Consider the following 57,007-nt stretch of genomic DNA (forward strand, 5'->3'; position numbering starts at 1 on the left):
AGGCCATGGCCGGCGTCGGTCTCGACCCGCAGGATCACCGGCTTGCCGGAGCTGGTGGCCTTCTGCAGGCGGGCGGTCATCTTCATGGCCTCCCAGGGCGCGACGCGCGGATCGGTCATGCCGGTGGTGAGCATCACCGCCGGATAGGCGACCCCGTCCTTCACGTGCTGATAGGCGTCCATTTCCAGGAGGCCCTTGAAACCGTCGCGGTCCTTGATCGTGCCGAACTCGGGGATGTTGGCGGGCCCGGCTTCCATGAACTCGAAGCGCGTGGCGTTGGAATCGCCCACCCGCACCACCGCCACGCCCAAGAGGCCCGGCGCCTCGGTGAGGAACTGCCCGACCATGATGCCGCCGGCCGAGGTGCCCTCGACCGCCAGTTTCGGCGAGTTGGTCCATTTGTTGGCGATCAGCCACCTGGCGGCGTCGATGCAGTCGCGCCAGGTGTGCGGCTTGGTGAGCTTCTGGCCGGCCTTGTGCCAGTCCTCGCCCAGTTCGCCACCGCCGCGCACGTGGGCCACGGCATAGACGCCGCCGAGGTCCAGCCACGGCAGGAAGCGCGGCGAGAAGCCCGGATCGATGTCGAGCGCATAGGCGCCATAGGCCTGCAGGTAGAGCGGCGCGGTCCCGTCGCGCTTCACGCCCTTGGCGTAGACGATGGACAGCGGCACCTTCACCCCGTCGCGCGCGGTGACCATAACCTCCTGGCTGGCGTAGCGGGAGACGTCGATGGGCGGCTTGGGCGCGATGTCGGTGACGGTGACGGCGCCGTCCGGGGCGCCATAGCAGAGCGCCGGCGGCCTCACCCAGCTGTCCAGCATGAACCAGCAGCCGTCCTGCAGAGGATCGGTCGAGAGCTGGCTGACCGTCCCCGGATAGGGGAGGCGCAGCGATTGCAGGCGGTCGTCGGGGGCCAGCCGGATCACCTTGCCGAGCCCGGCGTCGAGCGCCTGAACATAGACCGCGTCGCGGGCCGCCCCGAAGCCCTTCAGCACCATCCGGCTCTGCGGCACGACCTCCTTGGCGTCGGCCAGGCTCGGATTGGCGGCGCTGGTCTTCAGAAGGCGAAAACGCGGGGCGTTCTTGTGGGTCAGCAGGTAGAGGTCCTTACCGCGCATGCCGACGCCGGTGACGTCGTCGCTGAAGCTCGCCAGCGGGGACCAGCGCGGTCGCCCGGCGGCGACGCTGGCCAGAGGGGCCACGTGCGCCTCCACCTCGTTCAGCACGCCGCGCGCCACCAGCCCGATGGCGGCCTCGCAGCCCGCCTGCACCAGCACCACCGGCACGTCGATGTCCTGCATGACCACCGCAGGGTCGAGGCCGCGGGTCATCACCTTCAGGTCGGCCGAGGGTTCGGTCCCGAGTTTGTGCAGCCAGTTGACGCTGTCGGAATAGTGGTCGGGATCGCCGTGCTTGGTGCCTTCCTTCAGGCGCACGAAGAAGAAGCCAGAACCGTCGGGCAGCCACGACGGGCTGCCGAACTGCGCCCGGTCGATGCGCTCGGGCAGGGATTTGCCGGTGGCGGTCTCGATGATCTCGATGACCGAGTCCTCGGAGCCGGCCGGGGAGACGCCCACCAGCACGTGCCGGCCGTCCGGCGAGGCCGACCAGTAGTCGAGGGAATAGTGGGTCGAGGCGCTGGCCCGCAGGTCGGGATCGAGCAGCAGCCGGTCCTTGCCAGAGCGGCCTTCGCGCACGAACAGCTTGAAGGTGTTGGCGCCCGGCGGCCGCACCTCGGTGAAGATGTAGGCGCCGGCCGCCTGCACGGCGGTCACCGCGGTCAGCACGCCGGTGACCGCGCCGATCTTCTGCGCCAGCGCCTCGCGCCCGGGGATCGTCCCCAGAACCTGGCGCGCATGGGCGTTCTGGCCCAGCAGGAACGGCTTCCAGTCCGGATCGGTGGTGGTCTCCATCCAGCGGTAGGGATCGGTCAGCCGCACGCCGAAGATCTCCTCGGTCACGGGCTGCACCCGGGCGACGGGCGGCCCCCCCGCCGCCGCGGCGGCGAGCGCGGGCGCGCCCCCTGCCGCCAGGGCGGCGGAGCCCAACAGGATCTGTCTGCGGTCGAGTTGCGGCATCTGGTGGTTCCCCCCCTCTACGGTCCGATGGCGAGCCTCGCGCCCGGCGGCGCGAAGTCAAGTTAAGCAACCGCAACGATCCGCTTCCCCGGCCTCGCAAATCCGCTAATGTCCGAAGTCCCTTCCAGTCGGGGCGCAGGCGAAACGAATCGCCGCGCGGTGAAGTCCGGGACAAAGGCATGAAGCTGACGATCGAGCGGGCGGCGCTGTTGCGGGCCCTGGGGCACGTGCAAAGCGCCGTCGAACGGCGCAACACCATCCCCATCCTGTCCAACGTGCTGCTCTCGGCGGAGCACAACAAGCTGAGCTTTTCGGCCACGGATCTCGACATGGAGATCGTCGACGAGGCGCCGGCCCAGGTGGACCAGCCGGGCCAGATCACCGCGCCCGCCCACACCCTGTACGAGATCGTCCGCAAGCTGCCGGAGGGCGCCGACGTCTCGCTGTCCTTCACCGGAGAGGATCCGCGGCTGACGGTCCAGGCCGGCCGCTCACGCTTCAACCTGCCGGTGCTGCCGGCCGGCGATTTCCCGGTGATGAGCTCCGAGGGCCTGTCGGGCGACTTCACCCTCGACGTGGCCGACCTGATCCGCCTGGTGGACAAGACGCGCTTCGCCATCTCGGCCGAGGAGACGCGCTACTATCTGAACGGCATGTACCTCCACAGCGTCGTGGAGGACGGCTCCCAGAAGCTGCGCGCCGTCGCCACCGACGGCAGCCGCCTGGCGCTCGCCGACATGCCCGCGCCCGAAGGCGCCGTCGGCCTGCCGGGCGTCATCGTGCCGCGCAAGACGATCAGCGAGGCCCGGCGCCTGCTGGAGGACGCCGGCGAGAACGTGCAGCTGCAGATCAGCCCGCAGAAGGTGAAGTTCGGCTTCGGCGGCGCGTCCCTGACTTCCAAGGTCATCGACGGCAACTTCCCCGACTACGGCCGGGTGATCCCCAAGGACAACACCCGCTCGGTCAACGTGGACTCCAAGCTGTTCGCCCAGGCGGTCGACCGGGTGGCGACCATCTCGGCGGAGAAGAGCCGCTCGGTCCGGCTGGCCTTCGAGTCCGGCAAGGTGATCCTGACGGTCCGCAACATGGAGGCCGGCCAGGCGGTCGAGGAACTGGAAGTCGACTACGACGGCGACGCCTTCGAGCTGTCGTTCAACGCCCGCTTCCTCCTGGACATCACCGACCAGATCTCCGGCGAGACCATGGAGCTGCGCTTCGGCGGCCCCAACGACCCGGCCCTGGTGCTCGACCCGGCCGACGGCCTCGTCCAGTACATCCTGATGCCGCTGAGGGTCTAATCCGCCTTAGCGCTTGAGGAATGGCTGCGGCCGAACGCCCGGCGTCGGCCGATAGGTGAAATCGAAGCTCGGCGTCCAGGTGCGGCCGTCGTCGAACGAGGCCTCGCCCGCCTGCCGCACGGAGCCATCGGCGCCCGGCGTATAGGTCATCCGCACGATCCGGGCGCGTCCGTCGGGCAGGGGCCAGGGGCCGGTCAGCACCATGGCCTGGCCGTCCCAGCCGCCCTTGAACTCGGCCCGCGCGCCCGAGGAATCCACCCAGGTCTGCCGCCAGGCGTGCTCGGCCGGCACATAGCTGGAGATGCTGCCACCGTCCGCCTTCTGTCCGATCGGCGCCCAATGCTCGAGGATCGCGCAGCCGGCGTAGGCGCTGGTGATCTGGCTGTGCGCGATCACCTTGGTCGCCCCGGTCGCCGTGACGTTCCACGAGCCCACCCAGAAGCTGAACTGGCGATGCGCGGCGTCGACGCAGGGCGAGGGCGGCGAGGGTCTGTATGGCGCGTGATTGGCGGGCGGCGGAAGCGGCAGGCTCTGCGCCGAGACGACGGCGGGCAGGGCGATCAGCGCCGCGGCGAATGTGGATCGGATCATCGGCATCTCCCCAGACGAGGGGACGCTAGGCGCAAGGCGGCCACTCGGCCAGTGAAGCCTAGGACAGGTTAGTGCCCGTGCGGGCCCTCATAGACCCCGGGCGCCAGGCGTTCGTCCTCCGCGCCGCTCGCCCCCCTGACCAGCACGAAGCGGCGGTCGCAGTAGGGGCATTCGACGAAATCGGCCTCGCCCATCTCCAGCCAGACCCGCGGGTGGCCGAGCGCGCCGCCGACTCCGTCGCAGGCCACCCGGCCCGAGCGGACTTCGACGATCTCCGGCGCCGGCAGATCGGGCGTCAGCGCGGGCTGGGCCGGCATCGGTTCGGGCCGCGTCTGGGCCTTGGCGCCTTGGTTGCGAACGACACGAGCCATGGGATGTCCTCAACTGCGGTCCCCGGCTTGGCGCGAGGGGCGCGCGCGCCTACCTAGGCGAGGCGGTCTCGCGCCGTCAACGACTGGAGAGCCCATGGACCTGCCCGACTACGCCATCGAAGCCAAGGGCCTGGTCAAGACCTATGCGGCGACCAAGACGACGCCGGAGATGCAGGCGCTGAAGGGCATCGACCTGGCGATCCCGCGCGGCTCGATCTTCGGCCTCCTCGGCCCGAACGGCGCCGGCAAGTCGACCTTCATCAACATCCTTGCCGGCCTCTGCAAGAAGACCTCCGGCCAGGTCACCATCTGGGGCCGCGACATCGACGAGCGGCCCAGGGACGCCCGCGCCGCCATCGGGGTGGTGCCGCAGGAGATCGCCGCCGACCCCTTCTTCACCCCGCGCGAGAGCCTGGAGGTGGCGGCCGGCATGTACGCCGTGCCCGCCAGGGAGCGGCGGACCATGGAGCTGCTCACCGCGCTCGGTCTCGCCGACAAGGCCAACGCCTACGTCCGTCAGCTCTCCGGCGGCATGAAGCGCCGCCTGATGGTCGCCAAGGCCATGGTGCACAATCCGCCGGTGCTGATCCTCGACGAGCCCACCGCCGGCGTCGACGTGGAGCTGCGCCGCCAGCTCTGGAACTATGTGCTGGAGCTGAACCGCAAGGGGGTGACCATCGTGCTCACCACCCACTATCTGGAAGAAGCCCAGGAGCTCTGCGACCAGATCGCCATCATCAACCGTGGCCAGGTGGTGGCCTGCGAGTCGACCAGCTCGCTCTTGCGCCGCATGGACACCCGCAAGGTGCTGGTGACGCCGGAGGAGCCGGTGGCGGCGGCGCCGGCCCTGCCGGGCTTCGACACCCAGCTCATGCCCGCCGGCGGCTTCTCGGTGACCTATCGGACCGGCCAGTCCAGCGTCGAACAGGTGCTGGCCGCGATCCGCAAGACCGGCCTCCACATCAAGGACATCTCCACCGAGGACCCGGACCTCGAGGATGTGTTCGTGAGCCTGACCTATGCGGCGGAGGAGGCCGCGAATTAGGCTCATGCGATCGCGGGAAGGCATTTGTCTGATCTTATCCAGCGCAACTCTTGCGCTTCTGTTGGCTGCCTGCGGCGGTGATCTCGCCACCCGGCTTTGCCGGGCCGATCGCTTCTTCTGCGCCGATGAAGCGCAATGGCCAGAGGAGGCGAGGCATCTCTCGCCAATCGCGCTCTACGTTCTCGATGAAAAGTATTCCCGCATTGTGCGCGAAAGTGATGGAAGCTTCGTGCTCGACCGGGAACTGGCGTCCCGCGGGCAAGCCGCGGTCGACGCCATTCTCGTTCGTACTGAATCAGAGCGGGAGGTCGACACCTACCTGCTCGTCGATGTGCTGGATCAAGTGCGGTGGGCGTCCAAGGTGGACATCTGCCAGTCCAGCGTCAGGGAAAGAGCTCACACCGTCCTCGGTCGTTCCGCGCTTCAGGATCTGTATGGCCTTGCGCCGGATGAGCGGATCAAGCTGTTCGACGCGCTCTGCTCCCTGCAGAAATGAACGGTCCTAAGGGTCCGCCAATCAGGCCGGCGCGACCTCGGCGCTGAACGCGGCCACGTCTTCCACCAGGCCGGCCACCGCCGCGGCGACCAGCTCACCGCCCTTTTCCGGCGTGGCCTGACCGGGATCGGACCCCATGCGGCCGTCCGGATAGCGGGCGCGGAAGTCGAGCGCCTCGCGGATCGGGCCGGTGGGAGCGACCTGCGGGGCGTAGTTCGCCGCCTTGATGGCGTCCGGATAGGCCCATTGGGTGACCGCGATCTCCGAGGGCGTGGCATGGCTGCCGTGGCCGCTGGGGAACTGCCGATTGGCCAGCGCCATCACGCCGCGCAGCTCCCACCAGTTCTTCAGCTTGCAGGCGAAGCCGCGGTGGGTCTGGCGGTAGGTCGCCTCGGCATAGAGCTCGGAAAACGCCGCCTCGATGGTGGCGACATTCCCGCCGTGGCCGTTCAGGAAATACATCCGCTCGAAGCCGGCGAGGCCCAGGCTGCGGCACCAGTCGCCGATCGCCGCCATGAAGGTCGAGGGTCGCAGCGCGATGGTGCCCGGGAAGCCCAGGTGGTGCTGCGCCATGCCGATGTTGAAGGTCGGCGCCACCAGCAGGTCCGGATTCGTCTTCTGCGCTTCGTGGGCGATGATCTCCGGGCACAGCCAGTCGGTGCCCAGCAGGCCGGTCGGCCCGTGCTGCTCGTTGGAGCCGATGGGGATGACCACCGTCTTCGAGCGCTTCAGGTAGTCCTCGATCTCCATCCAGGTGGAGAGATGCAGCAGCATGGAGCCGTCCTCAGGTCGGGCCCCCGCCATACCGCATCCCTGCCCGGCAGGAGGAGGGATTATTTCTTCACCGGAGCCGGCGGGATCGCCACCACCACGTCGCCGGCCGGCATGGACACCAGCCGCCAGCCGCCCGGCTCGTGGGCGAAGGTCAGGAGGCAGGCTTGTTGCGGCGTGAGGTCGTGCAGGCAGACCCGGTCCTTGCCGGTCGACTTTAGCACCGGCGTCAGCTGCGCGAGGCTCGGCGCGCCGGGGGGCGACAGCTTGATCGCCTGCGGGCCGATCATCCGGTCGAGCGCGAAGTCGGAGGGGCCGCCGACGTCCAGGCCGTTCGCGCGCGCCACGCCGATCATCTGCTGGCGCAGGTCGGCGCGCAGGGCGGGGCGGTCTATGGCCTCTTCGAAGGCCTTGGCGTCGCCGCTGGCCGTGGCGGCGAGCAGGGCCTGGACCGTCTTGCCGGCATCCCGTTCGGGAGTCCCGCCGCACCCCTGCGCCGTCACCATCAGGGCGCCCAGCGCCGCTGCCCGAAGCCACCGAACCATCGGCGCGACCATGGGGGCGCCCGTCCGCGGCGGCAAGCGGCCTGGGCGGGCCGTCCACAGCTCAAGGGCGCCTGGCGTGGCTTGCACCCATCCCCCCGCTCCGCATACTGCTCGGCGACACTGTTTTCGGGGAGTACGGACCCATGTCGGACGAGGTGTTCCCGGTTCTGCCGGCCTGGGCGAAGCGCGCCCACATGGACGCCGCCGCCTATGACGCCGCCTGCCAGCGCGTCGAGGACGACCCGCAGGGCTATTGGGCCGAGCTCGCGGGGCGCCTCGACTGGATCAAGCCGCCGACGCAGATCAAGGACGTCTCGTTCAACAGGGACGACTTCCACATCCGCTGGTACGCCGACGGCGTCCTCAATGTCTCGGTCAACTGCGTGGACCGCCACCTCGCCAAGCGCCGCGAGCAGGTGGCGCTGATCTGGGAGAGCGACGACGGCGAAAGCTACGACGCGCTCACCTACGGCCAGCTGCACGCCGAGGTCTGCCGGATGGCCAATGTGCTGAAGGCCAAGGGCGTCAAGAAGGGCGACCGGGTGACCATCTACCTGCCGATGATCCCGGCGGCGGCGGTGGCCATGCTGGCCTGCGCCCGGATCGGGGCGGTGCACTCGGTGGTGTTCGGCGGCTTCTCGCCCGACAGCCTGTCGGGCCGCATCCAGGATTGCGCCTCGAAGATCGTGATCACCGCCGACGAGGGGTTGCGCGGCGGCAAGCCGGTGCCCCTGAAGCTCAACGTCGACGAAGCCCTCAAGGCCTGCCCGGACGTCACCGACGTGATCGTGGTGCGCCGCACCCGCGCCGAGGTGCCGATGAAGGCCGGCCGCGACGCCTACTATTCCGACCTCAAGGCCAGCGTCTCCGACACCTGCGATCCGGAGCCGATGAGCGCCGAGGACCCGCTGTTCATCCTCTACACCTCGGGCTCGACCGGAAAGCCCAAGGGCGTGCTGCACACCACCGGCGGCTATCTGGCCTGGGCCAGCTGGACCCACGAGGTGGTCTTCGACTATCGGCCCGGCGAGGTCTTCTGGTGCACCGCCGACGTGGGCTGGGTGACCGGCCACAGCTATGTGGTCTACGGGCCGCTGGCCAATGCGGCCACCTCGGTGATGTTCGAGGGCGTGCCCAACTATCCGACCTCCTCGCGGTTCTGGGAGGTCTGCGACAAGCACGCGGTGGAGATCTTCTACACCGCCCCGACCGCCATCCGCGCCCTGATGCGCGAGGGCGACGCGCCGGTGAAGAGGACATCGCGCAAGTCCATCCGCCTGCTGGGCACCGTCGGCGAGCCGATCAATCCGGAGGCCTGGCTCTGGTACCACCGCGTGGTGGGCGAGGAGCGTTGCCCGATCGTCGACACCTGGTGGCAGACCGAGACCGGCGCGACCCTGATGAGCCCGCTGCCCGGCGCGACGCCGCTCAAGCCCGGCTCCTGCACCAAGCCGCTGCCGGGCGTGAAGCCGCAGCTGGTCGACGGCGATGGCAAGGTCCTGGAGGGCGCGACCAACGGCAACCTCTGCCTGACCGATAGCTGGCCCGGCCAGATGCGCACCGTCTATGGCGACCACCAGCGCTTCATCGACACCTATTTCACCACCTATCCCGGCAAGTACTTCACCGGCGATGGAGCCCGCAGAGATGCGGACGGCTATTATTGGATCACCGGGCGGGTGGACGACGTGATCAACGTCTCCGGCCACCGGCTGGGCACCGCCGAGATCGAGAGCGCCCTGGTCGGCCACCACGACGTCGCCGAGGCCGCGGTCGTCGGCTATCCGCACGATATCAAGGGCCAGGGCATCTACTGCTTCGTGACGCTGAAGGCCGATGTGGAGCCGTCGGACATCCTGCGCGCGGATCTGCGGGGATGGGTGCGGCGCGAGATCGGGCCCTTCGCGGCGCCCGACGTCATCCAGTTCGCGCCGGGCCTGCCCAAGACCCGGTCGGGCAAGATCATGCGCCGCATCCTGCGCAAGATCGCCGAGGACGACCTTTCCAATCTCGGCGACACCTCGACGCTGGCGGACCCCTCGGTGGTCGACGACTTGGTCAGGAACCGCGCCGCGCGCCGCGGCGACGAGCAGATCCGCTCCGGCGGCAAGACGCTGATGGCGCCGGACCTGGAAGCCGTGCTGCGGGCCCATGGCGCCATCGCCGACGCCGCGGTGATCGGCGTGGCCGGCGCGGGCGCCGATGAGGCGATCCACGCCTTCGTCCAGCTGGAGCCCGACGAGGTCGCGACCGACGTGCTGCAGGCCGACATCAAGGGCTTTGTGCGCCGCGAGGTGGGGCCGCACGCCGTTCCCGCCGTCGTGCAGTTCGTTCGCGGCCTGCCGAAGACCCCCGCGGGCGAACTGGTCCGGCCGCTGCTTCGCAAGATCGCCGAGGGCGACGTCAAGGACCTGGGCGACACCTCGGGCCTGGCCGATCCCTCCGTGGTCGACGATCTGGTCAAGAACCACGCGCCGGCCGAGGCCTAGCGAAGACAGGTGCGCCCGGCGGCCAGCCTCGGTGTTCGCATGGGTTCCGCGCTCGCGCTGCTGGCATCCCTGACGACCGCGTCGGCCGCCGGCGCCGTCGAGATTTCGCCGCGCGAACAGGCCGTGCTCGACCGGGGCCGCGCCTATGTAGAGGTGCGCTCCGATCCCGACGGGGTTTCAGGCCTGATCCGCGCGGCCATCGACATCGCCGCGCCGCCGGAGGTGGTGTTCAAGGTGATCACCGACTGCGACCTGGCGCCGAAGATGGTCGACAGCCTGAAGAGCTGCCGCATCGTCGAACGCGATCCCGCCGGCCGCTGGGACGTGCGCGAGGAAATCAGCAAGATGACCTTCGTGCCCTCGGTGAGGAACGTGTTCCGCTCCGACTACGAGCCGCCGGAACGGGTCCGCTTCCATCGGGTCGGCGGCGACCTGATGGTGTTCGAGGGCGAGTGGCGGATCGAGCCGCATGGCGCCGGCTCGCGGGTGTTCTACGAGAACCGGGCGGGCGCCCCGTTCCGGGTGCCGGGCTACCTGGCGCGGATCGCCCTGCGCTTCGAGGTGCCGCAGGCGCTGCAGGCTCTGCGGCGCGAGTCCGTGGCCCGCGTGCGATGAACCGCGACCTGCCGGCGGCCCTGCGCGCCGCCCTGGCCCGCGAGCTGGAGGGCGTCTCGCGCCGGGACCTGGCGAGCCGCGCCACCCGCACGTCGGAGGCCTACCGCGCCGGCCGGGGCTCGGCGGAGGTGATCCGATCGCCAGAGGATGCGCTGGCCTATGCCCTGGTCCGCCTGCCGGCGACCTACGCGGCCTGCGCGGCGGTGTTCGACGAGGCGCGGCGGATGGCGCCGGGCTTTGCGCCGCGCAGCCTGCTGGACGCCGGCTCCGGTCCGGGCGCGGCCAGCTGGGCGGCGACGGAGACCTGGCCGCAGCTCGCCTCCGCCGCCTGGCTCGACGCCAGCGCGCCCTTTCTGGACCTCGCCGCGCGGCTGGCGCGCGACGGCCCGACGGCGCTGCGAGATGCCGAGGTCCTGCGAACAGACCTCGCGGCGGGCCGTGTCGGCGCCCCGGCCGACCTCGTGGTGGCCAGCTACGCCCTGGCCGAGATCAAGCCCGCCGCCCAACGCGACGTGGTCCACGCCCTGTGGACCGCCTGCCAGGGCGTGCTGGCCCTGGTCGAGCCCGGCACGACGGCAGGCTTCCAGCGCATCCTGGCCGCGCGCGACGCCCTGATCGCCGCCGGCGCCGAGCTGCTGGCGCCCTGCCCGCACGCCGCGGCCTGCCCGCTCGCGGCCCCGGACTGGTGTCACTTCAGCGTCCGCCTGCCGCGCAGCCGCGACCACTTGGCGACCAAGGGCGCCGAAGTCCCCTTCGAGGACGAGAAATTCGCCTATCTGATCGCCGCGCGCCCGGGGATCGCCGGCGCCGCCCGCAGCGCCCGCGTGCTGGCCGCGCCGCGCGTCTCCAAGGGCGGGACCGTCTTCAAGCTCTGCGGCGCGGAGGGCCTCGCGGCGCGCACCGTCGTCCGCCGCGACAAGGCCGCCTACGCCGCCGCCCGTCGGCTGCGCTGGGGCGACGCCTGGCCCGGCCGCTGAGCGAGGCCGCTGGCGCAGGCGCCGGTCGCGCGCCACAGTGACGCCATTGCCTCGATCATGTCCGGAGACCTCCCATGCCCAAGAGCCGTGAGATCCATCTCGTGCAGCGCCCCAGCGGCGCGCCGAGCCCCGCGGACTTCGCTCTGGTGGACCGCGATGTGGCCGACGCCGCCGACGGCGAGGTGCTGGTCGAGAACCTCTACATGTCCGTCGATCCGGCCATGCGGCCGAGGCTCACGGCCGGCCAGGCGTTGAACGAGGCCATGATGGGCGGGGCGCTGGGCCGCGTCGTGCAGTCGAGGCACGGCGACTTCAAAGTGGGCGACCTGGTCACCAACCGCCTGGGCTTCCGCGAATTCTTCACCTCCGACGGCAAGGGGCTGACCAAGCTCGAGCCCGATCCCGATCTGCCGTTGACCGTCCACATGCACGTGCTCGGCATGACCGGCTTCACCGCCTACGGCGGCCTGCTGCACATCGGCCAGCTCAAGGATGGCGAGCAGGTGTTCGTCTCCACCGCGGCCGGCGCCGTGGGATCGGTGGCGGCGCAGATCGCCAAGCTCAAGGGTTGCTATGTGGTGGGCTCCACCGGCGCCGACGACAAGGCCCGCTGGCTGAAGGACGAAGTCGGATTGGATGCCGTGATCAACTACAAGAAAGAGCCGATCCGCCAGGCCCTGGAGGCGGCCACGCCCAAGGGCGTCGATGTCTATTTCGACAACGTCGGCGGCGACCACCTGGAGGCGGCGCTGCGGCGCATGAACACGCTCGGGCGCATTCCCGTCTGCGGCTTCATCTCGGGATACAACTCCGGCCACTCGGTGGTCTCGAACCTGTCGAACATCATCTATTCGCGGGTGACCCTGCGCGGCTTCGTGGGGACCGACTTCATGCACGCTTATCCCGACTTCCAGCGCGACATGCGCGGCTGGCTGAAGGCGGGCCGCATCAAGTATCAGGAGACGGTGAGGGACGGCATCGCCGCCGCGCCCGACGCGCTGATCGGTCTGATGGCCGGCCAGAACACCGGCAAGATGCTGGTCAAGCTGGCGGGCTGAAACCGGCGGCCAGGCGCAGGTGACACAGCCGTAAGCTTTCCCCGCCGCGGCGCGGTGCTATGGGTTGCGGCTCTCGCCAGATCGGGAACGCGCGCATGCTTCGTCACGTCTTCGCCGCCGGCCTCGCGGCGGCTCTCGCGCTCACCGGCGCGGCGGCCGCAGCCCAGACCGCCGGGCCGCCGCCCGCCTCGGCGACGCACGTCCCGCCGATCGGCTTCAAGACCCAGCGGCTGGCCAACGGCCTGCTGGTGATCAGCTCGCTCGACCGCACGACGCCCAACGTCACGGTGCAGGTCTGGTACGGCGTCGGGGCGAAGAACGATCCGGCCGGCCGCTCGGGTTTCGCCCACCTTTTCGAACACCTGATGTTCAAGGCCACCAAGGACCTGCCGCCCGAGAGCTTCGACCGCCTGACCGAGGACGTCGGCGGGGTGAACAACGCCTCGACCTACGACGACTTCACCAACTATTTCGAGGTCGTCCCGGCCAACCACCTGCAGCGGCTGCTGTGGGCGGAGAGTGAGCGGATGGGCGCGCTCGTGGTCGATCCGGCCAACTTCAAGTCGGAGCGCGCCGTGGTCGAGGAGGAGCTGCGCCAGCGCGTGCTGGCCGCGCCCTACGGCCGGCTGTTCAGCCTCTATGTGCCGGCCGCCACCTACAAGGCGCACCCCTATCATCGCTCCTCGATCGGCTCGATCCAGGACCTGGAGGCCGCCACCGTCGACGACGTGCGCGCCTTCCACCAGGCCTACTATCGGCCCGACAACGCCGCCCTGATCGTGGTCGGCAACTTCGATCCGCGTGAGCTCGACGCCTGGGTCGCCAAATATTTCGCGCCGCTGAAGCATCCGGCCGCGCCGGTCAAGCGGGTCACCGTGGTGGAGCCGCCGCGCGCGGGCCCTGGCGTGTATGACGGCTACGGCCCGACCGTGCCCCTGCCCGCCGTGGTGATCACCTGGCTTGGCCCCAAGGCCGCTGACCCGGACGCCCCGGCGCTCAAGGTGCTCGATCAGATCCTCTCGGGCGGCAAGTCGTCCCGGCTCTACGACACCCTGGTGTACGACAAGCGGATCGCCACCGAGATCTATTCCAACGCCGACCTGCCGCAACAGCCGGGCAGCTTCATGGTGGGCGCGGTCATGGCCTCCGGCCACGGCATCGAGGAGGGCGAGAAGGCCCTGTTGGCCCAGGTCGGGCAACTGCGCGCCGCCCCGCCGACCGCGGCCGAGCTCGAGACCGCCAAGACCGAGCTGATCGCCGGCAAGCTGCGGGAGCGCGAGACCATCGACGGCCGCGGCTTCGCGCTGGGCTATGCGCTGCGCATCCAGGGCGATCCGGCCAAGGCCAATAGCGAGCTCGCCGACCTTTCCGCCGTCACCGCGGCCGACGTCCAGCGCGTGGCGCAGAAATACCTCGACCCCGACCGGCGCATGACCATCCGCTACCGCGCCGAGAGCGCCCGGCCGAAGGGCGCGCCCATCCCGCACGAGCCCGCGCCGCCCAAGCGGGTGGTGAAGTATGCCGGCCCCGTCTTCCAGCTCGCTCCGCCGGCCCAGCGGCTCAAGCCGCCGCCGATCGGCGCGCCGGTCCAGCCAATCCTCCCCAAGCCCACGGAGCGCACCCTCGCCAATGGCCTGCGGGTGATCGTGGCGCGCTCCTCGGACCTGCCGCTGGTCACCGCGGACCTGACCGTCAAGACCGGCGCCTGGGCCGATCCGCCGGGCCTGGCGGGCGCGACGGACATGACCGCCGACATGCTGACCGAGGGCACCAGGACCCGCTCGGCCCGCGAGATCGCCCGCCAGGTGGAGGCGTTGGGCGCGACCCTGGAATCCGGGGCCGGCCTCGAGGCCTCGTCGGTGACCCTCAACGTCATGCCCGACAAGCTGGCCGCCGCCATGCCGATCATGGCCGACGTGACGCGCAACCCCGCCTTCGCCGCGGAAGAGCTGGATCGCCAGCGGCAACTGGAGCTCGACAGCCTGTCGGTCGCCTACCAGGAACCTGGCCAGGTGGCGGGCTTCGCCGCCGATCCGGTGATCTTTGCCGGCACCCCGTTCGGCCATGTGGCGGGCGGCACGCCGGACTCGCTGGCCCGCCTCAAGCCCGCGGACCTCGTCGCAATCCACCGCGCCTGGTTCCGGCCCGACAATGCGGTCCTGGTGTTCACCGGCGACATCGCGCCGGAACGGGCTTTCGCTTTGGCGCAGCAGGCTTTCGGCGACTGGGCCCGTCCCGCCGAGCCGTTGCCCCCCGCGCCGGTCATCCGGCCCAATCCGACGGCGCGCGCCATTGCCATCGACCTGCCCGGCACGGGCCAGGCCTCGGTCAACCTGGTGAAGCCGGGCATCGCCCGCTCGGACCCGCAGTACTACACCGGGATCGTCGCCAACACGGTGCTGGGCGGGGGCTATTCGGCGCGGCTGAACGAGGAGATCCGCGTCAAGCGGGGCCTGTCCTACGGGGCCTCCTCGCGCCTCACGGCCGACCGCACCACCGGCGCCTTCCGCGCCACGGCCCAGACCAAGAACGAGTCCGCGCCGCAGGTGCTGGATCTGATCCAGGATGAGATGCGCAAGCTGGCCGCCGCCCCGCCGACGGTCGAGGAGCTGAAGGCCCGCAAGTCGGTGCTGGTGGGCTCCTTCGGCCGTTCGCTCGCCACCACCGGCGGCCTGGCCGACATCCTCGGCAACCTGGCGCTCTACGGCGTGCCCCTGGACGAGATCACCCGCTACACCGCGAACGTGGAGGCGGTGACGCCGGTCGAGGTGCAGGGCTTCGCCGGCCGGATCCTGTCGCCAGACGGGGCGAGCGTCGTGGTCGCCGGCGATGCGAAGGCCTTCGCGGCCGCCCTGAAGGCCAAGCTCCCAAACCTGGAGGTCATCCCGGTGGATCAGCTCGACCTGGGAAGCCCGACGCTCCGGAAGGCTTCGAACTAGACGTCCAGCGCGACAGGTCGCGTTCGCGGCCGATCAGGGCCAGGCCCGAGGCGATGGATTCCAGTTCCGCGCCGGTTTCGATCCTCTCGGGCGCAAACCGCCGGTGGAAGATGGCGCGCACGGCCGGAACCAGGGACGAGCCGCCGGTCAGGAACACCCGGTCGATGCCGCTGGGCGGCAGCGTGGCGTCGGCCAGCGCGCGGTCGACGGCGGCCTCGATCTGCGCCAGCTCCGGGGCGATCCAGCCCTCGAATTCCGCGCGCGTCACCGCAGCCGCGATGTGGATGGAGCCGGCCTCGAAGCGGAAGTCGGCGTGCTCGCGGACCGACAGTGTCTCCTTCAGCCGCGAGACCGCGCGGTAGAGCTGGTAGCCGTAGTTCTCGTCCAGGGTCTCGATCAGCCGGGCGATCTTCTCCGGCTCGACCGCGGCGCGGAGCAGGCCGCGGATCTCGCGCATGTCGCGGCTGGCGCGCATCAAGGCCAGCTGATCCCAGCGGGCGAAGGCGGAATAGTATCGATTGGGAACAGGCAATACCTTGCCGTAGGAGGTGTAGCTCGAGCCCTTGCCCATGGCCGGCGAGACCAGCCGGTCGAGGATCCGGTAGTCGAAGGCGTCGCCGGCCACGCCCACGCCCGCCCGCCCGAGCGGCGTCGAGCGGATCTCGCCCGCCCCCTCTCCGGTTTTTGGGCGCTCGAAGCGGATGATGGAGAAGTCGCTGGTGCCGCCGCCGAAGTCGCCGACCAGCACGGTGGCGTCACGGTCGAGCGTGCGGGCGAAGAAGAAGGCCGCGCCCACCGGCTCGTAGGCATAGAGCACCTCGGTGAACCCCATCCGCCCAAAGGCCGTGTCGTAACGCGACAGCGCCAGGGGCTCGCTGGGCGCCGCGCCCGCGAAGGTCACCGGCCGGCCGACGATCACCCGGCCGGGCAGCTCGGCCATGTCGGGACCGGCGTATTCCCGCATCTTCAGCAGGAAGGCCGAAAGCAGGTCTTCGAACCGATAGCGACGCCCCAGGACCTGGGTCTCGGTGAAGCTCTCGGCGGCCGCGAAGCTCTTGAACGACTGGATGAACCGAGTCTCGACCGGATCCTCCACATAGGCCTCGATGGCCCAGGGCCCGGCCGCCACCTGGCGATCCGAGGGCCGTTCCGGCGGGGCGTTGAAGGAGAGGCAGGAGCGGAAGGCGAACAGTTCCCCTTCCGGGGCCGGGAACCTCGCCAGGTGCGCCGGCCCGTCCGGGCCGGCCAGGGCCACGACCGTGTTGGTCGTGCCGAAGTCGATGCCGAGACTGAAAGCCGAACTCATCGGAAGCGCTCCTGGCGGGGAGGGGACGGCGATCGCCCGCTTCCCCTTTTCCGGCGCGCGACCTCAACTCAGAAGGCGTGTCGCCATCTGCATCAGAGTTCGGCCTCGGCCAGGGGGCGCTCATAGGCGCATACCGTGGCCATCTGCAGGATCTTCGAGACGTTGGCCGACAGCGGGCAGATCTGCACCGCGCGCTCCAGGCCCAGCAGGATTGGGCCGATCACCGTCGCCCCGCCCAGGGTCTTGATCAGCTGGGTGGAGATGGCCGCCGAGTGGATGGCCGGCATGATCAGCACATTGGCGGGGCCCGACAGGCGCATGAACGGATAGTTGGCGCGGCCCTCCGGCTCGAGCGCGATCTCCGGCGGCATCTCGCCCTCGTACTCGAAGTCGATGTCGTCCATCTGGTCGAGCATGGCGACCGCGTCGCGAACCTTCTCCGACCGCTCGCCCATGGGATTGCCGAAGGTCGAATAGCTCATGAAGGCGACGCGCGGCGTGTAGCCCAGGGTGCGCACGGCGCGGGCCGCCTCGCAGGCGATCTCGGCCAGATCGGCGGCCTCGGGCATCTCGGTGACATTGGTGTCGGCGATGAAGATGGTGCGGCCCTTGGCCAGCACCACGCTCATGCCCAGCACCCGGCCGGCCGGCGCCGGGTCGATGACCCGCAGCACCTCTTCCAGCACCTGGTCGAAGGCCCGGGTGACGCCTGTCACCATGCCGTCGGCGTGGCCCAGCGCCACCATGGCGGCGGCGAAGGAGTTGCGGTCCTGGTTGATCAGCCGCTGCACGTCGCGGCGCAGGTAGCCTTCGCGCTGCAGCCGGGCATAGAGGTGGTCGACGAAGGCCTCGTTCCAGTGCGAGAGCCGCGCGTTGACGATCTCCAGCTTGGCTTCCGCGGGATCGAGGCCCACGAGCTGCATGTTCTCATGCACCAGCTCCTCGCGGCCTACCAGGATGGCGTCGCCGAGCCCGCCGGTCTGGAAGGCGTAGGCCGCGCGGATCACGCTGGGCTCCTCGCCCTCGGCGAAGACGATGCGCTTCTTCGGCCCCGCCAGCACCGCGCCTTGCAGCTTCTGCAGGAAGGCGGCCGTGGGATCGAGCCGCTGGGCCAGCGACGCGCGATAGGCGTCCATGTCCTCGATCGGCTTGCGCGCGACCCCGGTGTCCATGGCCGCCTGGGCGACGAACGGCGGGATGTACCAGATCAGCCGCGGATCGAAGGGCGTCGGGATGATGTACTCCGCCCCGAACTTCAGCTGCAGGCCGTGGTAGGCGGCGGCCACCTCGTCGGGCACGTCCTCGCGGGCCAGCTGCGCCAGGGCGTTGGCGCAGGCGATCTTCATCTCCATGTTCACCTGCCGGGCCCGCACGTCCAGGGCGCCGCGGAAGATGTAGGGGAAGCCCAGGACGTTGTTCACCTGGTTCGGATAGTCGCTCCGGCCGGTGGCCACGATGGCGTCGGGACGCACCGCATAGACCTCTTCGGGGGTGATCTCCGGGTCGGGATTGGCCATGGCGAAGATGATCGGCTTGGGCGCCATCTTCTTCACCAGCTCGCCGGTCAGCGCGCCCTTCACCGACAGGCCGATAAACACGTCGGCGCCCTCGAGCGCCTCGGCCAGGGTGCGTTTGTCGGTGTCGACCGCATGGGCCGACTTCCACTGGTTCATATCCTCGCCGCGGCCGCGGTACAGAACCCCCTTGCGGTCGACGGCGATGACGTTGCCGTGCGCCACGCCCATGGCCTTGATCAGCTCCAGGGTGGCGATGCCGGCCGCGCCCGGGCCGTTCAGCACCACCTTCACGTCCTTCAGCTTGCGGCCGGTGATCTCGCAGGCGTTGATCAGGCCGGCGGCGCAGATGATCGCCGTGCCGTGCTGGTCGTCGTGGAACACCGGGATGTCGAGGAGTTCCTGCAGCTCCGTCTCGATGCGGAAGCACTCGGGGCTCTTGATGTCCTCGAGGTTGATGCCGCCAAAGGTGACGCCGATGTTCTTGACCACCGTGATGATCTCGTCGGGGTCGGTGGCCAAGACCTCGATGTCGATGGCGTCGACGTCGGCGAAGCGCTTGAAGAGTACGCCCTTGCCCTCCATCACCGGCTTGGCGGCGAGCGCGCCGAGGTTGCCGAGCCCCAGGATCGCCGTGCCGTTGGAGATCACCGCCACCAGATTGCCCTTGGAGGTATATTCGTAGGCGTCGTCCGGGTTCTTGGCGATCGCCAGCACCGGGGCTGCGACGCCTGGCGAATAGGCCAGCGACAGGTCGCGCTGGGTCGCCATCGGCTTGGTCGCCGCGATAGCGATCTTCCCCGGCGTCGGCTCGCGGTGGAACGCGAGGGCCTCCTCATCGGTGAAGGTGCGTTTTTCGGCGTCGCTCATGGCGGCGGCGGTGTCCTTGGGCGTCATCCGGGCGTGGAAGCGGCCACCTATAGAGAGCCCGGCCTTTTCAAACAACCTTCACCCTGGGGACGGACGGCCGCCGCTCAGAGCTTGCGTCCGATCAGCACGTCCTGCGAGTGCAGCGGCGCGGTCGACCACTGGCCGTCATAGCGGGCGACGATCTCCAGCCCGAGCGCCTCGAACAGGGCGGCGATTTCGGCGTCGTCGTAGGCGATGGCGGCTTCCGGCAGGCTGGCGTCCTCCGCCCAGTAGCCGTCGCCGCGGTGCCGGAAACTCAACACGCCGCCGCCCCGCTCCACCTCGGCGCGGCGCGTGGGGCTCATAAGGTAGTAGGAGATGGCGCAGCGCGCGCCCGGCTTCATCACACGCGCCACCTCGCCCAGGTAGTTGGCCATGTCGTCCGGCATCAGGTGGGTGAACACCGAACCCAGGAACACCAGGTCGAAGGCCGAGTCGGCGTAGGGGAAGACGAAGGCGCTGGCCTGGGCTGCGCCGCCCTTGCGATAGCGCCGGCTCTTCACGTCGACGAGCTGGAAGCGGAAGTTGGGATAGGCTGCGAAGGCCCGCCGGCACCAGGCGATCACCGGCGGCATGATGTCGAAGCCGTCGTAGCCGCCGCGCGGCGAAAGATAGCCGCTCAGCGCGACCGCCAGCCGGCCCAGGCCGCAGCCCACGTCCAGCACGCGGTCGTCGGGGGTCATGCCCTGCTCGATCAGCCATTCGCGGAGCAGGTCGCCGGAGCCGTGGAAATCCATCCGGCCGCTGCCGATCAGGTGCCACAGCCGCCGGGGCGGGGTCAGGGGCCGGCGCCGGCCGGAGGCCCATTCGGCGGCGTCGACCAGACTGCCGCGGGCGAACTCATAGGCGGTGCGCCCCAGCTGGCGGACGGCGGGCGGCAGGGCTCTCTTCAAGGGCGCGGCGCTCATGCGCGGCTAGGTAGCGTCGCGGAGGGCCGGGCGGCAATGGCGGTCGGCGCTTGACTCACGTGTTAGTCCAGGCTTACGGTAAGTGATGGCTAACGCCAATCAAACCAAGAACGCTTTCGCGGCCCTGGCCGATCCCACCCGGCGCGAGGTGTTCGAGCGCCTCGCGCAGGGCCCGCGCTCGGTGGGCGAGCTGGCGAGCGACCTGCCGGTCAGCCGGCCGGCGGTGTCGCAGCATTTGAAGGTGCTCAAGGACGCGGGTCTGGTGACCGACCGACCGGAGGGCGCGCGCCGCGTCTACCAGATCGATCCGCAGGGGCTTGGGCAGATCCGCGCCTGGCTCGACCGCTTCTGGGACTCCGCCCTGGAAGCCTTCAAGGCCGAGGCCGAAAAAGACGACGACGACGAGGAGGACGAAGCTTGAGCCAGACCATCACCCCGGCGGCGATCCGCAAGACCCTGGAGGTCCGCGCGACGCCGGCCAAGGCGTTCCAGGTGTTCACCGCCGGTATCGACCGCTGGTGGCCGAAGACCCACACCATCGGCAAGGCGCCGCTGAAGCAGGCGGTGATCGAACCCCGCGCCGGCGGCCGCTGGTACGGCGTCGACGTCGAGGGCGGCGAGGACGACTGGGGCGAGGTGCTGGCCTGGGAGCCGCCCGGCCGGCTGCTGCTCGCCTGGCGGATCAACGGCGAGTGGGCCTGCGATCCCTCCGTGCACACCGAGGTGGAGGTGATCTTCACCGATCTCGGCGCCGGCCGCTGCCGCGTCGACTTCGAGCACCGCGACCTGGCCAATCTGGGCAAGGGCGCCGAGACCGCCGCCGCCAGCATGGACAACGGCTGGGGGAGCATCCTCGACCTCTACAAAACCGCCGCTGAATCCTGACCCCACACCTCAACCGCAGGAGGACGACCATGTCGCAAGTGACCATCTACGGAATTCCCGGCAGCCCCTATGTGCGCATCCCGATGCTGGCCTGCGAGGAGAAGGGGGTCGCCTACACCCTCGTGGCCCTCGGCTTCGGCGACCAGAAGTCGCCCGAGCACCTGGCCCGTCAGCCGTTCGGCCGCGTGCCGGCGGCGGATATTGACGGGTTCCAGCTGTTCGAGGCCCAGGCGATCATCCGCTACATCGACCAGGTGTTCGAGGGCCCCAGCCTGGTCCCGGCCGATCCCAAGGCGCAGGCGCGGATGAACCAGGTGATGGGCATCGTCGACTGCTACGTCATGCCTTCGCTGAGCGCCGGCATCGGCTTCAACCGGATCGTCGCCCCGATGGTCGGGCGACCGGTCAACGAGGCTGCCGTGCAGGCCGCGATTCCCCTGGCGCGCACCTGCCTGAAGGCGCTGGAGGACATCCTCGGCGGCCAGCCCTATTTCGCCGGCGACCGGATCTCGCTCGCCGACATCATGGCGGTGGCGCATCTCGACATGGTCCCGGCCTCGCCCGAGGGCGCCGAGTTGATCGCCGGCTCGCCGCTGCTCGCCTGGCTCGACCGCATGAACGCCCGCCCAGGCGTCGCCAAGACCTCCATGCGCAAGATGATGAACCTGCCCGAGCCGGCCTGACGCGCAGAACCCATTGACCCGGCCGCCTCCCTCGCGAGAGTAGCGAACACGTCCGCGACGCCCGGGGGAGGCGAACCTGAGCCAGCCGTTGAAGATCGCCGTGGCCGGCGCGCTCGGGCGCATGGGCCAGGCCGTGGCCGCCATGGTCCAGGCGGACGCGGGGCTTTCGCTCACCGCGCGGTTCGATCGGCCGGGCGCCGAAGGCGCGGGGCTGGTCAGCCAGGACGAGGCCCTGGCGCTCGCCGAGGTGGTCATCGACTTCACGACGCCCGCCGCCTCCGTGGCCCTGGCTCAGGCCGTCGCGGCGCGCGGTGGGCCGGCCCTGGTGATCGGCTCGACAGGCCTCGACGCCGATCAGGCCGCGGCCATCGACAAGGCCGGGGCGAAGGTCGCCATCGTGCGCGCCGGCAACTTCTCGCTCGGCGTCAACATGCTCATGGGCCTGGTCGAACAGGCCGCCCGCGCCCTGCCGGCCGCCGACTACGACATCGAAATCTTCGAGGCCCACCACAGCCGCAAGGTCGATGCGCCCTCCGGCACGGCCCTGATGCTGGGCGAGGCCGCCGCCCGCGGCCGCGGCGTCGAGCTGGCGAAGGTCGCCAAGCGCGGCCGTGACGGAATCACCGGCGCCCGCAGGACCGGCGACATCGGCTTCGCCAGCCTGCGCGGCGGCGACATCATCGGCGAGCATGCGGTGATCTTCGCCGCCCAGGAGGAGATCCTGACGCTCTCCCACTCCGCCCGCGACCGCGGCCTGTTCGCCCGTGGCGCGCTGGCCGCCGCCCGCTGGGCCGCCGGCAAGCCGCCGGGCGCCTACGACATGCGCGACGTGCTGGGCTTCACAGAGCGCCGATGACGGGGGAGCGTTAGCCATGGCCGACGTCCTCGAGCTCGACGCCGCAGGTCAGATCGCGGCCCTGTCGGCCAAGCGGGTTTCGGCGGCGGAACTGCTGAAGATCGCCATGACCCGCCACGAGCAGACCCACGGCCTCCTGAACGCGGTGGTGATGGCCGACCCCGAAAGGGCCATGGCGCGGGCCCGCGCCATCGACGACCTGCGCATGAAGGGCGAGCCGCTGGGGCCGCTCGCGGGCCTGCCGATGACGGTCAAGGACACCCTCGACGTGGCCGGCATGGCGGCGTCCTCCGGCCTGGAGAGCCTGCGCCGCCGCCAGGCCGACGACGCCACCGCCGTCGCCGCAGCCCGCGCCGCCGGCGCGGTGATCTGGGGCAAGACCAATGTGCCGGTGATGGCCGGCGACTGGCAGACCTTCAACGGCCTCTACGGGGTGACCAACAATCCGTGGGACGTGGCGCGCACGCCGGGCGGCTCCTCCGGCGGGGCGGCCGCGGCGCTCACCGCCCGCATCACCGCCCTGGAGATCGGCTCCGACATCGGCGGCTCTCTGCGCGTCCCCGCCAGCTTCTGCGGCGTCTTTTCCCACAAGCCGACCTGGGGCCTCGTCGCCCAGCACGGACACGTGCCGCCGCATCCGGGCTCCTGGGTGGAGCGCGATCTCAATGTGGTGGGCCCGATGGCCCGCTCGGCCCGCGACCTGCGCTTGCTGCTTTCGATCATCGCCAGCGGCTCGGTGGCGCCCAAGGCTCCGCCGGCGGAGCTGAAGACCGCACGCATCGCGCTGTGGCTCGACGAGCCGATGTTCCCGCTCGACCCGCAGCTGCGCACGGTGCTGCTGGCGCTGGCCAACGAGCTCGCCGCCGCCGGGGCCGAGGTGACGCCGATGCCGACGCCGGTCGACGCCCGCCAGCTGATGGTCAGCTACCACACCCTCTTGGGCGGCGTGCTCGGCGAGGACCTGCCGCCCCAGGTGCTACGCCAGATGCAGATGATGCGGCCCTTCGCGCGCCTGGCGGTGAAGCGCGGCTCCGACCCCATGTCGCCCTCGGCCATGGCGCTCGCCTACACCGCCACCCACCGCGAGTGGATGGAGGCCGACGCGGTCCGCTGCCGGCTGAAACACGAGATCGGGGCGCTGTTCGAACGGTTCGACGCGGTGCTGGCGCCGATCACCCCGGTGACGGCCTTCCCGCACGACCATCGGGCCTTCCAGTCGCGCGCCCTCGGCCTCTCGACCGGCGAGGTGATCCCCTACAATTCCATGCTGAGCTGGATCGCGCTGGCCACCGCGCTCGGCCTGCCGGCGACGGCGATCCCGGCCGGCCGCACCGCGGCGGGCCTGCCGGTCGGCGCGCAGCTGATCGGCCCGGTGGGCGGCGACGCCCGCACCTTGGCCTTGGCCCAGGCCATCGACGAGAACCTCCGCGGCTTCGCCGCTCCGGGCGCGCTCACCGAGGTACGGGCCTAGGCCTCGAAAAAGGGCGCGGCTACGAAGCAGCCGCGCCCGTGATCGTCGCAGCGGGGTGCTGGCCTAGTGGGCGCCGCCCTTGGTCCCCTTGGCCGGCGCCGTGGGGGCCGGCGCGACCGGGGCCGGCTTGGCGGCCGCCGCGGCGGCTTCCTGCTCCGCCCGGCGTGCGCCGCCGAGCATGCCGGGGAGCGCATAGTTGCCCTCGTGGCAGGCGTATTCGTAGAGCTGGCCCTTGAGCGCGCCGAACTCGTACTCGCCGCCCCAGGGCTTGTCCCAGGTGTCCGGGTCGTCGACCGTGAACTGGTAGAGCAGCCGGCCCGGCCCCACGCGGGTGAAGCGCTCGGTCACCTTAAGGTTCTTCCAGGACCCGGCGAAGTTCATCTTCTCGGGGATGTTGGTGGTCTCGACCACCAGGGTGTCGCCCTCCCAGTGGCCGATCGAGTCGCCCATCCACGGCCGCACGCCGTCGGTGCGGTGCGTCGAGTTCAGGCGGATGACGCGCAGGTCGTGCACCATCTCCACGTCGATGGCCACGTAGTCCGGCGTTTGGATGATCTGGTAGTTGTTGTTGTAGAAGCCGTTGGGGAACATCGGCGGTCCGGCGTTGCGGCCGAAGCCCATGATGCAGCGCTCGCCAAGCGAGCGGGTCTCGTAGCTGTCGAACGAGCCCATGCCGCCGTAGCGCTGCATGCCGCCCGCGCCGCCGCCCTTGCGCGGCGGGAACTGGCCGTTCGCCGTGGTCAGCAGCGAGGTGCGCGGCTCGCCGTGCACCCGCATCACCTGCGAGCCCGGGTCGAGCCAGCCGATGTTGTAGCCGCCCACGTCGCCGCCGGCCGCCGCGAACTCGGGACGCACGTTCTTGTCGACGCCCTTTTGCACGCCGGCGTTCGGATCGGTGGGCTTGTTGCCCTCCGCGAACTCCTTGGCCATGCCGGCTTCTTCGGCCTTCACCGCGTCCGGCGGCATGACCAGCTGGGTCCCGTACTTCGGGTTGCGGGTCATGGGCGTCAGCGTCGCGTTGGTCCAGTTGCCGGACAGGTCCGGCTGGCCGAACGCATTGCGCGGAGCCTTGAACGGCGCGGCGGCCCTGGCCGGGGCGGCGGTGGGCGCCGCGGCGGCATAGGCCAGCGGCGCGGCGCACAAGGCAGTCGAGAGGACAAGAAGGGCGGCGCGTTTCAAAGGAGGCTCCCGAAGAATGACTTTGGCGCGGAAATATCCGGGCTGTTTATCCGCCAATTTTACGACCGGTATGTCGCCGCGGCAATGTTTGGCCGCCGGGGTGCGTCGATCGCGCCCGCCCGGTCGGCCGCCGCCTGGGCGGGATCCAGCGCCGCCGGCGGCTGTCGCTTCAAGGCCGCTGTGGGGGTGAGCACGGTCCGCTCGATGATCTCGGCCATGGTGTCGCGATCCACGGTTTCGCGGTTGCGGAGCCACCAGGCGAGCAGGTTCAGGATCGCCGAGACGACATGGAACAGGACCAGATCGTCGAGCGGGCCCTCAGGCGCCGTCGGCCGCGCGCCGGCCACCGTCTCCATGGCCTGGCGCAGCATGCCGGCCCGCACCGTCTCTCCCGCGCCCCCGGCGATCAGCGCCTGATGGATCGGCAGGTGGGCCTCCACATAGGCGCAGAGGCTCCTCGCCGCCCCCAGCCGGTCGCGCTGTCGCAGCAGTGGCGCTACCTGCCGCAGGAAGTCGCGGGTGAGCACGTCGGCCACGTCGGCCAACAAGGCTTCCTTGTCGGCGTAGTGACGGAAGAAGGTGGCGTAGCTGACGCTGGACCGCTCGGCGATGGCGCGCACGGTGATCGCCTCCAGCGGCCGCTCGGCCGCCAGGTCCACCATCGCTTGCCGAAGCGCCTCGCGCGTCCGCACCACCCGCGCGTCGGCCGTCATTGACATGGATCACGACCCATCAGTTATGATACACACTATCTCGTAACTGGCGTGTAGAAGCCAGGGTTAGAATACCGCGAGCGGGCGGGGCCGGGGGCCGCTGCCCGGCTGGGAGGACGGCCGATGAAGCTTTCTGCGAAGACCGCGCGCCAGGTTTCGAAATGGGGCCTGATGGCTTCCGCGCTCACCATGGCCGCGCTCACCGCAGGCGGCGCAGCCCTCAAGGCCCGCGCCGACGCGGCGCCGGCGGCGGGCCCGGTCCAGGTGGGCGACTTCATGCTCGCCGACCAGAACCTGCTGGCCAAGCAACTCTATCGGATGAGCGACGCCAAGGCGGTGGTGATCGTCACCTATGCCCGGGGCGATGCGGCGCTGCGCGCCGATGCGCCGGCGCTGACGGCGCTCAGGGCCGCCTATGCGCCCAAGGGCGTCGAGTTCCTGGCGCTCGATTCAACGCTCGGCGACAAGCGCGAGCCGGTGATCGCCGACGCCAAGGCGGCCGGGCTCGATATGCCGATCCTGTTCGACTACGAGCAGCTGGTCGGCGAGGAGCTGGGCGTCACCCGCGCAGCCGAGGCCATCGTCATCGATCCACGGACCTGGACCGTCGCCTACCGCGGGCCGGCCGCCGGCGCCCACGCCAAGGCGGCGCTGGACGGCCTAGTGGCCGGCGAGAAGGTCGCCATGGCCGCCGAGCCGTCGCATGGCGGGGTCATCGCCTTCCCGGAGCGCGCCCACCAGGCGGCCTTCGCGAAGATCTCCTACGCGCAGACCGTCGCCCCGATCATCAAGGCGAAGTGCGCCACCTGCCACCAGCCTGGCGGCGTCGCGCCCATGGCGCTGAACACCTATGACCAGGTCAAGGGCTTCTCGCCGATGATCCGCGAGGTGATCCGCACCCATCGCATGCCGCCCTTCCTGGCCGACGAGACCGTGGGCCAGTTCAAGGACGACGAGCGGCTGACCCCGGAGCAGATGAAGACCCTGGTCCACTGGGTGGACGCCGGCGCGCCGCGCGGCTCAGGGCCTGACCCCCTGGCGAAGATCCACTTCCAGGCGGCGGAATGGCCGCTCGGCAAGCCCGACGTCGTGCTGAACGTCCCGCCGGCCAAGGTCCCGGCCACGGGCCTCATGGAATACCAGCACCCGGTGGTCGAAAACAAAATGGCCGAGGGGCGGTGGATGAAGGCCACCACCTTCCGCATCTCCGACCGCGCCGTGGTGCACCACATCCTGACCGGCGTGGTGCCGGAGGGCTTCAAGCCCGGCGAACAGGTCTCCGAGGCCCGCTGGGGCGCCTCGCTGGGCGGCTACGGCCCGGGCCGCGGCTCCAACATCGAGCCGGTGAACACCGGCGTCTGGGTGCCGCCGTCCGGCGGCGTCGCCTTCCAGAACCACTATACCCCCTACGGCCGCGAGACGGTCGAGGACACCCAGATGGGCATCTACTTCTACAAGAAGGGCGAGGAGCCGAAGTACGTCCTGCGCACCTTCGGCATCTTCGACTTCAACATCGAGATCCCAGCCAAGACCGAGGTCCACCCGGAGGTCGCCTACATCGCCTTCCCGAAGGACGCGATCCTCTACGGCATCACCCCCCACGCCCATAAGCGGGGCTCGTCCACGAAGGTCGCGATCCGCTATCCGGACGGCCACGAGGTGATGCTGCTCGCCCTGCCGCGCTACGATTTCAACTGGCAGTACGAGTACTTCCTGAAGGACCCGCTGAAGGTGCCGGCCGGCTCGAAGATCATCGCCCGCTGGACCTATGACAACTCGATCCGCAACCCCGCCAACCCCGATCCCAACAAGACCGTCCACTGGGGCGAGCAGACCACCGACGAGATGCTGGCCACCTATCTGCACTACCGCTGGGTCGACGAGACGGTGAAGAAGCAGACGCCGGAGTACGAGACCGCGCTGCAGAACAACCTGCTGTTCGGGGTCCTCGACACGAACATCGACGGCAAGCTCGCGCCCTCGGAGCTGCACGGCCAGGCCGGCGAGATGCTGAAGAAGTACTTCGCCCTGATCGACACCGACCACGACGGCTTCATCGAGCCGGCCGAGCTGGCGGCGGCCCAGAAGCTGCTGCCCAAGGGCCGCCGCGGCGGCGGGGGCGGCGCGCCGATGCCCATGCCCCCAGCGCCGGCCGAGAAGACGGCGGTCACCACATCTGCGCCCGCGTCCGGCGGGGGCAAGTGACGGATCGCCTCGGACAGGGCATTCTTACCCGATTGATTGCGTGATTTGACGCCGACGAGGCGGGGGGATTTGAGCGTGGCATTCATGAAGTCCTGGGCCTGCGGCCTTGTCCTGGCCGCCAGCGCGGCCGTGTCGTCCTGGGCGCCCACCGCCAGCGCCCAGCCCTCGGCGCCCAATGCCGGCGAGCAGATCTACCAGCAGCGCTGCAAGAGCTGCCACGAGGGCGGCGCCGAGCGGGCGCCCACGCCCGCGGACCTGGCGCGCCGGTCCAAGGACGACATCGTCAACGCGCTCACCTCCGGCATCATGGCTCCCATGGCCGCGGGCCTGACTCAGGCCGATAAGGAAGCCGTCGCCGGCTACCTGACCGCGGCCAAGACCCCGGCTCCGCCGGCCGCCGCCGGCCGCGGCGACGTGGAGATGCCGCAGATCGCCATCACCGGCGGGCCGAAGACCACCGATCCCATGTGCAAGGGCCCGGCGCCGGCCATCAAGTCGGCTGTCGGCGACTGGTCCTCCATGGGCGTGGACGACCGTTCCAGCCGCTTCCAGCGCCATCCCGGCCTCACCGCAGCCGAGGCGCCGAAGCTGAAACTCAAGTGGGCCTTCTCCATGGCCGGCGGCGGCCAGCCGGCGGTGGTCGGCGACTGGCTGTGGGTGACCAACCGTTCCGGCAAGTTCTACGCCCTCGACGCCAAGTCGGGCTGCGTGCGCTGGGTCGTCTCGGACCTGGTGTCGCGCACCACCCCGGTGGTGATCCGCTCGCCGATCTCGCCCTCGGGTTGGGCGACCTTCATCGGCCAGAGCGACCGGCTGGTCCGCGCCTTCGACGCCCAGACCGGCAAGGAACTGTGGCGCAGCCCCGAGCTGGAGAGCCACAAGATCTCCCTCCTCACGGGCTCGCCCGTCGTGGCGGGTGACAAGCTCTTGGTGCCGATCTCCTCGATCGAGGAGGCCGCGGCGATGAGCCGGTCCTACGTCTGCTGCACCTTCCGCGGTTCGCTGGCGGCGCTCGACATCAAGACGGGCAAGATGCTGTGGAAGACCCCCACCATCTCCGAGCCACTGCAGAAATCCCGCGAGTCGGAGGGCAAGACCCTGACCGGCCCGGCCGGGGCGGCGGTCTGGGCGGCGCCCTCGCTCGATCTGAAGCGGGGCCTCGTCTACATCGTCACCGGCGACAGCTACACCGACGTGCCGACCATCGGGCCGGACTCGGTGATGGCCATCGAGATCGCCACCGGCAAGATCCGCTGGCAGCACCAGGTCACCCAGAAGGACAACTTCGTCATGGGCTGCGGCCCGGCCTCGAAGTCCGGCAACTGCCCGACCCCGCTCGGTCCCGACGTCGATTTCGGGGCCACCCCGATCCTGATGACGCTGAAGGGCGGCCAGCAGGTGCTGGTGGCCGGCCAGAAGTCCGGCATGGCCTATGGGTTCGATCCCGACAACGGCAAGCTCATCTGGCAACAGCGGCTGGGCGAGGGCTCGGCGCTCGGCGGTATCGAGTGGGGCATCGGCGCGGACGACCGCAAGGTCTACATCCCCGTCTCCGACTTCGGCCAGGTGGCCTCGGAAGGCCGTCCGATGCGCCCCGGCGCGCCGGCGCAGGCGCCGGGCCGGCCTGGCCTCAACGCCGTCGATCCGGCCACCGGCAAGGTGATCTGGTTCACCCCGGCGCCCAAGGCCCCCTGCCACTACGCCAGCGACGGCGCCCGCGAGAGCCGCTGCATCCGTTCGCAATCGGCGGCCCCGGCGATCATCCCGGGCCTGGTGTTCGAAGGCGCCCTGGACGGCTGGTTCCGGGCCTATGACGCGGCCACCGGCAAGATCGTCTGGGAATATTCCACCACCGCCCAGACCTACGAGACCTTGAACGGAATCAAGGGTCAGCCCGGCGGCGGCATCGACGGCATGGGCCCGACGGTCGCGAACGGGATGGTCTACATCGTCAGCGGCAACAACGGCGCGGCGCGGGTGGGCTCCAACGGCGTCAACGTCCTGCTGGCCTTCTCCGTGGACGGGAAGTAGCGGCGGCGACGCCTCAGCCGCCGGTCACCTTGATGTCGTTGTCCTCGGAGTTGCGATCGATCCGCTTGTTGTAGGGGTCGACGCCGGCGAACAGCGGCTTGCGGGCCACGGTGACGACGAAGCTCTGCACGCCCGATCGCAGCGGCAGGCGCTGCATCGAGATCACGTCCTTCGCCGAGAACCTGGGCTTGCCCGGCTCGGCGGCGAACAGGCCAACGTCGACCGTTTCGCCCGCCATCGGCGCCTCGGTCTCCCGGCCCTGGCCGTTGGCGTAGAGCTTCTTGGCGTCGACCGTCAGCGTCACGTCCCAGCGGCCGTCCGGCCGCTTCCTCGCCACCGCCGACTTGGTCTTCAGGTCGTAGAGCGTGATCCGCTCGAACAGGTCGGTGATCAGCTGCTGCTTGTCGGCCGGCGCCTCGGCGCGGAAGTCCGCGACCAGCTCCGCCGCGGTCGGATAGGGCGCGGCCTTGAACGCGTGGTCGTGCAGGAACTTGCGCAGGGCGCGGTTCACCGCCGCCTCGCCGATTTCGTCCTGCAGCCGGTACATGACCAGCGAGCCCTTGCGGTAGTGGATGTAGGCCTGGTTCTCGACCCGCTCCAGCGGCTCCTCCTCGACCGCCTCGCCGCCGCGCGCCCGGAGGTAGCCGTCGAGTTCGTACTTCAGGAACTTCCGGATCATGTCCGGCCCGTACATGTGCTTCATGACCATCAGGGCCGAGTACTGGGCCAGCGTCTCGTCGAGCATGGTCGCCCCCTGCTCGTCGGCCCCGATCACCTGGTGGGCCCACCACTGGTGGCCCAGCTCGTGGGCTCCGACGTAGGTCACCATGTCGATGCGCGACGGGTCGCTGCCGGCGTCGGCGATGAACACCAGCCCCTCGGACCACGGCACGGTGCCGGCGAAGGATTGGGCGAAGCTGCCGTCGGGGGCCGGGAACTCCAGGAACCGGAGCTGGCGGAACTGATAGGGGCTGAAATTGGCCTGGTAGTAGTCGAGCCCGGCTTCGCCGGTCTTGATCATCCGGTCGACGTTCCACGGGTGCTGCGCGTCGTAGTAGACACTGATCGCCACGCCCTTGTAGGCGACCGTCTTCACCGCGTAGCGGGCCGACTGCATCGAGAAGAAATGCAGGATCGGGGCCTCGGTCACGAAGCGTGAGGTCCGCCGCCCCCCCGCGACGCGGGTCGCGACCTGGTAGCCCGGCGCGATCGGGACCTGATCGGCGTCGGTGGTGAGCGTGATGTCGGAATTCACCCAGTCGGAATCGTGGCGGATGAAGGTGAACCGGGTCGCCGCCGGGTCGCCGAGCTTGGCCACGCGCCGCTCGGGCGGCAGGCCGTACTTGCGGCGCTTGGCGCGGTCCTGAAGCAGGCCGTTCAGGTCGAGACCGAAGGCCGGCGCCACGTCGAAGTCGTTGAGGAACGAGCCGTTCGGCACGACGCTGAGCATCTGGCCGCCGTTGGCGAAGCCGCGTTGCTCGCGCTCGGTCTCGAAGGCCACGGTGCGCCGTTCGCCGGGCTGCATGGGCGTCTCGAAGGTCCAGATCCCGTATTTGTAGGCCGGGTAGTCGGTCTTGAGCTTCGCGCCCTGCACTTCGAGGCGCTTCACCACCAGGTCGCGGTCGAAAAACCGGACGTGGACCTCCTTGAGCGGCGCGCCGGTGCGGTTCTCGATCTGGTAGCTGCCGCGGGTCACGACCTTCGGCCCGCGCGGGTAGAGCTGCACGTCCAGCTTGACGTCGGTGATGGTGGGCTGCGGCGTGTCGTGGAAGCGCCAGAGCGCCTTTTCCGCCTCGGCCTGGAAGCGCTCCACGGCGAGGTGGTTGCGGTAGGGATTCCAGACGTGGGTGTTGACGAAGATGTAGCCGCCGCTGGCCACGAACACCGCGACGGCGAGCGCCAGCACGATGCCCGGCGCGCCCTTCAGCCGCGAGGGCAGGCGGCGCAGGCGCGGCATGAACCGCGTCTCGGTTCCGCGCCGCCACAGCCCATAGGCCAGCACCAGCAGGATCATGGCGAAGGCCGACCAGTAGAGCCGGAACCAGTAGGCGCCGATCCAGAACCGGCCCTGGCCGTTGAGGTCCGACAGCGGCACGTTCACGCCGCTGCCGTACTGGTAGAGGTTATCCTCCAGGCCCAGGTTCGACATCACGATGCTGGAGATCATGTAGATCACCATCACACCCCAGCCGACGAACTTGTGGGGGCTCAGCGCCTGGACGAACATCGCCAGCACGGCGAGCAGCATCAGGTCGATCGACTGCGGCAGCAGCCACCACAGCAGATACTCGCCGAGCTGCAGGTGGGCGTAGCCCTTGATCAGCTGGATGACGACGGCGACCGCGATGCTGACGACCAGCGTCGAGATCAGCACCAGCGAGATGGCCAGCGTCTTGGGCGCCAGGAAGGCCCAGTCCGGGATCGCGGTGGCGTCGACGATCTCGTGGGTGCGCCGTTCGCGCTCGCGCCAGACCAGCTCGCCGGCGTAGTAGATGGCGATGATCGCGGTCACGGCGCTGAAGATCCCGCCAAGCGCTGAGATCATCACGCGGGTGACGGGGAAGATCCGGCCGCCATAGAGGCTGATGTCGGTGGCCAGCCACAGGTTGACGATCGACAGCACCGCCGCCAGGCCGAGCAGCACGAAATAGGCCGGGCTCTTGAACACCTGGCCCATGTCGAGCCGCGTGCGCGCCCAGAGCTGGGCGCGGGCTGCCGCGCCGTCAAACCGCGGCTTGGGGAGCGGCGCGCTGGAGGCCCCCGGCGGCGGGTCCGACCGGGCGGCGAGCTTCGCGGCCCGGCGCTGGCTGCGCGAGGCCTTGCCCGTCTCGAAGCGGAACAGGACATAGGACAGGGCCAGGAAACCCGCCGCGATGCCCAGCCACAGCAGCCGGTTCCACAGGATGTAGCCCTCGATCGCCGGGACCAGGGCGTTGCGCTCGCTGGCCGTCCAGTAGCGGGTGGCGAGCCCGAAGGCGGCGATGCCGTTCGGCTCCCACAGCGCCGCCGTGGACTCCAGGCCCTGTCGCGACAGGATCAGTCCGAACACCGCGCGCAGCACCAGAAAGGCGACGACGCCGACGTAGGTCCACATCATCGAGCGGGTGAGGCTGGCGAGCGTGAAGAACACCGCCGAGCTCAGGAACAGCACCGGCACGGCCAACCAGAAATAGGCGTAGAGGTAGGCGGCCGGCAGGAACGGCCCGAGCGTCTCGCGGTCGACCCAGGGCATCAGCGAGCCCAACCACATGCCGAGCGGGACGGCGACGAACGACAGGACCGCAGCTGCGTAGGCGCCGGTGAAGCGGCCGAACAGGTAGTCGAACTTGGTCACCCGCGTCGACCGGATCAGCGGCCCGAAGCCGGTCTCGTCATCGCGCACCACGACATTGGCCACGAAGGCGGTGGTCACAAACATGTAGATCACCGCGAACACCAGGCTGGTCTGGGCGATCACCCAGGGCGCGTTCTTGTGCACGTTGGCGGTGTTGCCGATCTGGACATTGTCGGAGGCCACGGCCCCGAACGACATCAGAAGGAAGATGATCGCCGCGACCCAGAAGATCGGCTGGCGCACCTGGTAGCGGAACTCGAAGCCCGCGATCTTGAAGAACATGCGCCCCGCGCCTCAGGCGGCTTGGCGGGCGGCGGCGAGCGTCGAGAAGTAGACATCCTCCAGCCCGCCGGCGACGCCGGCGAAGCCGTCGCCCGGGTCCTTGTCGGCCAGGACGTGGACGACGGTCTGACCGGCGAACAGCCGGGTGGAGATCACCTGGTGGCTGGCGCGGACCGCTTCCAGGCTCGCCTTGTCGACGGTCTTGGTCCAGATGCGGCCCTTGAGGCTGGCGAGCAGTTCGTGCGGCGCGCCATCGCGCACGATCCTGCCGTCGGCGATGATCGCCATCCGTGGGCAGAGGTCGGAGACGTCCTCGACGATGTGGGTCGACAGGATCACCACCACCTGCTCGCCGATCTCGGCCAGCAGGTTCAGGAACCGGTTGCGCTCTTCCGGGTCGAGGCCGGCGGTGGGCTCGTCGACGATGATCAGCTGGGGGCGGCCGATCAGCGCCTGGGCGATGCCGAACCGCTGGCGCATGCCGCCGGAGTAGCCGGCGACGGCCTTCTTGCGCACCGCCCACAGGTTCACCTGCTGCAAGAGGCCCTCGACGGTCTCCTTGCGCTCCGCCTTCCCGGCGACCCCCTTCAGCACCGCCATGTGGTCCAGGAGGTCGTAGGCGGAGACCCGCGGATAGACCCCGAAGTCCTGTGGCAGGTAGCCCAGCGTCCGCCGCAGCAGCTCGGGCTGGGCGATCACGTCGATGTCCTGAAAGTGGATATCGCCCGAGGTCGGGGTCTGCAGGGTCGCGATGGAACGCATCAGCGTCGACTTGCCGGCCCCGTTCGGGCCCAGCAGGCCGAACATTCCCGGGGGGACCTCGAGACTGACGTCGTCCAAGGCGCGTACGCCGTTGGCATAGACATGGCTCAGGTTCTTGATCGAAAGCATCCGCCGGCTCCCCTGCCAGCCGCCAAGCTGCCGTCCTTCGCCCCGCCAATGCAAGTGATCGAAATGTAACCTCGACTGTGACGTCTCAAGGAGTCCAGATCCGGTCGACGCGCACGAACCTGCGTCCGCGGCCGGCTTCCACCTCCTCCGGCGTTTCGGGCCGGATCGTCGGCGTGACCAGCACCACCTCGCCGCCGCTGAGCCGGATCTGCCCGGTCTGGCCCGACGCCAGGGTCACGCTGCCCGAGCTGGCCGGATCGAAGCGCCCGCTCAGGCTGGCGGTGACCAGCAGGCGGTCGCCGTTCTGGACGACGCTGGTGAAGAGCTTGTAGCGGCTGGCGTTGCGCAGGATGTAGCCCAGCCGGTAGTAGGACTGCGAGCCGAAGGCCGTCAGGTCGGTGGTCAGCGGGATGCCGTCGCGATCGGTCATGGTGGCCCGCACGCGCACGGCCGAGCCCGGCTCGACCCGCGACCAGCCGGCGGCCGTGTGCACGCGCCGCGCCGCCATCGGCGGACCGAACTCACCCGGCGAAAGCAGCCTGTCGTCGGGACCGGGCGCGGGAAGCGGTTCGGGCGCAGCCTCGGCATAGACCAGCGCCGCCTTGGCCGGATGGGCGCGGTGGCGGGCCTGTGAGGGGGTCGGTTGCTCCGCGGCCGCACGCGGCGTCACCGGGCTGGAGATCGGAACTCCGGGCCTTGTGGGACCCTCCGGCGCGATCACGACCACCACCTCGGCGGGTCGGCCGGCCCACGCTGCCCCCGCACCGGCCAGCGCCAGCAAGGCGATGCAGCGCGCGCCCACCTTGCGACGCCGCGAGCTCGGGGTCTTGCGGGCCAGGAGGCCGATGCGCTCGGCCAGCGGGTGGGCGCCCTCGGCGGGCCAATAGCAACCCAGCGGCAGGGGACGCGCGGCCAACTGGGTCTTCAGCATCGCCTCGGCATAGGCCCGCCGGGCGCCTGGATGGGCGGCGACCACCTGGGCGTCGCAGGCCAGCTCCTGGTCGATCCGCAGGTAGTGCGCCGCGGCATGGATCAGCGGATTGAACCAGTTCACGCAGCGGGCCAGGGCGACGGCGGCGTTGATGCGCGGGTCGTGGCGGGCGATGTGCGTCCGCTCGTGGGCGAGCACCACCAGCTGTTCGCGCTCGGTGTAGCGGCCCTCGAAGTCGGACGGCTTGACGATGCTCGGCCGCAGCACCCCGATCACGGCCGGGCCGGCGCGGCCTTCGCGCGCGGCGCGTCCGAACTGCCGTTGCCGCCAGACGAGGTGGACGAGGCTGATCGCGACGCCCGCCGCCCACACCGCGCCCGCCAGCGGCCAGAGGTCGAGGCTCTGGGGCCCGGCGGCGTAGCGGGTCGGGGCCGCCTGGATCATTTCGATGGCCTGGGCCGCCGCGGGCTGGGCCACCGTCACCATTCTGGCCGGGGCCAACATGGCGAGCGCCGCCAGCGGGACCAGGGTCCACAGGCCGTAGGCGACCGAGGCGCCGAACATCGCGCGCGCGGGACGCCGCAGGATCAGGACCAGGGCGACCGCGATCGCCGCCGCCAGGTTGGCGCGCAACAGGGCGATGAGCGCCTCACTCATCGTCCAGCTCCGCGATCAGCTTCTTCAGGTGCTGGATGTCCTTGGGCGTCAACGCCCGATGCTCGGCGAAATGGGCGACCAGCGGGGCGACCTCGCCATCGAACAGGCGGTCGACCAGGTTCTGGCTCTCCGATTGGACATAGTCGCCGCGGGTGACCAGCGGCCGATAAAAGTAGCCTCCCGCGTCACGGCGCCCCTCAATGGCCTTCTTGCGCAACAGCCGGGTGATCAGGGTCTTCACCGTGCCCGGCGCCCAGCCATGCGCCTCGCCGACCGCGGCCACGACGCCGTCGGCGCTCAGCGGGCCCAGTCGCCACAGGGCGTCCATGATCTGGCTTTCGGCGCCCGAGATCTTCATCCGCCGCAATCTAACCCAAACCCCGCCCGTCGTCGCATTACGTAAAATACACGTGTATTTCCGGCCAGATTACACTTGTATCACGGCCAACGGTCGCGGCTGCTGGCGGCCTGAGCTCGTGGAGATGCGGCCTTGCGCAAGAGCTTGATCCTGACGGCGCTCGCTGCGGTCCCGACCGTCGCCCTCGCTCAAGCGGCGCCGGCCAGCGCCCCGGCGAAGCCGGCCGCCAAGCCGCCGACCGCGCCGGCCGGCCACACGGTCGGCGAGGTGGTGGTCACCGGCCAGGGTGGCGCGCAGATGCAGACCTCGATCGACCGGCGCAGCTATTCGGTGTCGGCCGACCTCCAGGCCCAGACCGGCTCCATCGGTGACGCCCTGCGCAACGTGCCGTCGGTGGAGGTGGACGTGCAGGGCAACGTCTCCCTGCGCGGCGATCCCAACGTGACCATCCTGATCGACGGCAAGCCGTCAGGCCAGTTCCAGGGCGACAACCGGGGCCAGGCCCTTCAGTCACTGCCCGCGAGCCAGATCGAGCGTGTGGAGGTGATCACCAATCCCTCCGCCGAGTTCCGCTCCGAGGGCACCGGCGGGATCATCAACCTGATCAGCAAGAAGGCGAAGGGCGCAGGGCCCACGGGTTCGGTGAAGGCCACGATCGGGAACCGCGGCCGCGCGGTGGCGAGCGTCACCGGCGGATACAACTCCGGCAAGCTTTCGCTCTCCGGCGACGTGAGCTTCCGCCACGACGAGCAGCATCAGGTGGGCGTCGACGACCGGTTCCGGGCCGACCCGGGCGGCGGATTCGACGAGATCCGACAGACGCAGGACCTGCAGCTTCCGATCTACATCACGCAGGCGCGCGGCAGCCTGGACTACGACGTCGATGACAGGACGCGCCTGAGCCTGGAGAGTCACGGCGCCTATGTGGATTTCCACCTGTCCGGGCCGAACCGCTTCGGCCTGGACACGCCCTCCGGCGTCCTCGCCTCCGACTTCAATCGCGACCTCGACATCCGGCAGTGGCGCGGCGCTGGCGAGGTGTCCGGCAGCGTCCGGCGCAAGCTCGACGGCAAGGGCCAGGAGCTGACAACAAGCCTCAGCTACGAAGGGATCAATGACGACCGCATCCGCTCCGGCCACGACGAGAGCTTCACGCCTGTCCTGCCGGACAGCTTCGACCGCCAGCGTCTGAACTACGATCAGCGCCACACCGAGCTGAAGGCCGACTATGTGAAGCCGGTCAGCGAAGGATCGACGCTGAAGGCCGGCCTCGATCTGGAAGGCTATGACAATTCCTATGGCAACCAGGGATTCGTCGGCGCCTCGGCCAATGCGCTGGTCCCCGACGCCACGCTCAGCAACGTCTTCCTGTTCAAGGAGCGGCTGAACCAGGGCTATGTCACCTTCGAGCAGCCGTTCGGCGACCTCTCGGTGCTGGCCGGACTGCGCGTCGAGGACACGCGGATCGACCTCAACCAGCGCACCCAGGCGCGCACCGCCCAGAACAACTACACCAAGCTGTTCCCGAGCCTGCACCTGGCCTGGAAGCTCGATGACAGCCGCAAGCTCACCGCCAGCTACAGCCACCGCATCCAGCGGCCGGACCCGTTGCAGTTCAACACCTTCCTGTTTCCGCTCGACCCGCTGAACTTCCGCACAGGCAATGCGGCCCTCAAGCCCTCGGAGACCCGCTCCTACGAGCTGGGTTATGAATACCGGGCTTCGCCGGCGATCTATCTCGCGACCCTCTACTATCGCGACAACTTCAACGGTTTCTCCGACGCCGTGCAGCCGCTCGGCAACGGCCAGTTCCTGACCACGGTGACCAATATCTCCAAGAGCCGCTTCGCCGGCCTTGAGCTGGTCGCCAGCGGACGTCTCGCGACGGGGGTCAACTACAACCTGTCGTCCAACCTCTACTGGACACAGATCGACCCGCAGCCGCTCGGTTCGCCGGAGACGCGCTCGGCCTATGGGATTTCGGGACGCGGCAATGTCACCTGGCAGGTCACGCCCAAGGACCTCGTGCAGGTCAATGTCTTCGTCAACGGCAAGCGCCTGATCGCCCAGGGCGTCAGCGAGCCGTTCGGGGCGCTGAACATCGGCTATCGCCGGAAGATCACCGACCAGTGGTCGTTCCTGGCCACGGCCAACGACCTGCTGCACACCATCCGCTTCCGCCAGACCCTCGACACGCCCACCCTGCGGGCGCGGCAGAGCTCAGACGTCGATTCCCGCCAGATCTACGTCGGCTTCGTCTGGACGCTCGGCGCCGGTCGGCCCCGCGACCCGGGCTTCGATTTCGGCGGCGGCGCCGCGCCGCCGAGCTAGGGTCAGGCCCGCCGGCCGGCGATCCAGGCGTCGCCGATGCGGTCCAGCACCTCCAGCGGCACGCGCCCGTTGCCGAGCACCATGTCGTGGAACGCCTTGATCTGGAATCTCCGGCCCAGCGCCGCCTTGGCTTTCTCGCGCAGGGCGACGATGCGGGTGTGGCCGAGCTTGTAGCTGCAGGCCTGGCCGGGGCTGGCGCAATAGCGCTCGACCTCGCGGGCGGCGAAGCCGGGCGCCTCGCCCTCCTGGTCCACGAAATAGGCGATCGCCTGTTCGCGGCTCCAGCGCAGGTGGTGGATGCCGGTGTCGACCACGCAGCGGTTGGCGCGGAACAGCTGGAACTTCAGATAGCCCAGCCGACCCAGGGGATCCTCGTCGTAGGCCCCAAGCTCGTCGGAGAGTTGCTCGGCGTAGAGCGCCCAGCCCTCGCCATAGGCCGGGAAGCTGACGGTCTTGCGCAGCAGGGAGAGGTTGGGGTTCGACAGGGCCAAGCCGCCCTCCAGCTGGTGGCCCGGCAGGCCCTCGTGGAAGATGGTCGTGGCCAGGCAGAACCTCGGCCATTCGGCCGCGTCGTGCAGGTTGAAATAGACGATTCCGGGCCGCGAGCCGTCCAGCGCCGGGCCCTGGCTGAAGGCCGACGCCGCGCCGGCTTCGGTCTGCGGCGGCACGCGCCGCACCTCGAACTGATAGGGCGGCAGCCGCGAGAAGGCCTTGGGCAGCAAGGTGCGGATCTGCGCCAGCCGTTCGTTGCAATAGGCGATCTGCCGGGCCTTGCCCTCATCGGTGTTGGGGTAGAGCTGGGCCGGGTCCTTGTAGAGCGCCGCCATCCGCTGGCCGACCGTGCCCTGGGTCATGCCCTGCTTCTTCAGCAGGCCGTCCAGCCGGGCGGAGATGTCGCGCGCCTGGTCGAGGCCGATCTTGTGCACCTCGTCGGGCGAATAGGCGGTGGTCGTGGTGTCGCGCAGCGCCGCCCGATAGAAGGCCTCGCCCTCCTTGAACCGCCACAGGCCCGCGTCGTGGCTGGCGTGGACGCGAAGCGCCTTCACCTCGGCGATCTGCCGGTCCAGCGCCGGGCCGACCCGCTGGTCATAGAGCTTGGCCGCATCGGCCGCATAGGTGGGCGCCAGGCCCTTGGCCGCGGCGCGCCGGGCGAGCGAGGTCACCAGCAGGTTCTGAGCCGCCGTGGGCGTGCGGGTCTTGCCGAGCTGATCGAGCGTCAGGTCGAGCATGAAGTCCGGCGGGGCGACGCCCAGGGCGGCGTCGTGCTTCATCCGGGCGGTGTTGGCGTCGATCTGGTCGGCGAAGGCTGCCACCCGGGAGAGATAGGCCTCGGCGTCCGCCTGGGTCTCGATGGTGTGCTTGGTGTCCAGGAAGTCCGGAACCTGCTGGTAGGCGCCGGTGAGCTGGCTGACCACATAGGGCGAGGGCCCGAATGCGTTGCCGCCGAAGTCGAAGGCCTGCACGGCCGCGCTGCTCTCGCCGGAATAGAGCACGGTGTCGTAGCTGACCTGGTCGGCGGGGCTGAGCCGGGCGCGGTCGATCGCTTTCAGCCGCCGCAGCTGATCGGCGGTCTGGGCCTTGGCCGCGGCGATGCCGGCCGGGGACTGATCGCTGAGCTTGCCCTTCAGGGCGGCGTTGGGGCCCTTGTCGAGCCCGATCTGGGTCGCCGCCTCGGGCCGCAGCCGCAGCCGCTCCTGGAAGAACTGGTCGAAGAGCGGCGCGAGTGGGCTCGCCGCCGGGGCCGCGACCTGCGCCGCCCCCACACGCGGCAGGGCCAGCGCCGCGGCGCCGGCGGAGGCGGAGAGCAGCAGCGAACGACGATCGAGCATGGAAATCCCCCTGAACTGGCAGGACCCTACAGGGGACTCGGCGGCGAGCAAGGCCCGCGCGCCTGGGTGAATCGGTCTTCAGGACGTCCCGTGGCTCAGGACGTGGCCTGGGCCAGTTCCGCCTCGCCGCGCGGACTGGTCTCGGGGACGGGACCGCGGTGCGGGGGTCGGAAGAACGCGGCCAGCAGCAAGACCGCGATCGCCGCCATCCCAGTGGGGACCAGGAAGAGGCTGCGGTAGTCGACCACGCCGGCGGCGTCGGTCCACCGGGCGATCAAGGCTGGGAAAAGGAAGCTCGCGCCGACATTGCCGATGCCCAAAATCAGCAGGTTGAAGAGGCCCTGGGCGGAGGCCCGCACGTCGTTGGGGAAGGCGGCGTCGACGAAGATGTACACGGTGGCGAAGAAGAAGGCGTAGCAGACGCCGTGCAGCAGCTGCACGGCCAGGATCACCGGCACGCTGTCGGCGAAATAGGCGAACACGGCGAAGCGGGCGCCATGGGCCAGGACGCCCACGATCATGGTGGTTTTCCAGCCGAGCTTCGCGAGCACGCCCCCTAGGATGAACATGGTCACGATCTCGGCGAACTGGCCCATGCTGAGCACCACCATCGAGAGGTTGCCGGCGATCCCCACGCGATTGGTGAGGAAGGCGTCGGCCATGACGAAATAGCCGTTGTGGATCACGCTATCGATGAAGGTGACCAGGAAGAGGACGGCGACGAAGGGCACGCCGAGCAGCTTGAGGGTCTCGCGCCAGGCGAGCGGATCGGCGCCGGCTGCGTCCCTTTTGGGCGGGGTGTGCGGGAGGGTCAGACTGTAGGCGGCGAGCGCGAAGGAGACGACGGCGGCGACCACGAAGATCGAGCGCACCTGCTCCGGCCCGGCCTTCGCGCCCAGGAGGAAGATGAAGGGCCACGAGACCGCGATCCAGCCGACCGTGCCGCCCATGCGGACGGCGCCGAAATCCTTGGCCGGCTCCTTCAGATTGGCGAAGGCGATGGCGTTGGAAACCGACAGCGTTGGCACATAGACCAGGCTGAAGATCAGGTAGGCGGCGAAGAACGGCCAGAAGCTGGTGGTCACCGCGCAGGCCAGCAGCGCCAGGCCGCCGATCACGTGGCTGCCGGCCATGAACCGTTCGGCCGAGAAATTGCGATCGGCGAACTGGTTGGAGAAGAAGATCCCGAGCACCGCCGCGACGCCCCAGCACGAGCCGACCAGCGACTGCTGCCAGGGCGCAAAGCCCAGCATGCCCATGTAGGGGAACAGCTTCGGCGCCCAGGCGCCCCAGACCGCGAGCTGGAGCACCATCATCAGGAATAGCCGCGTCCGCACCGTCATTGCCAACCTCCCCCCAGAGGGACTCTGAAGGCCCCGCTTGGTCTATCGATTACACAGAAGCCGGCGGAGCGCACGCGTCACGATCGGGCGGTCGGACAAGGCGCTGCGGCGCGGTTTGACCTCTCCGGCCGCCAATGCCACGCTTGCGAAAGATGGGCCGGGAGGGGGACGGGAATGGGGCGAGTGAATGAGGCGCCGCCGCCCCTGCGCATCGGCTTCGTGGGCTCGGGCTTCATCGCCAAGTTCCACCTGAAGGCCTTCCAGAGCGTGCGCCACGTCCAGATCGCCGGCGTGTTCAGCCCGACCGCGGCCCATCGTGAGGCCCTGGCCGCGGCGGCCAACGCCGCCGAGCTGGGGCCCTGCGCCGCCTACGACAGCCTGGACGCCCTGCTGGCGGCGCCGGACATCGACGCCATCTGGCTGCTGGCCCCCAACGACCGGCGCCTGGAGGTGATGCGTGCGCTCCATGGGGCGGTGAAGGCCGGCCGCTCCAAGATCCGCGCGGTCGCCTGCGAGAAGCCGCTCGGCCGCACGCTCGCCGAAGCCCGCGAGGTATTGGCGCTCGCCGAGGACGCCGGCCTCGCGCACGGCTATCTGGAGAACCAGGTGTTCTCCACCGCCGTCGAGCGCGGCAAGGAGATCATCTGGCGCCGCGCGGCGCCCCTGGCCGGCCGGCCATATCTCGCCCGCGCGGCGGAGGAGCACTCCGGCCCGCACGAGCCCTGGTTCTGGCAGGGCGCTCGCCAGGGCGGCGGGGTGATGAGCGACATGATGTGCCACTCCGTCGAGGTCGGCCGCTTCCTGCTGACCGCCCCGGACGCGCCGCGCGACAGCCTGACGGTCAAGGCCGTGCAGGGCTCGGTCGCCAACCTGAAGTGGACGCAAGCCCGCTACGCGAAGGCGCTGGCCCGCGACTTCAAGGGCGTGGAGATGGCCCGTCATCCGGTCGAGGATTTCGCCCGCGCCACCATCACCCTGGAGGACGAGGCCGGCCAGGAGCTGATCGTCGAGGCCTCGACATCCTGGTCCTACGTGGGCGCGGGCCTGCGGATCGACCTCGCCTTGCTGGGTCCCGAATACGCCATGGAATTCTCCTCCCTGAACCCGGGGCTGAAGGTCTTCCTCTCCCGCGCCATCACCGGCGGCCCGGGCGAGGACCTGGTGGAGAAGCAGAACGCCGAGCAGGGCCTGATGCCCATCGTCGAGGACGAGGCGGGGATCTACGGCTACGTCGGCGAGAACCGCCACATGGTCGAGGCCTTCCGCCATGGCCGCACGCCGATCGAGACCTTCATCGACGGCGTCGAGGTCACCAAGATGGTCATGGCGCTCTACAAGTCCGCCGAGACCGGCGCCACCGTGCGCCTGCCCGATCCATCCCTTGAAACCTACGTGCCGGTTCCGGCGCGCCAAGACGCCGTATCAACGGAGGCCTGAGACATGGCGACCGAGCCTTATGACGTGATCATCGTGGGCTCCGGGGCCGGCGGCGGCATGAGCGCCTACCACCTGACCCGCTCGGGCCTGAAGGTGCTGATGCTCGAGGCCGGCCGGCACTACGACCCGGCCACCGAGACCCCGATGTTCAACACCAACGCCGAGGCGCCGCTTCGGGGCGTCGGCACGCCGGACAAGCCCTTCGGCTTCTACGACGCCACGGTCGACGGCGGCTGGCAGGTGCCCAACGAGCCCTACACCGTGGCTCCGGGATCGCAGGAATTCACCTGGTGGCGGCCGCGCATGCTGGGCGGACGCACCAACCACTGGGGCCGCATCGCCCTGCGCTTCGGCCCGCTCGACTTCAAGCCCAGGAGCCGCGACGGCCTGGGCTACGACTGGCCGATCACCTACGACGACCTCGCGCCCTGGTACGACAAGACCGAGAAGCTGATCGGCGTCTCCGGCGCGGCGCCCGCGCGGGGTCTGCTGAACACCCCGGACTCGCCGCCCGGCTGCCTGATGGAGGCCGCCCCGCCGCGGGCCTTCGAGATCTTCTACGCCCGGGCCTTCGAGGCCATGGGCATGCCGGTGATCCCGATGCACGGCGCCGTCGTCACCGGCCAGATGGAGGGGCGCAACACCTGCCTGTTCGCCACGCCCTGCGGCCGCGGCTGCGCCATCGGGGCCAATTTCCAGTCCACGACGGTGCTACTGCCCCCGGCCATGGCCACCGGCAATCTCACGATCCGGACCGACGCGCTGGTCTATGAGGTCGAGCTCGACGCGGCCGGCAAGGCCAAGGGCGTCAATTTCGTCGATCGCAAGACCGGCGCGCACCATTCGGTCACGGCCAAGGCGGTCGTGCTGGCCGCCGGCTCCGGCGAGACCGCGCGCATCCTGCTCAATTCCAAGAGCCCGAAATTCCCCAATGGCCTGGCCAACACCCACGGCATGGTCGGCCGCTATCTGATGGACAGCGTCGGCCTGTCGGTGAACGCCCAGTTCCCCGCCATGGAGGGCCTGCCGCCCACCAACGACGACGGCCAGGGCACCCAGCACACCTACATCCCGTGGTGGGGCTACCAGAAGCAGAAGGAGCTGGGCTTCCCGCGGGGCTACCACGTGGAGATCGGCGGTGGCCGCCGGATGCCGTCCATGGGGCTGGCGGGCCTGCTGCCTGAGGACGATCAGAGCATCGGCGACGACTTGCGCCAGAAGCTGCGCAACCGCTTCGGCAGCGTCATCGGCTTCGACGGCCGCGGCGAGATGATCCCCAACGATGACTGCTACTGCGAGCTGGATCCGACGGTGAAGGACAAGTGGGGGGTCCCGGTCCTGCGCTTCCACTGGAGGTGGGGGGAGAGCGAGACCAACCAGGCGGCCCACATGGTCAAGACCTTCCTGGCCGTGGTCGACAAGCTGGGCGGCAAGCCGTTGGGCTCGATCGAGACCGACGGCAAGAAGGCGATCTCCAAGGGCGGCGAGATGATCCACGAGGTGGGCACCGCGCGCATGGGCGCCGCCGAGACCGACTCGGTGGTCAACCAGTACGGCCAGAGCTGGGCGGTCGCGAACCTCTTCGTCACCGACGGCGCGGTGCTGGTCTCCAGCCCCGACAAGAACCCGACATTGTCGATCCTGGCGCTGGCCTGGCGCTCCAGCGACCACCTGGCCACGCTCGCCAAGCAGGGGGCCCTATGAGCGAACCCTATGTCTCCAAGATCGACCGCCGCACCGCGCTCGCCTGGATCGGTGTGGTCGGCGCGGCCGCCGCGGTGGGCGCCGGCGTGGTGGTCTACGGCCCGAAGATGGGCGGCAAGCCCGCGGTCAAGGGCTATGGGACCGACCCCAACCTGGTCCACCCCGCCAAGGCGCCATGGCCCCGCATCATGAGCCCCGATCAGCTCCAGGCGACGGCCCACGTGGCGGACTTCATCCTGCCGGCCAGCGGGGCTGCGCCCTCGGCCAGCGCGCTCGGCGTGCCCGACTTCATCGACGAGTGGGTGAGCGCGCCCTATCCCGACCAGGTCAAGGACCGGCCGATCGTCCTGGACGGCCTGAAGTGGATCGAGGACGAGGCGAACGGCCGCTACCACATGGGCTTCAACGCCCTGACGCCGGAGCGGCGGCGGCTCGTGCTGAGCCTGCTGGCGCCCTTCCCGGCGGAGTCGCCGCAGGGCCGGTTCTTCAAGCGGGTCCGCTGGATGACGATCGGCGCCTACTACACCACGCCCGCCGGCTTCAAGGACATCGGCTACATCGGCAACGTCGCCCGCACGGTCGACCCGGGCCCCTCGGACGAGGTGAAGGCCCACCTCGACCGCGAACTCAAGAAGCTCGGCCTTTAAGGGACGCCTCGATGAAAACCATCCTGCTCGCCGCCGCCTTCGCCCTCGTCGCCGCCGGAGCCGCCATGGCCGCGCCCAACACCCTCACCCCGAAGGAGCAGGCCGCGGGCTGGCGGCTGCTGTTCGACGGCAAGACCACCGCCGGCTGGCGCGGCTTCAAGGCCCCCGCGCCCGATCGCGGCTGGCATGTGGCCGGCGGCGCGCTCAGCCCCGATCCCAAGACGTCGAAGGACATCATCACCAAGGACCAGTTCGGCAGCTTCGAACTCAGCTTCGAGTGGAAGATCTCCAAGCTCGGAAACTCCGGGGTGATGTTCCACGTCATCGAGCAGGGGACCGAGACCTACCAGAGCGGGCCGGAGTACCAGATCCTCGACAACGCCCACGGCGAGCGGCCGCCGGAGCAGGCTGCGGCCCTGTTCGCGCTCTATGCGCCCTCGGTCGACGCCACCAAGCCGCCGGGCCAGTGGAACCAGGCCCGCCTGGTGGTCGACCACAACCACGTCCAGCACTGGCTGAACGGCAAGAAGGTCGTGGAGTACGATCTCGGCTCGGCGGATTTCAAGGCCCGCGTCGCGGCCTCGAAGTTCAAGCAGTGGCCGCAGTTCGCCTCCTCAGCCACCGGCCACATCGCCCTGCAGAACCACGGCGACGACGTCGCCTTCCGAAGCTTGAAGATCCGTGTGCTGAAATAGCCGCGCTCAGAGCGGGTTGAGCAAAAGTAGGTCCACTTTTGCGCTCGCAACCCGCTCCAGATATTTGAATCTAGAGCACGATTCAGCCGTCAGGCGATCCCGCCTGACGCCATCGTGCTCTAGCGGCGCCAGGCGGACTCGACGGCGGCCTTGAGGTCGCCGCTCACGCCGCGGCGTAGCAGGGAGACGCCCTCCAGCTTGACCGTGGAGCCGCGCAGCAGGCGGCTCTGCAGGGTGTAGGCGACCGCGTAGAGCGAGCGGTCGGTCTTCATCTCGCCGGCCTCCACATAGCTGGTGACGATCCCCACGGGCACGCGCCGTTCGCCGCCGGCGTCGGGCTTGCGGTCGCGGTCGGCCTTCTTCAGCCCGTCCTCCAGCCAGCGGCGATCGATGCGCGGATTGCCGGTGGTCTCCACGGGATCGCCGCGCACCGCGGCGGGGAACACCAGCGTCTGGGTCTGGATCACCTGGTCCGGATGGGCCGAGGACAGGCGGATGCGTTCTGCGTCGTCGCCCAGGTTTCCGACCAGCAGGAAGGTCGAGCGCAGCGCCTCGCGGCGCGCCTGGACGGACTGGCTGCGCGCGGCGGCGATCCGTTCGCGGTCCTGCTGCTCGCGCTCCCGGTGATTGTCCCACCAGCCGAGCCCGGCGATGACCAGGGCCGCGATGCCGACCAGCTCGGCCAGCGAGAGCCAGCGGATCGGCAGGCGGCGGCGAGGGCGGGGGTTCTCGCTCATCGGCTAACCCTGGCCGGTGGACCCGAAACCGCCGGCGCCGCGGGCGGTTTCGTCCAGGTCTGCGACTTCCGACCAGCGGGCCTGCACGACCGGGGCGATCACCAGCTGGGCGATGCGGTCGCCGCGCCGGATGATGAAGTCCGCCTCGCCGAGATTGATCAGGATCACCATCACCTCGCCGCGATAGTCGGCATCGATGGTGCCGGGCGTGTTCAGGCAGGTGACGCCATGCTTGGCGGCTAGGCCCGAGCGCGGACGGACCTGGGCCTCGAAGCCGTCGGGCAGGGCGAAGGCCAGGCCGGTGGGCAGGGGATGGCGCGCGCCCGGCCGCAGCACCAGGGGCTCGTCCTCGGGCACGGCGGCCCGCAAGTCCATGCCCGCAGCCTGCGCGGTCTCGTAGGCCGGCAGCGGCAGATCCCGATTGTGCGCCAGCCGGCGGATGGGGACGGTAGGGGTCACGGCAGCGCCTCGGCGATCCGTTGCGCCAGCCGGCGCGCCACCTCGGCCTTGGGCGCCCGCTCCCAGCGTTCGACGCCCTTGGCGGTCACGATGGCCACCGCGTTCAGGTCCCCGCCCATGGTCCCGGCCACGCTGACGTCGTTGGCGACGATCCAGTCGCAGCCTTTCTTGCGCAGCTTGGCCTTGGCATTGGCTTCCACGTCGTCGGTCTCGGCGGCGAAGCCGATCACCAGGCGCGGGCGGCGCGCCGCCTTCGAGAGCGTCGCCAGGATGTCGGGGTTCTCCACCAAGGCGATGGGTGGCGGCCCGGCCGCGCCCTTCTTGAGCTTCGAGCCGCCCACCGTTTCGGGGCGCCAGTCGGCGACGGCCGCCACGCAGACCGCGATCTCCGCCGGCAGCGCGGCCTCACAAGCGCTCAGCATCTCCTGGGCGGTCTCGACGTTGACCCGGTTTACGCCGGCGGGGGCGGCGAGCGCGGTCGGGCCGCTGACCAGCACCACGTCTGCGCCAAGGGCCGCCAGCGCGCCGGCGATGGCGTAGCCCTGCTTGCCGGACGAGCGGTTGGTGATCATCCGCACCGGATCGATGGGCTCGGCGGTCGGACCCGCCGTTACGATGGCGCGCTTTCCTTCAAGCGGCCGAGCGGTCTCCAGAAGCGCCAGGATCGCCTGGAAGATCGCCGCCGGCTCGGCCATGCGGCCGGGCCCGTATTCGCCGCAGGCCATGGCGCCCTCGTCGGGACCCACGAACCGGACGCCGTCGGCCTGGAGCTGCGCCAGGTTCCGGCGGGTCGCGGCATGCTCCCACATGCGCACGTTCATGGCCGGCGCCATCAGCACGGGCTTGTCTGTGGCCAGCAGGGTCGTGGAGGCGAGGTCGGAGGCCAGGCCGTTCGCGGCCTTGGCCATCAGGTCGGCAGTGGCCGGCGCCACCACCACCAGGTCGGCCGAGCGGGAGAGCTCGATATGGCCCATCTCCGCCTCGTCGGTGAGCGAGAAGAGTTGGGCATAGACCTTGTCCTCGGCGAGCGCCGATAGCGACAGAGGCGTCACGAATTGCGCGCCGGCCTTGGTCAGGATCGGCCGCACGGCGACGCCGGCCTTCCTGAGCAGGCGGACCAGCTCCAGGGCCTTGTAGGCCGCGATCCCGCCCCCAACGATCAGGAGGACCCGCTTCTCGTCCAAGGTTCACCCCAGCGACTGACGCAGGCCCGCTTTACGCCAGAATGGGCCGGCTGGCCAAACCTCGCCGCCCGTTCGCGCTCCGTTCAGGGCCGCTCAACTTTTCCGAGAACGGGACTCGACAGGCGGGAGTTTTTCTGTTCCTTATTTGTTCCAGAGCTTCACTGCACTGAGGGAGATGAAGGTGATGGCTGGGTTGAAGACGGCGCTGGGACTAGCGCTGGGAATTTCCGCGGCGGCCCTGCTGGCGGCCTGCGACAACGGTCCGACGGCGGTGCGTTCCAAGGCCTCGGCCGACGCCGGGACCAGTGGCGGCGCGTCGGCTTCCGGCGGCTCGGACTATCGGTCGAGCTACGCCAGTCGGGGCGGCGGCGGATCCGACGCCGGTCCGGCGGTCGATCACCGCAAGGACGACGTCAAGCTGGTCGAGGGCAAGCCCATGTGGTCGCCCTCGCGCCGGTTCTCGGCCGACGAGAACGCCCAGCGCGCCTTCGAGCGCAACGGCGAGGCGTTCGGCGCGCGGTCCATCGACCAGTTCATCAAGAAGGCCCACGCCTTCGTGGACCATCCGCCGGCCGGCACCCAGACGCTCACCCGGGCCAACGGCGACACCCTGTTCTACGACCCCAAGGGCAATGTCTTCGCCGTCGCCAGCAAGGCCGGCGCGCCCAGGACCATGTTCAAGCCCGACGACGGCGCGGCCTATTGGGAGAAACAGAAGGACCGCGAGTCGAAGGCCCAGAGCTCGCGCTCCGCCCGCCGCAGCAGCAGCCGCAACGGCGACGACGCGGCCTGAGCCGGACCGGATCAGCGATGGGTGGCGAGCAGATAGGCCGCCACCCCGCCCAGGATCACGGCAAGCGCGCCCAGGCCGATCAGCAGGGGGCGGGCGTACCTGGACGTCGGCTCCACATAGTCCGGTCCGTGCTCGGCCTCCAGGCGGGAGAGCCGGCGCCAGATGCTCGACATCACCACCACGAAGAGCAGCGGCATGACGACGTCGAAGAGATCGCGGTTGGCGCCCCTGTGCCAGAGGAACAGACCCAGGTTGAGCGCCACGACCAGAGCGATCAGCACGCTCGCGACCAGCACCAGGCGCTTGGTTTGCCGAACCGTCATGCCGTCCTCCCCCGTTTCCCTGGGACAGGTTAGCGGAACAATAGGCTCAGGAGAAACGCCGAGCCTGACGCCAGCGCGCCCAGGGCGATCCCAAGGGCGAGCCACCTGAGCCGCGAGACGGGGCGGACCGCCACGATCGCCGGCTCGGCGGGCGCGAGCGGCGGCTCGGCCATGCGGGCCAGGTTGCGCAAGGCCGCCTGGGCCTCGCTGGCGAACCGGCGGACCTGGCTGGCCGGCGACAGCTCGCGGGCGACCCAGCGGCGCACCACCGGCTCCGCGGCGGCCCAGATATCGTGGTCCGGATCGATCCGCCGGGCGACGCTCTCGACGGTCATCATGGTCTTCTGCAGCAGGACCAACTCGGGCCGCAACCGCATGTCGAAGAGGGCGGTGATCTCGAACAGCTGGGCCAGGACCCGGCTCATGGCCACCTGGCTGGCGGCCCGGCCGAACACCGGCTCCCCCACGGCCCTGAGCGCCTGGGCGAAGGCCGAGACGCTGTGCGTGGCCGGCACATAGCCCGCCTCGAAATGCACCCGCGCCACGCGCTCGTAGTCCCGCTGCAGGAAGCCCCAGAGGATCTCGGCGAGGTATCTTCGCTCCGGCGCGCCCAGCCGGCCGATGATGCCGAAATCGACAGCGGTCAACTGGGCCGGGGCGGCCACGAACAGATTGCCCTCGTGCAGGTCGGCATGGAATACGCCGTGGTCCAGGGCCTGGGCCAGGAAGGCGCGGATCAGGTTGTCGGCCAGGGCCTTGCGGTCGAGGTCCGGCTGGTCCAGCGCGCCGGAATCCGACAGCGGCGTACCGCGCGCCCACTCCATGGTCAGCACCCGCTTGCCGACGCCTTCCCAGACGACGGCCGGCGCGCGCATGTAGCCGTCCTTGGCCATCACCTCGCCGAGCTCGTCGGCGCCGGCCGCCTCCAGCCGCAGGTCCAGTTCCAGCTCGGTGGCGCGGATCACGGTGGCGGCAAAGGCGCGCGGCTCCAGCCGACGGGCGGGCGGGGCCCAGCGCTCGATCAGCCGGGCGGCGAGCGCCAGCACCTCGGCATCCTCGGTGATCCGCCGCGCGATCCCCGGGCGCAGCACCTTCACGGCCACCCGGCGGCCGTCCAGCAGGGCGGCCTCGTGGGCCTGGGCGAGGGACGCGGCCGCCACCGGCTCGCCGAAGCTCGCGAACAGCGCCTCGATCGGCTGGCCGAGCGAATTTTCAACCGCCGTCCGGGCCGCCGCGGTCGGGAAGGGGTCGAGCCGGTCCTTCAAGCGCGACAGGTCTTCGGCAAAGGGCGCGCCGAACAGGTCGGCCCGCGTCGAGAGCAGCTGGCCGAGCTTGATGGCCACGGGGCCCAGGCGCTCCAGGGACCGCGCCAGCCGCTCGCCGGGTCGGCCCACGCGGGCGCCGCGCCCCGCGAACAGCCGCAGGCCCTTCGAGAGCGTCAGGACGCCGGATGGGTAGAGCAGCTCCAGCTCGCGCGGCAGCAGGGCGTCGTTGCGCACCAGCACCCAGCCCGCGCCCATCAGCCGCCCAAAAGCCCCCAAGCCGCTCATCGAGGCCCGCGCATCGGCGTCAGATCGCCCGGCCGGTGTGCAGGGCGGCGACCCCGCCGGAGAAGTTGGTCACCTCGACAAACGAGAACCCGGCGTCCCTGATCATGCCGGCGAACCGCGCCTGGTCCGGGAAGCGCCGGATGCTCTCCACCAGGTATTCGTAGGACGCTCGATCGCCCACCACCCGCGCGCCGATCTCCGGGATCACCTTGAACGAATAGGCGTCGTAGGCTTTGCGCAGCGCCTCGGTGGTCGGTCGCGAGAATTCCAGGCACAGGAACCGGCCGCCGGGCCGCAGCACGCGCCTGGCCTCGCGCAGGGCGGCGGCGACATCGGTCACGTTGCGGATGCCGAACGCGATGACATAGGCCTCCGCGCTGGCGTCGGGCAGCGGCAGGGCTTGCGCGTCGCCCACGGCCCAGCAGATCTCCGGCTCGAAGCCGCGCGCGCGGCCCGCCGCGATCATCTCGGCATTGTAGTCGACCACCACCACCTTGGCCGCGGCGCCCCCGCGCCGCAGCTGGGCGCGCCTGGCCATCCGGGCCACGCGGCGCGCGATGTCGCCGGTCCCCCCGGCGCAGTCGACGATGGTTTCGCCCGGCTGCGGGTTGAGCCTGGCCGCCACAGCGTCCTTCCACAGGCGGTGCACGCCACCGCTCATCAGGTCGTTCATCAGGTCGTAGCGGCGGGCCACGCGGTCGAAGACGCCGCGCACCAGGCCGGGCTTGGCCTGCGGGTCGACGTCCTGGAAGCCGAAGGTGGCGGCCGGTCCGGTCATGCAGCGACTTTCATGGGCGAGCCTCTTAGCCCTACCGACGCGCGTCGGCAAAATCAGTGGTGGTGCTTTCGCATGAAAGGCGCGTCGGATTCTCAGAAAAGATCCCGTTCCCGCTCGCGGGAACGGGGGCCCTTGGCGCGCCATCCCGGCCATGCCAAGTCTGCCCCGAAATGCCGCAACGCCATGCCTGAACTTCCCGAGGTCGAAACCGTGCGCGGCGGCCTGGCCCCGGTGCTCGAGGGCCACCGCCTGGCGCGCGTGGAGGCGCGCCGGCCCGACCTGCGGTTTCCGTTTCCCGAGAACTTCGTCCAGACGCTCACCGGCGCCACGGTCCTCAGGCTGGAGCGTCGGGCGAAATACCTGCTGGCGCGCCTGGATCGCGAGGACACCCTGGTCATGCACCTGGGCATGAGCGGGCGGTTTGAAATTGCGCGCGCCGAGGGCCGCGCGACTGGGCTCGATCGCCCCGGCCAGTTCCACTACGCCCCGCAGCCGGATCCCAAGCACGCCCACGTGGTCTTCGAGACCGAAGCCGGCGCCCGGATCACCTATTACGACCCCCGCCGGTTCGGTTACATGGCGCTGGTGAACACCGCGACGCTGGCCCTGCATCCGTGGTTCGCGGGCCTGGGCCCCGAGCCCCTGTCCGACGCCTTCGACGCCGCGCAGCTGAAGCACGCCTTCGAGGACCGCAAACAGGGCCCCAAGACCCTGCTGCTCGACCAGCGCATCGTGGCGGGGCTCGGCAACATCTACGTCTGCGAGGCTCTGCACCGGGCGCGCATCTCGCCCTTCAAGCCGGCGGGGCGGATCAGCCGGCCGCGGCTCGCACGGCTGGTGGACGACATCAAGGCGGTGCTCGGCGAGGCCATAGCCGCCGGCGGCTCGACGCTCCGAGACTACGCCCAGGCCGACGGCGCGCTGGGCTATTTCCAGCACCGCTTCCGGGTTTACGACCGCGCGGGCCGGCCTTGTCCCAACGCAGGCTGCAAGGGGGTCATCGCCCGCAAGGTGCAGGCCGGCCGCTCCACCTTCTATTGCCCGGTGTGCCAGACATGACCCGGCCGGCCGGAAAGCTCTGGACCGCGCTGGCCGGCGCGCTCGCCGCCCTGGCGGTCGCCGGCCCCGCCCTCGCCGCGCCGCCGGTCTGGGTGGTGAAGGACAAGACCGCCGAGCTGGTGCTGTTCGGTTCGGTGCACGTCCTGCCCCCCGGCCTCGACTGGGAGCCGCTGGCGCTGAAGCAGGCGGTCGCCCATGCCGACGAGGTCTGGTTCGAGCTGCCGATCGATCCGGCGACCGAGGCCGACACCGCCCACCAGGCGACGACGCTGGGCGTGCTGCCGCCCGACCAGTCGCTGTTCAAGCTGCTGCCGCCGGAGGACGCCCAGCGCCTCTCCCGTGTCGCGCAGGCCTATGACGCCTCGCCTATGCTGCTCGACCGGCTGAAGCCCTGGCTCGCCGAGATCGCGCTGGCCGGCGCCGCCTACCGCAAGGCCGGCGCCGAGACCGGCCTGGGCGTCGAGCAGGCGCTGTCCGCCGAGGCCCCGCCCACCGCCCAGCGCCACGCTTTCGAGACCCCGAACGAGCAGCTGGCGATCTTCGCCGACACCCCCATGGCCGAACAGCTCGCCTCCCTGCACGAGACGCTGAAGGAGCTGGAGGATGACCCGGACGAATACGCCCAGCTGATCCACGCCTGGATCTCCGGCGACGTGACCGGGCTCGACCACGAGGCGCTGGAGCCGCTGCGCAAGGCCTCGCCCGACCTCTTCCGCCGCGTGGTGACCGAGCGCAACGATCGCTGGGTCGAGGCCCTGCAGGCCCGCCTGAAGGGCCGCGGCCACATCGTGGTGGTGGTGGGCGTGGGCCACCTCGTAGGCCCCGGCGGCCTGCCGGCGCGGTTCAGGGCGCTTGGCTATTCCGTGCAGGGGCCGTAATCGCCCTGTCGCAAGACAACCCGGGAGCCGCCCATGAGCTTTGAGACCCTTCTCGTCGAGCCGCCGAAGAACGGCGACGGCGCTGCGCTGATCCGGCTGAACCGGCCCGACGCCCTGAACGCGCTGAACAGCCAACTGCTCGACGAGCTGTTCCAGGCCCTGGACGCGGCGGAGGCGGACGACGCCGTCCGCTGCCTGGTGCTGACCGGCTCCGAGCGCGCCTTCGCGGCCGGCGCCGACATCAAGGAGATGTCGGACAAGACCTATGCCCAGATGTTCGCGGCCGACTTCTTCACCAAGGGCGCGCGGCGGATCGAGCAGTTCCGCAAGCCGATCATCGCGGCGGTGGCCGGCTATGCGCTGGGCGGCGGCTGCGAACTCGCCATGCTCTGCGACTTCATCATCGCCGCGGAGACCGCGAAGTTCGGCCAGCCGGAGATCAACCTGGGCGTCATGCCGGGCATCGGCGGCACCCAGCGGCTGACCCGCTTCGTGGGCAAGTCCAAGGCCATGGACATGGTGCTGACCGCCCGGATGATGGACGCCGCCGAGGCCGAGCGCGCGGGCCTCGTCTCCCGGGTCGTCGCCGCCGACAAGCTGATCGAGGAGGCCATGGCCGCGGCCAGGAAGATCGCCGCCCAGTCGCCGCTCGCCGTGATGATGAACAAGGAGCTGGTCGAGGCGGCCTACGAGACCACGCTCTCCACAGGCGTCGCCATGGAGCGGCGGCTGTTCCATTCGCTGTTCGCCTTCGAGGACCAGAAGGAAGGCATGGCCGCCTTCATCGAGAAGCGCGCCCCGAAGTTCACGGGTCGCTGACGCGCCGGGAGGCCCAGATCTTTCCCGGCCGCCAAACGGCCGGCGGGCATTGACCCTTCGGGTGGCGTCACGTATATCCGCGCCTCCGAAATTCACGCCCGGTCCCCCATTCAGGGGATGGCTGGGCGCGTCCGTTTTTGAAGAGCTCGAAGAATGGCCAATACGCCCGGCGCCAAGAAGGCGGTTCGCAAGATCGCCCGCCGCACCGAAGTCAACAAATCCCGCCGCAGCCGCGTGCGCACCTACCTGCGCATGTTCGACGAGGCGGTCACCGCCGGCGACGCCGACAAGGCCAAGGCGGCCTTCGTCGAAGCCCAGTCGGAAGTGATGCGCGCGGTCTCCAAAGGCGTGCTCCACAAGAACACGGGCTCACGGAAGGTCTCGCGCCTGGCGGCCCAGCTGAAGAAGCTGTCGGCGGCCTGAGGCCGATCGGCCGGGTCAGGCTTACCCGGCTGCTCCCATAGGAAATCGGAATGAGAAAAGGCGCCCTTCGAGGCGCCTTTTTTCGTGCCCCCACGGCTCAGCTTGTGGGCGCCGCTGCGACGAATCCTCCCAGTTTTGTGACGACCGGATTGGCGTTTCCCTTGGCGGAAAAAGGGCTCTTGGCGAGTCAATTAAAATATCGACCGGAGCCGCTAAGAATCCCCGTTGACCGGCCATGGGCCCCGACTAGTCTCAGCCTCCTTACAGGCGTCTTCGACTGATCCCGGGACAAACCCGGGCGCCGGCGGAACATAACCTTTCGCCGGGGTAAGCGTCTGTTTGTCTTGAGAAAAAGCCGGCGGGGGCGTGGGGTCCTGGACCGGTTGGCGGGTTCGATGGGGTTGGCAAGGATGATGAGCGGGGGGGCTGCGGGAGCTATGGCGAGCGCACCGGCCACAGTCGTGTGGACGAAGACGTGCCAGGTTCTCAAGCACGAGCTGGGCGAGGCCACCTTCGGGTCGTGGCTGGGCCAGGCGTCGCTGCGCGAAGCCGGTGAGGACGTGTGCCTGGTGGCCGCCACCGGCGTGGCGCGCGATTGGATTCGCAGACATGCCTGGCGCCGGATCGGCGAGCTGTGGGCGCAGAACGATCCGCTGGGCCGCCGGCTCGACCTGAAGTCGCGCATGGAGATGGACGCGGTCGGCGTGATCGCGGCCCCGCTCGCCGCCCAACCGCTGGCCGCCAACGGCGCCGCCATGGCCGCCGCGGTGGCGCCGGCCGTCTTCGAGGTGGAGGCCGAGGCCGCCCCCGTGGCCGCCCGCCAGGGCCGGCTCCTGGGCCTGCAGGAGCGCTTCACCTTCGACAGCTTCGTGGCGGGTCCGGCCAACGAGTTCGCCTTCGCGGTCGCCCGCCGGGTGGCCAGCTGGGCCGACGGCCACTTCAATCCGGTGATCTTCCACGGCCCCTACGGCTTCGGGAAGACCCATCTCCTGAACGCGCTCGCTTGGGAGGCCATCCACAATGCGCCCGGCAAGCGGGTCGTCTATCTGACCGCCGAGCGCTTCACCTCGACCTTCGTGCGCGCCCTGCAGGACCGCCAGACGGCGGCCTTCAAGGACGAGCTGCGCAACGCCGACCTGCTGTTGATCGACGACGTGCATTTCGTGGCCGGCAAGCCCTCCACCCAGGAGGAGCTGTTCCACACCCTGATCGCGCTCGTCGAGGACGGCCGCCGCGTGGTCATGACCGCCGACCGCTCGCCCACCGAGATCTCCGAGATGGAGCCCCGGCTGCGCTCGCACCTGCAGGCGGGCCTGGTCTGCGGCATCGAGCCGGCCGACCGCCACCTGCGGCTCGGCATCCTGGAGCGCAAGCTGACGACGCTCGGCCAGCAGGGCGGGTTCGGCTCCACGGCCCGGCCGGAGGTGCTGCAGTTCCTGGCCGACCGGTTCACCGACAGCGTCCGCGAGCTGGAGGGCGCGCTGAACACGCTCGTCGCCCGCGCCGGCCCGCAGCTCGCCACGCTGACGCTCGACGAGGCCCAGGCGATCCTGCGGCCGCACCTGTCCTGCAATGAGCGCAAGGTGACGGTGGACATGATCCAGAAGGTCGTCTCCGAGCACTACAGCCTGA

The 57,007-nt window shown here is 69.9% G+C and carries 48 protein-coding genes and 1 pseudogene (1 of these 49 cut by a window edge); 27 read left to right on the top strand and 22 right to left on the bottom strand.

The window, feature by feature from the left end; genetic code table 11:
- The coding region (locus tag VGT80_RS11675; RefSeq protein ID WP_327455975.1) for a prolyl oligopeptidase family serine peptidase at window positions 1-2,078 on the bottom strand (2,078 nt) is incomplete at its 3' end.
- 179 nt (window positions 2,079-2,257) lie between these two features.
- Between VGT80_RS11675 and dnaN the strand changes: the two genes are divergently transcribed.
- Window positions 2,258-3,376 (top strand): DNA polymerase III subunit beta, encoded by a 1,119-nt coding sequence (dnaN, locus tag VGT80_RS11680; protein ID WP_327455977.1) that lies wholly within the window; start codon window positions 2,258-2,260, stop codon window positions 3,374-3,376.
- A 6-nt stretch (window positions 3,377-3,382) separates the two neighbouring features.
- Here the strand turns inward: dnaN and VGT80_RS11685 are convergent, their stop codons facing one another.
- Window positions 3,383-3,967, bottom strand: a complete 585-nt coding sequence (locus tag VGT80_RS11685) for a hypothetical protein (protein WP_327455979.1) — start codon at window positions 3,965-3,967, stop codon at window positions 3,383-3,385.
- Window positions 3,968-4,035: 68 nt separating this feature from the next.
- Complete coding sequence (locus tag VGT80_RS11690; protein WP_327456140.1) at window positions 4,036-4,284, bottom strand: zinc-finger domain-containing protein; 249 nt, start codon at window positions 4,282-4,284, stop codon at window positions 4,036-4,038.
- A gap of 148 nt (window positions 4,285-4,432) precedes the next feature.
- On the opposite strand from VGT80_RS11690, the gene VGT80_RS11695 reads away from it, so the two are divergent.
- Window positions 4,433-5,383, top strand: coding sequence for an ABC transporter ATP-binding protein (locus VGT80_RS11695; RefSeq protein WP_327455981.1), 951 nt, complete (start codon window positions 4,433-4,435; stop codon window positions 5,381-5,383).
- 4 nt (window positions 5,384-5,387) lie between these two features.
- Window positions 5,388-5,879 (top strand): hypothetical protein, encoded by a 492-nt coding sequence (locus tag VGT80_RS11700; protein ID WP_327455983.1) that lies wholly within the window; start codon window positions 5,388-5,390, stop codon window positions 5,877-5,879.
- Between the two features lie 21 nt (window positions 5,880-5,900).
- Here VGT80_RS11700 and VGT80_RS11705 read toward each other — a convergent pair whose 3' ends face one another.
- Complete coding sequence (locus tag VGT80_RS11705) at window positions 5,901-6,653, bottom strand: creatininase family protein (protein WP_327455985.1); 753 nt, start codon at window positions 6,651-6,653, stop codon at window positions 5,901-5,903.
- A 59-nt stretch (window positions 6,654-6,712) separates the two neighbouring features.
- Window positions 6,713-7,195 (bottom strand): hypothetical protein, encoded by a 483-nt coding sequence (locus tag VGT80_RS11710; protein WP_327455987.1) that lies wholly within the window; start codon window positions 7,193-7,195, stop codon window positions 6,713-6,715.
- A 143-nt stretch (window positions 7,196-7,338) separates the two neighbouring features.
- Between VGT80_RS11710 and acs the strand changes: the two are divergent.
- The 6 genes and pseudogenes from acs to VGT80_RS11740 form a co-directional block, all read left to right on the top strand.
- Window positions 7,339-9,267, top strand: a pseudogene (gene acs / locus VGT80_RS11715) (acetate--CoA ligase); the annotation flags it as partial.
- Between the two features lie 45 nt (window positions 9,268-9,312).
- On the top strand, window positions 9,313-9,684 hold the full coding sequence (locus VGT80_RS11720; protein ID WP_327456141.1) for an AMP-binding enzyme: 372 nt from the start codon (window positions 9,313-9,315) through the stop codon (window positions 9,682-9,684).
- A 39-nt stretch (window positions 9,685-9,723) separates the two neighbouring features.
- A complete protein-coding gene (locus VGT80_RS11725; RefSeq protein ID WP_327455989.1) occupies window positions 9,724-10,299 on the top strand; it encodes an SRPBCC family protein in 576 nt (191 codons plus the stop codon).
- Window positions 10,296-11,276: a small ribosomal subunit Rsm22 family protein gene (locus tag VGT80_RS11730; RefSeq protein ID WP_327455991.1), complete on the top strand. Its 981-nt coding sequence runs from the start codon at window positions 10,296-10,298 to the stop codon at window positions 11,274-11,276. Before VGT80_RS11725 ends, VGT80_RS11730 begins: the two co-directional genes overlap by 4 nt.
- 74 nt (window positions 11,277-11,350) lie before the next feature.
- Window positions 11,351-12,334, top strand: a complete 984-nt coding sequence (locus tag VGT80_RS11735; RefSeq protein ID WP_327455994.1) for an NADP-dependent oxidoreductase — start codon at window positions 11,351-11,353, stop codon at window positions 12,332-12,334.
- A 95-nt stretch (window positions 12,335-12,429) separates the two neighbouring features.
- A complete protein-coding gene (locus tag VGT80_RS11740) occupies window positions 12,430-15,273 on the top strand; it encodes a pitrilysin family protein (RefSeq protein WP_327455996.1) in 2,844 nt (947 codons plus the stop codon).
- Here the strand turns inward: VGT80_RS11740 and VGT80_RS11745 are convergent.
- The 3 genes from VGT80_RS11745 to VGT80_RS11755 form a co-directional block, all read right to left on the bottom strand.
- Complete coding sequence (locus VGT80_RS11745) at window positions 15,215-16,579, bottom strand: Hsp70 family protein (protein WP_327455998.1); 1,365 nt, start codon at window positions 16,577-16,579, stop codon at window positions 15,215-15,217. The two genes, VGT80_RS11740 and VGT80_RS11745, sit on opposite strands and share 59 nt — an antisense overlap.
- A 92-nt stretch (window positions 16,580-16,671) precedes the next feature.
- Window positions 16,672-18,990, bottom strand: coding sequence for an NADP-dependent malic enzyme (locus VGT80_RS11750; RefSeq protein ID WP_414693908.1), 2,319 nt, complete (start codon window positions 18,988-18,990; stop codon window positions 16,672-16,674).
- A 77-nt stretch (window positions 18,991-19,067) separates the two neighbouring features.
- Window positions 19,068-19,895, bottom strand: coding sequence for a class I SAM-dependent methyltransferase (locus VGT80_RS11755; RefSeq protein ID WP_327456001.1), 828 nt, complete (start codon window positions 19,893-19,895; stop codon window positions 19,068-19,070).
- A gap of 100 nt (window positions 19,896-19,995) precedes the next feature.
- Between VGT80_RS11755 and VGT80_RS11760 the strand changes: the two genes are divergently transcribed.
- The 5 genes from VGT80_RS11760 (at window position 19,996) to VGT80_RS11780 (ending at window position 23,805) form a co-directional block, all read left to right on the top strand.
- Entirely contained in the window at window positions 19,996-20,331 is a 336-nt protein-coding gene (locus tag VGT80_RS11760; protein ID WP_327456002.1) for a metalloregulator ArsR/SmtB family transcription factor, read from the top strand.
- Window positions 20,328-20,795 carry an SRPBCC family protein gene (locus tag VGT80_RS11765; RefSeq protein ID WP_327456004.1) on the top strand — a complete coding sequence of 156 codons (468 nt, stop codon included), beginning with the start codon at window positions 20,328-20,330 and terminating at the stop codon, window positions 20,793-20,795. The genes VGT80_RS11760 and VGT80_RS11765 overlap by 4 nt, the downstream gene beginning before the upstream one ends.
- Before the next feature lie 29 nt (window positions 20,796-20,824).
- A complete protein-coding gene (locus VGT80_RS11770) occupies window positions 20,825-21,478 on the top strand; it encodes a glutathione S-transferase family protein (protein ID WP_327456006.1) in 654 nt (217 codons plus the stop codon).
- 76 nt (window positions 21,479-21,554) lie between these two features.
- Window positions 21,555-22,334, top strand: a complete 780-nt coding sequence (gene dapB / locus VGT80_RS11775; RefSeq protein ID WP_327456142.1) for a 4-hydroxy-tetrahydrodipicolinate reductase — start codon at window positions 21,555-21,557, stop codon at window positions 22,332-22,334.
- Between the two features lie 16 nt (window positions 22,335-22,350).
- Complete coding sequence (locus tag VGT80_RS11780) at window positions 22,351-23,805, top strand: amidase family protein (RefSeq protein WP_327456008.1); 1,455 nt, start codon at window positions 22,351-22,353, stop codon at window positions 23,803-23,805.
- Between the two features lie 63 nt (window positions 23,806-23,868).
- Here VGT80_RS11780 and VGT80_RS11785 read toward each other — a convergent pair whose 3' ends face one another.
- Window positions 23,869-24,984 carry a hypothetical protein gene (locus VGT80_RS11785; RefSeq protein ID WP_327456010.1) on the bottom strand — a complete coding sequence of 372 codons (1,116 nt, stop codon included), beginning with the start codon at window positions 24,982-24,984 and terminating at the stop codon, window positions 23,869-23,871.
- A gap of 59 nt (window positions 24,985-25,043) precedes the next feature.
- Window positions 25,044-25,703 carry a helix-turn-helix domain-containing protein gene (locus VGT80_RS11790; RefSeq protein WP_327456012.1) on the bottom strand — a complete coding sequence of 220 codons (660 nt, stop codon included), beginning with the start codon at window positions 25,701-25,703 and terminating at the stop codon, window positions 25,044-25,046.
- Window positions 25,704-25,820: 117 nt separating this feature from the next.
- Between VGT80_RS11790 and VGT80_RS11795 the strand changes: the two genes are divergently transcribed.
- Window positions 25,821-27,902, top strand: a complete 2,082-nt coding sequence (locus VGT80_RS11795) for a hypothetical protein (RefSeq protein ID WP_327456014.1) — start codon at window positions 25,821-25,823, stop codon at window positions 27,900-27,902.
- Between the two features lie 84 nt (window positions 27,903-27,986).
- Complete coding sequence (locus VGT80_RS11800; RefSeq protein ID WP_327456143.1) at window positions 27,987-29,933, top strand: PQQ-binding-like beta-propeller repeat protein; 1,947 nt, start codon at window positions 27,987-27,989, stop codon at window positions 29,931-29,933.
- Window positions 29,934-29,946: 13 nt separating this feature from the next.
- Here VGT80_RS11800 and VGT80_RS11805 read toward each other — a convergent pair whose 3' ends face one another.
- The 4 genes from VGT80_RS11805 to VGT80_RS11820 form a co-directional block, all read right to left on the bottom strand.
- Window positions 29,947-33,549 (bottom strand): ABC transporter permease/M1 family aminopeptidase, encoded by a 3,603-nt coding sequence (locus tag VGT80_RS11805; RefSeq protein WP_327456016.1) that lies wholly within the window; start codon window positions 33,547-33,549, stop codon window positions 29,947-29,949.
- A 12-nt stretch (window positions 33,550-33,561) separates the two neighbouring features.
- Window positions 33,562-34,440 (bottom strand): ABC transporter ATP-binding protein, encoded by an 879-nt coding sequence (locus VGT80_RS11810; protein ID WP_327456018.1) that lies wholly within the window; start codon window positions 34,438-34,440, stop codon window positions 33,562-33,564.
- Window positions 34,441-34,525: 85 nt separating this feature from the next.
- On the bottom strand, window positions 34,526-36,028 hold the full coding sequence (locus tag VGT80_RS11815; protein WP_327456020.1) for a M56 family metallopeptidase: 1,503 nt from the start codon (window positions 36,026-36,028) through the stop codon (window positions 34,526-34,528).
- Window positions 36,021-36,386, bottom strand: a complete 366-nt coding sequence (locus VGT80_RS11820; RefSeq protein ID WP_327456022.1) for a BlaI/MecI/CopY family transcriptional regulator — start codon at window positions 36,384-36,386, stop codon at window positions 36,021-36,023. The genes VGT80_RS11815 and VGT80_RS11820 overlap by 8 nt, the downstream gene beginning before the upstream one ends.
- Before the next feature lie 132 nt (window positions 36,387-36,518).
- On the opposite strand from VGT80_RS11820, the gene VGT80_RS11825 reads away from it, so the two are divergent.
- A complete protein-coding gene (locus tag VGT80_RS11825) occupies window positions 36,519-38,717 on the top strand; it encodes a TonB-dependent receptor domain-containing protein (RefSeq protein WP_327456024.1) in 2,199 nt (732 codons plus the stop codon).
- A gap of 2 nt (window positions 38,718-38,719) precedes the next feature.
- Here the strand turns inward: VGT80_RS11825 and VGT80_RS11830 are convergent, their stop codons facing one another.
- The gene (locus tag VGT80_RS11830) at window positions 38,720-40,546 is read right to left on the bottom strand and encodes a DUF885 domain-containing protein (RefSeq protein WP_327456026.1); all 1,827 of its coding nucleotides are present in this window, start codon (window positions 40,544-40,546) and stop codon (window positions 38,720-38,722) included.
- 95 nt (window positions 40,547-40,641) lie between these two features.
- Entirely contained in the window at window positions 40,642-41,889 is a 1,248-nt protein-coding gene (locus tag VGT80_RS11835; protein WP_327456028.1) for an MFS transporter, read from the bottom strand.
- Between the two features lie 174 nt (window positions 41,890-42,063).
- On the opposite strand from VGT80_RS11835, the gene VGT80_RS11840 reads away from it, so the two are divergent.
- From VGT80_RS11840 to VGT80_RS11855, 4 genes are read left to right on the top strand one after another with little or no spacing between them, the layout of a single operon-like run.
- On the top strand, window positions 42,064-43,326 hold the full coding sequence (locus tag VGT80_RS11840; protein ID WP_327456030.1) for a Gfo/Idh/MocA family oxidoreductase: 1,263 nt from the start codon (window positions 42,064-42,066) through the stop codon (window positions 43,324-43,326).
- 3 nt (window positions 43,327-43,329) lie between these two features.
- A complete protein-coding gene (locus tag VGT80_RS11845; protein ID WP_327456032.1) occupies window positions 43,330-45,030 on the top strand; it encodes a GMC family oxidoreductase in 1,701 nt (566 codons plus the stop codon).
- Window positions 45,027-45,677, top strand: coding sequence for a gluconate 2-dehydrogenase subunit 3 family protein (locus VGT80_RS11850; protein WP_327456034.1), 651 nt, complete (start codon window positions 45,027-45,029; stop codon window positions 45,675-45,677). The genes VGT80_RS11845 and VGT80_RS11850 overlap by 4 nt, the downstream gene beginning before the upstream one ends.
- 11 nt (window positions 45,678-45,688) lie before the next feature.
- Window positions 45,689-46,372, top strand: coding sequence for a DUF1080 domain-containing protein (locus VGT80_RS11855; protein WP_327456036.1), 684 nt, complete (start codon window positions 45,689-45,691; stop codon window positions 46,370-46,372).
- Window positions 46,373-46,491: 119 nt separating this feature from the next.
- Here the strand turns inward: VGT80_RS11855 and VGT80_RS11860 are convergent, their stop codons facing one another.
- Genes VGT80_RS11860 through coaBC form a run of 3 tightly spaced genes read right to left on the bottom strand, consistent with a single transcriptional unit; the run spans window position 46,492 to window position 48,752 of the window.
- Window positions 46,492-47,109 (bottom strand): hypothetical protein, encoded by a 618-nt coding sequence (locus tag VGT80_RS11860; RefSeq protein WP_327456038.1) that lies wholly within the window; start codon window positions 47,107-47,109, stop codon window positions 46,492-46,494.
- Window positions 47,110-47,112: 3 nt separating this feature from the next.
- Complete coding sequence (gene dut, locus VGT80_RS11865) at window positions 47,113-47,568, bottom strand: dUTP diphosphatase (RefSeq protein ID WP_327456040.1); 456 nt, start codon at window positions 47,566-47,568, stop codon at window positions 47,113-47,115.
- A complete protein-coding gene (gene coaBC, locus VGT80_RS11870) occupies window positions 47,565-48,752 on the bottom strand; it encodes a bifunctional phosphopantothenoylcysteine decarboxylase/phosphopantothenate--cysteine ligase CoaBC (RefSeq protein WP_327456042.1) in 1,188 nt (395 codons plus the stop codon). Before coaBC ends, dut begins: the two co-directional genes overlap by 4 nt.
- Before the next feature lie 184 nt (window positions 48,753-48,936).
- Between coaBC and VGT80_RS11875 the strand changes: the two genes are divergently transcribed.
- The gene (locus VGT80_RS11875; protein ID WP_327456044.1) at window positions 48,937-49,545 is read left to right on the top strand and encodes a hypothetical protein; all 609 of its coding nucleotides are present in this window, start codon (window positions 48,937-48,939) and stop codon (window positions 49,543-49,545) included.
- Window positions 49,546-49,556: 11 nt separating this feature from the next.
- Here the strand turns inward: VGT80_RS11875 and VGT80_RS11880 are convergent, their stop codons facing one another.
- Genes VGT80_RS11880 through VGT80_RS11890 form a run of 3 tightly spaced genes read right to left on the bottom strand, consistent with a single transcriptional unit; the run spans window position 49,557 to window position 52,196 of the window.
- Window positions 49,557-49,868 (bottom strand): hypothetical protein, encoded by a 312-nt coding sequence (locus VGT80_RS11880; RefSeq protein ID WP_327456046.1) that lies wholly within the window; start codon window positions 49,866-49,868, stop codon window positions 49,557-49,559.
- A gap of 29 nt (window positions 49,869-49,897) precedes the next feature.
- Entirely contained in the window at window positions 49,898-51,418 is a 1,521-nt protein-coding gene (gene ubiB / locus VGT80_RS11885) for a 2-polyprenylphenol 6-hydroxylase (protein ID WP_327456047.1), read from the bottom strand.
- Window positions 51,419-51,437: 19 nt separating this feature from the next.
- On the bottom strand, window positions 51,438-52,196 hold the full coding sequence (locus tag VGT80_RS11890; RefSeq protein WP_327456048.1) for a class I SAM-dependent methyltransferase: 759 nt from the start codon (window positions 52,194-52,196) through the stop codon (window positions 51,438-51,440).
- Between the two features lie 183 nt (window positions 52,197-52,379).
- On the opposite strand from VGT80_RS11890, the gene mutM reads away from it, so the two are divergent.
- The 5 genes from mutM to dnaA all read left to right on the top strand — a co-directional run.
- Window positions 52,380-53,255: a bifunctional DNA-formamidopyrimidine glycosylase/DNA-(apurinic or apyrimidinic site) lyase gene (mutM, locus tag VGT80_RS11895; protein WP_327456049.1), complete on the top strand. Its 876-nt coding sequence runs from the start codon at window positions 52,380-52,382 to the stop codon at window positions 53,253-53,255.
- Complete coding sequence (locus VGT80_RS11900) at window positions 53,252-54,133, top strand: TraB/GumN family protein (protein WP_327456050.1); 882 nt, start codon at window positions 53,252-53,254, stop codon at window positions 54,131-54,133. Before mutM ends, VGT80_RS11900 begins: the two co-directional genes overlap by 4 nt.
- A 33-nt stretch (window positions 54,134-54,166) precedes the next feature.
- On the top strand, window positions 54,167-54,952 hold the full coding sequence (locus VGT80_RS11905) for an enoyl-CoA hydratase (RefSeq protein ID WP_327456052.1): 786 nt from the start codon (window positions 54,167-54,169) through the stop codon (window positions 54,950-54,952).
- Between the two features lie 153 nt (window positions 54,953-55,105).
- Window positions 55,106-55,375, top strand: coding sequence for a 30S ribosomal protein S20 (gene rpsT, locus VGT80_RS11910; protein ID WP_327456054.1), 270 nt, complete (start codon window positions 55,106-55,108; stop codon window positions 55,373-55,375).
- Between the two features lie 395 nt (window positions 55,376-55,770).
- Window positions 55,771-57,007: the 5' portion of a chromosomal replication initiator protein DnaA gene (gene dnaA, locus VGT80_RS11915; protein ID WP_327456056.1), read on the top strand. Its footprint extends 236 nt past the window's final position; the window shows 1,237 of its 1,473 coding nt (coding positions 1-1,237); the start codon lies at window positions 55,771-55,773; its stop codon lies beyond the right edge, outside the window.

The organism is Phenylobacterium sp., assembly GCF_035944335.1.
Classification (GTDB): domain Bacteria; phylum Pseudomonadota; class Alphaproteobacteria; order Caulobacterales; family Caulobacteraceae; genus Phenylobacterium.

What these genes read in the sequence shown, in the direction of transcription:
- dnaN (WP_327455977.1), top strand. Translation starts at nt 2,258, where the DNA reads ATGAAGCTGACGATCGAGCGGGCGGCGCTGTTGCGGGCCCTGGGGCAC.
- VGT80_RS11685 (WP_327455979.1), bottom strand. Translation starts at nt 3,967, where the DNA reads ATGATCCGATCCACATTCGCCGCGGCGCTGATCGCCCTGCCCGCCGTC.
- VGT80_RS11690 (WP_327456140.1), bottom strand. Translation starts at nt 4,284, where the DNA reads ATGCCGGCCCAGCCCGCGCTGACGCCCGATCTGCCGGCGCCGGAGATC.
- VGT80_RS11695 (WP_327455981.1), top strand. Translation starts at nt 4,433, where the DNA reads ATGGACCTGCCCGACTACGCCATCGAAGCCAAGGGCCTGGTCAAGACC.
- VGT80_RS11700 (WP_327455983.1), top strand. Translation starts at nt 5,388, where the DNA reads ATGCGATCGCGGGAAGGCATTTGTCTGATCTTATCCAGCGCAACTCTT.
- VGT80_RS11705 (WP_327455985.1), bottom strand. Translation starts at nt 6,653, where the DNA reads ATGCTGCTGCATCTCTCCACCTGGATGGAGATCGAGGACTACCTGAAG.
- VGT80_RS11710 (WP_327455987.1), bottom strand. Translation starts at nt 7,195, where the DNA reads ATGGTTCGGTGGCTTCGGGCAGCGGCGCTGGGCGCCCTGATGGTGACG.
- VGT80_RS11720 (WP_327456141.1), top strand. Translation starts at nt 9,313, where the DNA reads ATGGCGCCGGACCTGGAAGCCGTGCTGCGGGCCCATGGCGCCATCGCC.
- VGT80_RS11725 (WP_327455989.1), top strand. Translation starts at nt 9,724, where the DNA reads ATGGGTTCCGCGCTCGCGCTGCTGGCATCCCTGACGACCGCGTCGGCC.
- VGT80_RS11730 (WP_327455991.1), top strand. Translation starts at nt 10,296, where the DNA reads ATGAACCGCGACCTGCCGGCGGCCCTGCGCGCCGCCCTGGCCCGCGAG.
- VGT80_RS11735 (WP_327455994.1), top strand. Translation starts at nt 11,351, where the DNA reads ATGCCCAAGAGCCGTGAGATCCATCTCGTGCAGCGCCCCAGCGGCGCG.
- VGT80_RS11740 (WP_327455996.1), top strand. Translation starts at nt 12,430, where the DNA reads ATGCTTCGTCACGTCTTCGCCGCCGGCCTCGCGGCGGCTCTCGCGCTC.
- VGT80_RS11745 (WP_327455998.1), bottom strand. Translation starts at nt 16,579, where the DNA reads ATGAGTTCGGCTTTCAGTCTCGGCATCGACTTCGGCACGACCAACACG.
- VGT80_RS11750 (WP_414693908.1), bottom strand. Translation starts at nt 18,990, where the DNA reads ATGACGCCCAAGGACACCGCCGCCGCCATGAGCGACGCCGAAAAACGC.
- VGT80_RS11760 (WP_327456002.1), top strand. Translation starts at nt 19,996, where the DNA reads ATGGCTAACGCCAATCAAACCAAGAACGCTTTCGCGGCCCTGGCCGAT.
- VGT80_RS11770 (WP_327456006.1), top strand. Translation starts at nt 20,825, where the DNA reads ATGTCGCAAGTGACCATCTACGGAATTCCCGGCAGCCCCTATGTGCGC.
- VGT80_RS11780 (WP_327456008.1), top strand. Translation starts at nt 22,351, where the DNA reads ATGGCCGACGTCCTCGAGCTCGACGCCGCAGGTCAGATCGCGGCCCTG.
- VGT80_RS11790 (WP_327456012.1), bottom strand. Translation starts at nt 25,703, where the DNA reads ATGTCAATGACGGCCGACGCGCGGGTGGTGCGGACGCGCGAGGCGCTT.
- VGT80_RS11795 (WP_327456014.1), top strand. Translation starts at nt 25,821, where the DNA reads ATGAAGCTTTCTGCGAAGACCGCGCGCCAGGTTTCGAAATGGGGCCTG.
- VGT80_RS11800 (WP_327456143.1), top strand. Translation starts at nt 27,987, where the DNA reads ATGAAGTCCTGGGCCTGCGGCCTTGTCCTGGCCGCCAGCGCGGCCGTG.
- VGT80_RS11805 (WP_327456016.1), bottom strand. Translation starts at nt 33,549, where the DNA reads ATGTTCTTCAAGATCGCGGGCTTCGAGTTCCGCTACCAGGTGCGCCAG.
- VGT80_RS11810 (WP_327456018.1), bottom strand. Translation starts at nt 34,440, where the DNA reads ATGCTTTCGATCAAGAACCTGAGCCATGTCTATGCCAACGGCGTACGC.
- VGT80_RS11815 (WP_327456020.1), bottom strand. Translation starts at nt 36,028, where the DNA reads ATGAGTGAGGCGCTCATCGCCCTGTTGCGCGCCAACCTGGCGGCGGCG.
- VGT80_RS11820 (WP_327456022.1), bottom strand. Translation starts at nt 36,386, where the DNA reads ATGAAGATCTCGGGCGCCGAAAGCCAGATCATGGACGCCCTGTGGCGA.
- VGT80_RS11830 (WP_327456026.1), bottom strand. Translation starts at nt 40,546, where the DNA reads ATGCTCGATCGTCGTTCGCTGCTGCTCTCCGCCTCCGCCGGCGCCGCG.
- VGT80_RS11835 (WP_327456028.1), bottom strand. Translation starts at nt 41,889, where the DNA reads ATGACGGTGCGGACGCGGCTATTCCTGATGATGGTGCTCCAGCTCGCG.
- VGT80_RS11840 (WP_327456030.1), top strand. Translation starts at nt 42,064, where the DNA reads ATGGGGCGAGTGAATGAGGCGCCGCCGCCCCTGCGCATCGGCTTCGTG.
- VGT80_RS11845 (WP_327456032.1), top strand. Translation starts at nt 43,330, where the DNA reads ATGGCGACCGAGCCTTATGACGTGATCATCGTGGGCTCCGGGGCCGGC.
- VGT80_RS11850 (WP_327456034.1), top strand. Translation starts at nt 45,027, where the DNA reads ATGAGCGAACCCTATGTCTCCAAGATCGACCGCCGCACCGCGCTCGCC.
- VGT80_RS11855 (WP_327456036.1), top strand. Translation starts at nt 45,689, where the DNA reads ATGAAAACCATCCTGCTCGCCGCCGCCTTCGCCCTCGTCGCCGCCGGA.
- VGT80_RS11860 (WP_327456038.1), bottom strand. Translation starts at nt 47,109, where the DNA reads ATGAGCGAGAACCCCCGCCCTCGCCGCCGCCTGCCGATCCGCTGGCTC.
- VGT80_RS11875 (WP_327456044.1), top strand. Translation starts at nt 48,937, where the DNA reads ATGGCTGGGTTGAAGACGGCGCTGGGACTAGCGCTGGGAATTTCCGCG.
- VGT80_RS11880 (WP_327456046.1), bottom strand. Translation starts at nt 49,868, where the DNA reads ATGACGGTTCGGCAAACCAAGCGCCTGGTGCTGGTCGCGAGCGTGCTG.
- ubiB (WP_327456047.1), bottom strand. Translation starts at nt 51,418, where the DNA reads ATGAGCGGCTTGGGGGCTTTTGGGCGGCTGATGGGCGCGGGCTGGGTG.
- VGT80_RS11890 (WP_327456048.1), bottom strand. Translation starts at nt 52,196, where the DNA reads ATGACCGGACCGGCCGCCACCTTCGGCTTCCAGGACGTCGACCCGCAG.
- mutM (WP_327456049.1), top strand. Translation starts at nt 52,380, where the DNA reads ATGCCTGAACTTCCCGAGGTCGAAACCGTGCGCGGCGGCCTGGCCCCG.
- VGT80_RS11900 (WP_327456050.1), top strand. Translation starts at nt 53,252, where the DNA reads ATGACCCGGCCGGCCGGAAAGCTCTGGACCGCGCTGGCCGGCGCGCTC.
- VGT80_RS11905 (WP_327456052.1), top strand. Translation starts at nt 54,167, where the DNA reads ATGAGCTTTGAGACCCTTCTCGTCGAGCCGCCGAAGAACGGCGACGGC.
- rpsT (WP_327456054.1), top strand. Translation starts at nt 55,106, where the DNA reads ATGGCCAATACGCCCGGCGCCAAGAAGGCGGTTCGCAAGATCGCCCGC.